This is a genomic window from Brevundimonas sp. GW821-FHT12C05 (assembly GCF_058807475.1).
In genome coordinates, this window is record NZ_JBXAQS010000004.1 from 110,279 (window position 1) to 166,184 (window position 55,906).

The following is a 55,906-nucleotide window of genomic DNA, read 5'->3' on the forward strand; positions in this document are numbered from 1 at the left end:
CCGCGAGGTAGGCGACCCAGGACAGAAGGACGATCGTCAGGATGGTCAGCATCCGGTCCTTCAGGTGTTTGGCCAGGAAGACCCAGGCCACGCCGACCGCCGCGCCGACCAGGGCGCCGCCCAGGGCCAGGAGAGCGAAATCGCGCACCGCGGCGCCGGCGTCGAAGGCGCCGGTCAGGGTCGCGGCCACGGCGAAGCGGAACAGGATCAGGCCCGTCGCGTCGTTCAGCAGGCTCTCGCCTTCCAGCAAGGTGGTCAGCCGGCGCGGCAGCTTGACCCCCTTGAGCACCGCGCCTGCCGACACGGCGTCGGGCGGCGAGACGATGGCCCCCAGGGCGAAACAGGCGGCCCACGGCAGCTGCGGCATCAGCCAGTGGGTCACCACCCCGACGGCCAGGGTGGTGAAGACGACCGCCCCCACCGCCAGCGACAGGATGCCGGGCAACTGCCGCCGGAAGCGGACCAGCGGCGTGTAGAAGGCGCCGCCGATCAGCATGGGCGGCAGGAAGAGAACGAGGGCCAGTTCCGGGTCGAGCGCGAAGGACGGCAGGCCCGGGACGAAGGCCAGCACCCCGCCCCCGACCAGGAGCACGCTGGCGGGCGGGAACCGAAGCTTGAGCGCCAGCCAGTGCAGCGTCAGGACCAGAGCCAGAAGCGTGAGCACAAGCTCGAAGGTCTCGACTGCGTGCATCCGGCGCGTCCCGATCGATGATCCGTCAGACTCCTATGTCATGCGTCGCCCGGCTTGAAGACGCGCGACCGTGCCGGTGTCAGCCAAACTGGACTTGATGTAAAAAATATTGGACATCATGTCGATGTCATGCGACATCGTCCTCGCCGCCCGTCGCGGCGAGGAGAGCCCATGTCGTTTCGAGAGAAGCATCTGTGGATCAGCATCGTCGCCACACTGGGCGTCTGGGGCTTCTACTACTGGCGTCTGATCCAGCGGATCATGGACGGCGCCCTGGGGCGGCCGGGCCTCGCCGCGGATATGGGCGGCCTGTTCGTCGCCTGCCTGGTCATCGTCGTGGTCATCGAGATCGCCCTCACCGCCGTCGCGACCTGGACCACCCGCAAGGCCGAGCGCGAGGCGAAGGACGAGCGTGAAATCCTCGCCGCGCTCAAGGCCAGCCACGTCGCCCTGATGGTCCTGATCACCCTGGTGGTCCTGCTGTCCTGCGCGGCCTGGTTCGTCAGCTGGCTCCAGCCCGCCTTCGGCGCCGAGCGCGGCTTCGACATCACCCAGGGCAATGCCTGGGTCGTTCTGGCCAACATCCTACTGGCCGGCGTCATCGTGGCGGAGATGATCCGCGCCGGCCTTACCCTCACACTGTTGCGGAGACTGCGCTGATGTCGTTTCGGGAAAAAGCGGCCTGGATCAGCCTGGGCGCCGGCGTCCTCATCTGGGGATTCTACTTCTTCACGGTCTGGAGCCGGCTGGCCGACGCGCCGGGCGAATGGCCGGTGGCCCTGTTCGTGGAATGCCTCATCGCCAACCTTCTGGTTCAGGGGGTCCTGATGGGGCTGGCGGCTTGGCTGACGCCGCCTGCGGGCCGGGTTCTTTCGGATGAGCGCGAGATCCAGATCGACGGGCGGGCGACGACCGCCGGCTACGCCGTCCTGACCCTCCTGGTGCTGGGCGTGGCCCTGGCCGCCCCCGTCTTCCTCGGGCTCGATATCGGCGGCCTGTCGTGGGCGCCTCGTGGTGACGCGACCCTGATGATGGCCCAGGGGCTGATCCTGGCGATCGTCCTGGCCGAGGCGGTGAAGTCCGTGGTCGTCGTCATCCTCCATCGCCGGACCGCCGCGTGAAGGGGCCGCCGCCGATCCGGAACCGCATCCGCGAACTGCGCTTCCACGCCGGAGAGATGACCCAGGCCGCCCTGGCCGAAAAGATCGGCATGACCCGCCAGACCATCGTCGCCATGGAGCAGGGCAAATACTCGCCCAGCCTCGAAGCCGCCTTCCGCATCGCCGCCGTCTTCGGCGTGGAGATCACCGAGGTGTTCCAGTGGGAGGGGTGAGGCATGAAGCGTGGCGAGTGGCGAGTAGCGAGTGGTGAGGGTGTAGGTTTCCGGTCGTCCCCAGCCTCAGGCTTGTGCGTAGCCGCCCCGACCCATTAATCACTCGCCACTCGCCACTCGCCACTCGCCACTCGCCGCTCCGGGAGCTCCCCATGGCCGACGCCTACGCCAACATCCTCATCGAGCGTCACGCCGACGGCTATGCGGTGGTCACCCTGAACCGGCCCGAGGCGCTGAACGCCCTGAACTCGGCCCTGTTCAAGGACCTCGCCGGCTTCCTCGACAGCGTCGAGCACGACGACAGCGTCCGCTGCCTGATCCTGACCGGTTCGGGCGACAAGGCCTTCGCCGCCGGCGCCGACATCAAGGAGATGGCGGACCAGTCCTACGCCCAGATGTACACGGGCAACTATTTCGCCCTCGGCCACGACCGCATCACCCGCTTCCGCAAGCCGATCATCGCCGCGGTCAACGGCTTCGCCCTGGGCGGCGGCTGCGAGCTGGCCATGTTGTGCGACTTCATCGTCGCGTCCGAGAAGGCCAAGTTCGGCCAGCCCGAGATCAATCTCGGCGTCGCTCCCGGCATCGGCGGCTCCCAGCGCCTGACCCGCCTGGTCGGCAAGTCCAAGGCGATGGACATGGTCCTGACCGCCCGCATGATGGACGCCGCCGAGGCCGAGCGCGCCGGTCTGGCCTCCCGCGTCTTCCCGCACGAGACCCTGCTGGACGAGGCCCGCAAGATCGCCGCCAGGATCGCCTCGCAAAGCCCGCTGGCCGTCATGGCCAACAAGGAGATGGTCAACGCCGCGCTGGAGACGACCCTGACCCAGGGCGTCCAGTTCGAACGCCGCCTGTTCCACTCCCTCTTCGCCTTCGAGGACCAGAAGGAAGGCATGGCGGCCTTCGTCGAGAAGCGGAAGCCGAACTTTACGGGACGCTGACGTCCGGCGCCTGTCGCTCGGTGAAGACCACTGTCGGCCTCAGATTCCGCGCGGTCCCCTGCGAACCCGGGGCCAGCCGGATCAGCGCGGGCACGGATGAGCGGCGGATCGCGCCGTCCGGGCCATGGACGTCGGCGACCAGCCGATAGGTGCGGACGCCTTCGCCGATGCCCGGGAACTCCGCGCGCGTCAGCGGAATACGCACGCCGTCCGATGAGCCGGTCGCCACGGTCTCGGCGATCACCCCGAAGCCGTCCCCGATCAGGGCCACGCGAAGCTGTTCATCCGACGCCAGTGTCGACGCGATCCCCTCAATCTCGACCGGCATCAAGGTCACTACCGGGCTGGCCGCCGCGACTGGGCTGGGGCGGGCGTCGCACGGGAAGGCTTCGGCCATCGCCCGCTCGGCATAGCCGTAGGCGCCCTCGTCGAAGCGCGGCGCCAGTCGGCGCATGACCCGCCGTCCGCCCTCGACATAGGCGGCCAGCGCCGCGCCCCGATCCGCGCCGGACGTCGTCGCCTCGGCGGACGGGCAGACTCCGGCCTTGTCGATCTGGGCGAACATGACGCCCGCGCAGAAGCCGTCATCAAGCGGATCGGTCGAGGCGCAGACCTGGCGATAGCCTTGCGCCGACAGGCCGCGATAGCGGGCCTGCTGGTCGGGCGACAGCGGGCGGGCCGTTCGCGGGGGCTGGGCGGCGCTCTCCTGCTTCGGCGCGATGTTCAGGCCGGCGTCGGTCCGGTCGATACGCGCGACGAGGCGGACCTCGGCTTCCCGCTGTCCGGCCAGGGCGGCGGTCGTGGTGCCGGTTGCGGCCAGCAGGACGATCCCGGCGGCGGCGGTGATCAGTCGCGCGCGGCGGCCGGCGGGCGCGGCGGGGGTCAGGACGGCTTTCAGGCGATGCATGGCGGTGGTCCTTCCGGCGCCGGTGAAAGTGAGGGCGGGCGTCTGCGGACCGGCGCGGTTCCGCAGGGCCTCGATCAGGGTCTGGGCGTAGGCCCGGCGCGCCTCCGGCCCGGCGTTGGCCAGGGCGATGGCGTCGCAGGCCTCTTCCCGGGCGGCGGCCCGGCGGAGGCGCAGCAGGGGCATCAGGGGATTGGCCGCCAGCACCGCCAGCACCAGTTCCTCGACCCACAGGGCGCGGTGGTCGCCCCGCTTCAGATGGGCCAGTTCATGCGCGATCACGGCGCGGGCCACGCCGGCGTCGTCTGCGGTGAAGCTCCGGGGCAGCACCAGCCGCGCCGGGCGCAGGCCGGCCAACAGGGCTTCGGGCGCGGCCGCGCTGATCACCACCGGGGGCGGGGCGATCCCCAGCCTGCGGGCCGCGTCGCGGACCGTCTCCATCGTTCCGGCGTCCGGCGTCTCGCCCGCGCGGATCAGAAGGGACAGCCGCCGCGCGCGCCGCATCAGGGCCGCGATCCGCAGAACGGCCAGCAGGACCGCCATGGCGATCACGACGGCGGCGATCAGGGTTCCGTCGAGTTCCGGCCCGGACAGCGGCGCCGGCGCGGCCGCCACGGCGGTCGGGGCTGCGACGGTGATCGCCGCCGTCGGCGCGATCATCACCTCGCGCACGGGCGCCGGCGTGATCAGCAGAAGCGCCGTCGCGACCGGAGGCAGGACGGGCAGCAGCAGGGCCGCGCCCCACGCCCTGTCCCTCAGGCCGGGATCGGCGCTCAGCCGTTCGATGATCGTCCCGCCCGCCAGGCCCAGCGCCGCCACGGCGACGGACAGGCCCAGCGACAGGGCCAGAAGCTCGGGCGCGCCCACTATTGCGTCTCCCCGTCGGTCTTGCGGGCGTCGTCCGCCAGCGCCTGCTCCAGCGCGGCGATGTCGTCGGCGTCCAGAAGCTGGCTGCCCGAGAAGGCCGCGGCGGGCAGCGGGCCGTCGATCTCCAGCAGGGCGGACAGCCGCTTCATCATCCCGCTGATCACGGCCACCTTCGGCTGGGTCGCCTCATAGACGGCGACGCCGTGCACCTCGCGCCGCGCCAGCAGGCCCTTGGCCCGCATCCGCTCCAGCACCGTGCGGGTGGTCGATGAGGTCCAGCCCAGTCCATCGGCGATGCGCGTCTGGACTTCCCGCGAGCTCAGGGCCCCGTCGCGCCAGAAGGCCTTCAACACATCCAGTTCGGCGTCCGTGGGTACGGTCGGTTCGGTCATGGCGGCCTCGTGGTTACGTTGGTCGCCATAGCGCTACAATTGTAACCAACAGACGTCAACTGTCGCCTTTGCAGGCGCCGGTCCCTCCTGTATGGAGCCGGGGCCTGCCCGGCGGCCCGACAGGTCTCTCGCAGAACGAGTCAGACTCCCGCTTGCCGGGCGAGGCCCTTTCCGCTATAGCCGCGCGCTCTTGAGATTTCCGCGCCGTGGACGTGTGCTCCGCGGCGTTTTCCGTTCGAAGGTTTGACTGATGGCCAACAACCCCGGCGCCAAGAAAGCGATCCGTAAGATCGCCGCTCGCACCGAAGTGAACAAGGCGCGCCGCACGCGCGTCCGCACCTTCCTGCGCAAGTTCCAGGAAGCCGTCACCGGTGGCGACGCCACCGCCGCCAAGGGCGCCTTCGTGGAGGCTCAATCGGAGCTGATGCGCGCCGTCTCCAAGGGCGTGGTTCACAAGAACACGGGCTCGCGCAAGGTGTCGCGTCTGGCCGCCCAACTGAAGAAGATGTCGGCCGCCTGATTTTTCGGGCTCCGGACGGCCTTTCATAGGCCTGTCATGGTAAATAGCAGCGAATTCAACGGCGAGGGCGCACACGCTCCCTCGCCGTTTGCACGTGTCGCGGTAACCGCTGTCACGCGAATTCGCGCTCGCGTCTGTGGCGAAATCAGGATTTCCCAAGGCCGCGACGCGCTTTAGCGGAGTCAACAATTTTAACTGCATTTTGAGTCGCGAATCAGCGTTGACCCACCCTTCGCCGAGCGTAAGTTCAAGGGGCTGACGCACTTCCATCCCCACACGGATGAAGACGGCGCGGAACCCCGTTTCGCTCCGGCGTGAGCCGTCTGATCGAGAGAACGACCCCAATCCGGGCGGCGGTTGCGCCGCACCGGGCAGGAGAAGTCGTCCCTGCGCCAGCCGGCTCTGAAGGGTGTCACGGTGATGGATTTTTGCGGCGGGTGGCTGACCGATGATGGGGAGCGCGAGGATGGCGGGGATGACGGATCCGGATCATATCTGGACCGAGGCAGCCGGTCGGCTGCGCGGCGAGATCGGCGAGGGGGCGTTCAGTTCCTACATCGCGCCGTCGGCTGTGCGCGTGGACGGCGCTGGCCAGCTGATCCTCGTCACGCCGACCGCCTATGCCCGTGACTGGGTGCGCAAGAACGCCCTGCGCCGCATGAACGAGCTGTGGCTGGGCCTGGACGGCCTGAGCCGCCGCCTCGACGTGCGCTGCCGCGCCGAGATGGGGTCGGTCGCCCCGGCCTCGCAGGTCGCCGCCGGCCGCGCCGCCTCGGCGATCTCGGGCAATGTGGTGGCCATGCCCCACGCCTCCATGCCCCTGGCCACGGTCGCCCCGGTCGCCGACGGCGCCCGCGCCGTGCGCGCCGCCGGCCTGCAGGACCGCCTGACCTTCGACAGCTTCGTGGAAGGGCAGGGCAACGCCTTCGCCCTGGCCATCGCCCGCCAGGCCGCCGCCTGGGCCGACGGCCACTTCAACCCGATCTTCTTCTGCGGCCCCTACGGCTACGGCAAGACCCACCTGCTGAACGCTGTCGCCTGGGAGGCCCAGCGCCTGCGCCCGGACGCCAAGGTCGTCTACCTGACCGCCGAGCGCTTCCTGTCGACCTTCGTGCGCGCCATGCAGGACCGCTCGACCGCGGCCTTCAAGGACAGCCTGCGCAGCGCCGACATGCTGCTGATCGACGACGTCCAGTTCGTCGGCGGCAAGACCTCGACCCAGGAAGAGCTGCTCTCGACGCTCACCGCCCTGATCGAGGACGGCAAGCGCATCATCCTGTCGGCCGACAAGCCGCCGATGGCCCTGACCGAGATCGAGCCACGCCTGCGCAGCCACCTCGCCTCGGGCCTGACCTGCCCGGTCGAGCCCGCCGACCGCACGCTCAAGCTGGCCGTGGCCCGCAACCGTATCGAGGCCCTGGCCAGGCTCGGCGTCGTCTCGGGCGAGGTCCGCCCCGACGTGCTGGAGCACCTGGTCGACCGCACCCCCGGCTCGATGCGCGAGCTGGAAGGCGCGGTGAACACCCTGGCCGCCGTCGCCGCCACCCGCCTGTCGGCCCTGACCGTGGACGAGGCCCAGAGCCTGCTCGGCTCGGCCCTGCGCGGCGGCCCCGAGCGCCGCATCACCGTCGACGAGATCCAGAAGACCGTCGCCGAGCATTTCACCCTCAAGCAGGCCGACCTGCTGTCGGAGCGCCGCACGCGTTCCGTCGCGCGGCCGCGCCAGATCGCCATGTGGCTGTGCAAGCAGCACACGACCCGGTCCTATCCGGACATCGGTCGCCGGTTCGGCGGGCGCGACCACACCACGGTCCTGCACGGCGTGCGCAAGATCGAGGAACTGATCGCCCAGGACGAGCAGATCGCCCGCGACGTCGAGGCCCTGACCCGCAAGCTCAGGGGATAGGGATTAGGGACTGGGGATTAGGGTTTTCCACAGTGGCTGGGGCGTCTTCCCTAGCCCCTAACCCCTAACCCCTCGCCCCTTCCTTGCTCCGCCCCGCCAATCCGCTAGTGTCCAAGGCCCTCTATTCGCGGTGACGCTTTGAGTCGCCGCACCCCGGGCGAGACGACATGCAGCTGACCATCGAACGATCCGCGCTCCTGAAGGCCCTCGGCCACGTCCAGAGCGTCGTCGAGCGCCGCAACACCATTCCGATCCTGTCCAACGTCCTGCTCAGCGCGGGCCGGGACAAGCTGGCCTTCGCGGCCACGGACCTGGACATGGAGATGGTCGATGAGGCCGAGGCGACGGTGAACGTCGAAGGCCAGATCACCGCCCCGGCCCACACCCTGTACGAAATCGTCCGCAAGCTGCCGGACGGCGCCGAGGTGTCCCTGTCCTATTCCGGCGACGACCCCCGTCTGGTGGTCCAGGCCGGCCGGTCCAAATTCAACCTGCCGGTCCTGCCGGCCGGCGACTTCCCGGTCATGTCGACCGAGACCTCGGGCTCGCGCTACGCCCTGTCCAAGGAAGACCTGGCCCGGCTGATCGACAAGACCCGCTTCGCCGTCTCGACCGAAGAGACCCGCTACTATCTGAACGGCCTGTATCTCCACACCGTGGCCGAGGGCGGCATTCCGCTGCTGCGCGCCGTGGCCACCGACGGCCACCGCCTGGCCCTGGCCGAGACCCCGGCCCCCGAGGGCGCCGCCGGCGGTCCGGGCGTCATCGTCCCGCGCAAGACCATCGACCAGGTCCGTCGCCTGCTCGACGACGGCTCGGGCATGGTCGAGGTCCAGGTCAGCCCGCAGAAGATCCGCTTCGAGTTCGGCCAGGCCTCCCTGACCTCCAAGGTCATCGACGGCGCCTTCCCCGACTACATGCGCGTCATCCCCAAGGGCAACGACAAGCAGGCCGACATCGACAACGCCGTCTTCGCCTCGGCCGTCGACCGCGTCGCCACCATCTCGGCCGAGAAGAGCCGCTCGGTGAAGCTGGCCTTCGAGCTGGACCGCGTCACCCTGACCGTGCGCAACATGGAAGCCGGCCAGGGCGTCGAGGAGGTCGAGATCGGCTACTCCGAAGAGCCCTTCGAGATCGGCTTCAACGCCCGCTACCTGCTGGACGTCGCCGGCCAGATCACCGGCGAGACCGCCCACTTCAAATTCGCCGACCCGGCCTCGCCGACGCTGGTGCTCGATCCGGGCGATCCGGGCGTCCAGTATGTGCTGATGCCGCTGCGGGTGTGACCGCACGGCCTGGCGGGTCGCGAGCGCACCATGTGATCCTGAGTTCACGATGGGAATACGGACTCGGGGCGGCGTTCGCCCTGCCGATATCCATTGCGGCGGCCGTCTATCCGCGAAGCTGGCTCGGCTTCTTGATATTCATGCTGTGCAGCTGCGTGACCGCGGTTTGCGTCTTTCGAGCGGTTCGGCCCAAGCGTCTCGAACTCACTCGTGATGGCCTGAGGTACTCGCGGCTCGTCGGCTCTTCCCTCTTCGTGGAATGGCGCGATGTGGACCGCTTCCATGTCATATCGAGCCGTTATGGATATGTGATCAGTTTCATCGGACGGCGTGTAGAGGCTTCAACCGAGACCTTCCCGGCGTCGTGGCGTATTTCCTGGCGCTCGGGCAATCTCGGTGGTGGCTGGCGCGGATCCCCGTTTCGTTTGGTCGACCTTCTTGAGGAATGGCGGGTCTTCTACTCGTGATCACCTCCCTCACCCTCACCGACTTCCGCTCCTATGCGAGCGCGACCCTGCCCATCGCGGCGGGGGCGGTGGTGCTGCATGGGCCGAACGGGGCGGGCAAGACCAACCTGCTTGAGGCGCTCAGCCTGTTCACCCCCGGCAAGGGCCTGCGCGGAGCCTCCGCGCCCGAGATGGGCCGCCGCGAGCCGGGGGAGGCGACCGGCCGCGCCTGGGCCGTCGCCGCCGTCCTCACCGGCGACGGGGACGAGACGAAGCTGGGCACCGGCGTGCAGGCGCCCGGCGCCGCCCGCCGCATCGTCCGCATCGACGGCGAGACGGCCCAGCCCGGCCGCCTGCTGGACTACCTGCGTCCCGTCTGGGCCACGCCCGAGCAGGACAGGCTGTTCTCCGACGCCCGGGCCGAACGGCTGAAATTCTTCGACCGGCTGGTCTTCGCCGCCAATCCCGATCACGCCGCCGCCGTTTCCGGCTATGAGAAGGCCCTGCGCGAGCGGCTGCGCCTGCTGACCGACGGCGCGGAAGGGCGGCCCGCCGATCCCTTGTGGCTCGATGCGCTGGAGATCCGGCTGGGCGAGGCCGGGGCCGCCGCCGCCATGGCTCGCGCCGCCGCCCTGACCACGCTCCAGGCCGCCATCGACACGCGCGGCGACCGCCTCTTCCCCCAGGCCGATCTCGGCCTCACCGGCGAGGCTGAGGCCCTGGCCGCCTCGGGCGCCGACGCCGACGCCATCGCCGCCTCCATCCGCGACGGCATGGCCCGCTCCCGCCCACGCGACGCCGCCGCCGGACGCTCCCTGTTCGGCCCGCACCGCTCCGACCTGACCGCCCTGCACCGCGAGAAGAACCGCCCCGCCGCCGAGGGCTCCTCGGGCGAGCAGAAGGCGCTGGTCCTCAACCTGATCCTGGCCCAGATCACCCGCCTGTCGGGTCAGGCCGCCGCCCCCGTCCTGCTCCTGGACGAGGCTCCGGCCCACCTCGACACGGCTCGCCGCGCCGCCCTGTTCGACGAGATCGAGGCGCTGGGCCTGCAGGCCTTCATGACCGGTACCGAGGCCGATCTGTTCGCCCCGCTTCAGGGGCGCGCCCAGTTCGTGCGGGTGGCGGACGGCGGCTTCGCCTGATCATCCTCCGGGAATAGGCGGCGGTTGATCCTGAGCGCGCACATCCGTGCCGCACAAGCTTCTGTTCTTTAACCGAAAATGTTCCGTTCACTGACCAGAGCCCGCCTTGGGAAGAGGCGCGGCTAGACTCCGGGCATCGCGTCCTTCGGAGATATCGTAGTTTATGTTTTGGCCGACTTTGGAAACGCGTTCTCACGTCCCGAACGCCCGGCGATCCGATGCGCCGGCGCGGGGTCCCGGCGCCGGTCCGAAGGGGGCGCATCCGCCCACCGGAAACGCCCTTAAAACCTCGCATTCCCGTGGAAATTTCCTATATTCTGACTGCTTCGGCGCGGATCGGATTCGCGCCGCCTTCCGGGCCCTTCGCCGGGCCGCTTTACCGACCGATTGAATGACCGATCAGACCCCCGACGACGCTGTCGCCCCGGCCGAATACGGCGCTGACTCCATCAAGGTTCTCAAGGGCCTGGACGCCGTGCGCAAACGCCCCGGCATGTATATCGGCGACACCGACGACGGCTCCGGCCTGCACCACATGGTCTATGAGGTGGTCGACAACGCCATCGACGAGGCCCTGGCCGGCCACGCCGACCTGGTCGAGGTGATCCTGAACGCCGACGGCTCGGTCACCGTCACCGACAACGGCCGCGGCATCCCCACCGCCATCCACGCCGAGGAAGGCGTCTCGGCGGCCGAGGTCATCATGACCCAGCTGCACGCGGGCGGTAAGTTCGACCAGAACTCCTACAAGGTCTCGGGCGGTCTGCACGGCGTCGGCGTCTCGGTCGTCAACGCCCTGTCCGACTGGCTCAAGCTGGTCATCTTCCGCGAAGGCAAGCGGCACGAGATGCGCTTCGAGCGCGGCGACACCGCCGAGAGCCTGAAGGTCACCGGCGACGCCCCGATCCGCACCGAGGGCGCCAAGGCCGGGGAGCTTCTGACCGGCACCCAGGTCACCTTCTTCCCGTCGCTGACCACCTTCTCGCACATCGACTTCGACCTGAAGACGCTGGAGCACCGCCTGCGCGAGCTGGCCTTCCTGAACTCGGGCGTCGTCATCAAGCTGCGCGACGACCGCCATGCCGAGAAGTTCGAGGAAATCCTGCACTACGAGGGCGGCGTCGAGGCCTTCGTGCGCCACCTGGACAAGTCCAAGTCGCCCATCCTCAAGGACGTCATCGTCATCCGCGGCAAGAAGGAGGGGATCGAGCTCGACCTCGCCCTCTGGTGGAACGACAGCTACCACGAGACCATGCTGTGCTTCACCAACAACATCCCCCAGCGGGATGGGGGCACCCACCTGTCGGCCTTCCGCGCGGCCCTGACCCGCGTCATGGGCGGCTATATCGAGGCCGCCGGCGCGGCCAAGAAGGAGAAGGTCTCGGTCTCGGGCGAGGACGCCCGCGAAGGCCTGACCTGCGTCCTCTCGGTCAAGGTGCCGGATCCCAAATTCAGCTCCCAGACCAAGGACAAGCTGGTCTCGTCCGAAGTCCGCCCGGCCGTCGAGGGCCTGTGCCAGGAAGGCCTGGCCACCTGGTTCGAGGAACACCCGGTCGAGGCCAAGCTGGTCGTCGGCAAGATCATCGAGGCCGCCGCCGCCCGTGAGGCCGCCCGCAAGGCGCGCGACCTGACCCGCCGCAAGACCGCGATGGAGATCAGCTCCCTGCCCGGCAAGCTGGCCGACTGTCAGGAACGCGATCCGGCCAAGTCCGAACTGTTCATCGTCGAGGGCGACTCCGCCGGCGGCTCGGCCAAACAGGCCCGCAACCGCGAGAACCAGGCCGTCCTGCCCCTGCGCGGCAAGATCCTGAACGTCGAGCGCGCGCGCTTCGACCGCATGCTGTCGTCGGAACTGATCGGCACCCTGATCCTGGCGCTGGGCACCGGCATCGGCCGCGACGACTTCAACGCCGACAAGCTGCGCTACCACAAGATCATCCTGATGGCGGACGCCGACGTCGACGGCGCCCACATCCGCACCCTGCTGCTGACCTTCTTCTACCGGCAGATGCCCGAGCTGATCGAGCGCGGGCACGTCTACATCGCCCAGCCGCCGCTCTACAAAGTCTCCAAGGGCAAGCAGTCGCGCTACCTCAAGGACCAGACGGAGATGGACTCCTACCTCATCGAGGAAGGCTCCTCCGACGCCGAGCTGGACCTGCCCTCGGGCGAGCGCCGCACCGGCCTGGACCTGCAGGCGCTGGTGCGCGAGGCCAAGGCCTTCAAGGCCGGGGTCGATCGTCTGAGCCAGCGCGCGCCGACCTTCGCCATCGAACAGTCGGCCCTGGCCGGCCTGTTCGCGGAAGCCGGCGGAGATCCGGTCAAGGCCGCCGCCCGCCTGAACCTCTATGCCGAGGAGGGCGACGGTCCGTGGACCGGCGGTCCGGGCGCCCAGGGGGCCGTGGCCTTCGAACGCGTCCGCCGCGCCGTCACCGAGCGCATCGTGCTGGAAGAGGCCCTGATCCGCTCGCTGGACGCCCGCCGCCTGGCCGAGCGCGCCACGGCGTTCGAAGGGCTGTTCGACAAGCCCGCCGTCTACCGCCGCAAGGAAAAGTCCACGACCATCCGCGGTCCGCTCGACCTGCTCGAGGCCGTTCTGGACGCGGGCAAGAAGGGCATCGCCATCCAGCGCTACAAGGGCCTGGGCGAGATGAACCCCGAGCAGCTGTGGGAGACGACGCTGGACGTCAACGCCCGCACCCTGCTGCAGGTCAACGTCGCGCACGAGGAAGAGGCCTCCGACCTCTTCGCCAAGCTGATGGGCGACGTGGTCGAGCCGCGCCGCGAGTTCATCCAGGAAAACGCGCTGGACGCCGCCGTCGACGCGTAACGAAACCGGCCTCGATGGACATCGTCCATCGAGGCTCGGATTTCGCTTCACTCAGATGACTAGGGCCGCCCGGCTTCGATGAAGGCCCGGATCGTCGGGAAGGAGCCCGAGCTCGACCGCGAGCCGTCGCAGGCGATCTGCTTCAGGAAGTCGGGGTTGGTGTTGGGCCGCAGCGGCTCCCAGGCGGCGCCTTCCTCGGGATAGTCCTCGTGGGTTCCGTCGGCCTCGTACTCGCTGGCCCCGGCGGTCCGCCATTTCCCGCCGGCGCAATCGAACTGATAGGTCTCTTGCGAGTGGCTCAGATCGCCTGGCGGCGAGGTCATCGGCACCGAGGCCGAGCGGATCGTGGTGATCCCGTCGACGGCGACGATGCTGTCCACGTCCGTCAGATAGGCGCGCACCGCGGTCCGCGAATAGGGTTGCCAGTTTTCCGCCAGGACGGGCGTCGCCGTCGTGGCCAAGGCGACCGCGGCAATCAGCATGAATTTCATTGGATGACCTCCCCAGATCTCATTGTGCGCCATGATGCGCCAGACGTTGCGTTTGGCAAGCGGGGGCGAGCTCAGGCCGCCTCGAGCGCCGCGCCGTTCGCGCGGATCAGCGGCTCGAACAGCCAGCGGGCCAGGTGACGCACCACGGGCGCGGCCACCCCGTCGCCGGTCAGCTTGCAGGCGGCGCTGTACGAACCGGGCAGGCGATAGGCGTCCGGCAGGCCCATCAGTCGGGCGGTCTCCCGCGCCGTCATCAACCGTGAGCGCACCCGCCCCGCCTCGATCACCAGCAGGGTCTGGCGGCTGGAGCCGCCGCCCGGCGTGCGCAGGCAGCCGGCCATGTCGAAGCGCACCTCGGCCCGCTGCAGCCTGCGGCCCTCGGCGTCGCGCCGGGTGCGTCGGTACAGGGCGCCGACCTGGCGCCCGCCCGCCGCCCGCGCGGCTTCGACCTTGGCCCGGTTGAGCGGCGACATCAGGCTCAGCAGCCGCGCCGTCTGCGCCTCGGAATGCCAGTTCAGGTGAGCGCCGTCCGTCTCGGTCACGGCGGCCAGGCCGGCCACCGGTTCGGTCGGCTCGGGCAGCCGCCACCACAGCATCCGCCGGCGCAGGTCGTCGGGCAGCCGTTCGACCGCCCGCCGCAGATTGGCCGGGTGGAAGGGCGCTTCCGGTCCGCCGGCCAGCAGGGCCGGGTCGATGGCCACGTCGCCGCGCACCCCGATCACGAACAGACGGGGCCGCGACTGGGGCACGAAGCGGTCGGCGTTGATCACCAGGGCCCCGACGGCGTAGCCCGCCTCGTCCCAGGTCCGGCACAGGATCTCGAAGTCCCGCCCGCCGCGCGAGGTCAGGGCGCCGCAGACGTTCTCGATGGCCACGATCCTCGGCCCCCGACCCTCTCGCGCCAATCCCCGGGCCAGGTCCCAGAAGGCGTGAAAGGTCCCCGAACGCGCCCCGCCCAGCCCGGCCCCCGCGCCCGCCAGCGACAGGTCCTGGCAGGGGAAGGAGCCCCACATCAGGTCGGCCTGCCCCGGCAGGTCGGCGGGCGTCACCGCGCCGATGTCCCCGACCGCCAGCTCCTCGCCGCCCCAGTTGGCGCGATAGGCGACGGCCTTCTGCGGGTCGATGTCGTTGGCGAAGGTGCAGCGCCAGCGCTCGCCCAATCCGGCGCGGAGCATCCCGCCGCCGGCGAAGAACTCATAGGCCTCGAAGGCGGCGGAGCGGGGCGATTCGATCATTCGGCGCACAGTCTGCGACCTCGGCGGCGCCGGGTCCACCGGAGGCCGTGTCCGCTGCGAACTCACCGGTCGCCGAACCGGGTCTCCGAACGCGCCTGAAAGGCGAAGTGCGTTGATCCGACACCGGAAATGTGGCTTTCTCGGCGGGCTCTGGAGTCTCCTGTGCCGGTCGACGATCGCTCCCGCCCCGTCTCGTATTCGTGGGACGTCACGACGCAGTCCGACCCGGATGCGTTCGACGGCTATCACCAGAGCATGCGCGACATCTACGATGTCGAGGGCGTCGATCCTGACGCCCGCGCCGGCTTCGTCAGCCGCACCATGGGCTCGGTCTTCGACAACGGCAGTATCGCGCGCGGCTATTCGGTGCCCCAGACCCTGCGCCGCACCGCGGGCACGGTGCGCTCGTCCGGGCTGGACGCCATCAACATCTTCGTCCTGTTCGCGCCGCTGGTCGGCGACGCCGACGGCGCCGACATCCGCTCCTCGGCCGGGTCGATCCATTTCCGCGATCTCTCGCGGCCGTCGGTATCGCGCGCGGAGGCCATCGATCTGGTCACCCTGATGATCCCTCGCATCGCCGCGCCCCTGTGGATGCGCGACGGCGGGATTCACGGGTTGGCGATCTCACCCGACAACCCGATGGGCAAGCTTCTGGCCAGTCATCTGTGCCTGCTGGCCGATACGGCCTCGAGCCTGCGCCACGACGAGGGGGCGGCCGCCGTCGAGGCCGCCCTGCTCATCGCCGAGCGCGCCGTGGGCCGTCACAGCGTCGCCACGCCCGAGCAACTGTCCGCCATCCACGCCACGGTCCGCCATCGGGCGACCCGCTGCATGCGCCAGCGGCTGCTGGACCCTCAGTTGACCGTTCAGGACATCGCCGTCGCGGCGGGGGTGTCGCGCACGACCCTGTTCCGCGCTTTCGCCCCGGGCGGTCTGCGCCGTTACATGCTGGACATGAGGCTGGACCTTGCCCGCGCGGCGCTCGGCGGTCGGGATCCGCGCCGCCAGACAGTGGCCGAGGTCGCCTATCGCCATGGCTTCGCCAGCGCGGCCCATTTCGCCCGCCTGTACCGCGAACGGTTCGGCCATGCGCCGGGCGAGATGGCGGCGCGCCGGCTCGAGACCCGGGCTCTCGCCGAGGGCCCGCGCTGCGCCTTCCGGCACGACATGGTGGTCAACTGGCTGCGTGGCCGCTCTCTCGGCGCGCGGGCGAACCTCGCCCCGCAGGTGCTACGCTCCGCCTGATCCGTCGGCCTCGCGCCGGGCTCCGGGCGAAGAGCCGAAGGCCTTGCGAAAGGCGCGGCTGAAGTGGGAATCACTGGCGAAGCCGCAGGCCTGGGCCACCTCGCTCACGGTCGGGCGCGGTCCGGTCCGCCGCATCAGCAGGTCGCGGGCATGCTCAAGCCGCCTTTGCCGGATGTAGGCCTTCACCCCGCCGACGGATTGAAACGCCCGGTACAGGCTTGAGCGCGACAGGCCCAGGGCGTGCGTCAGGCTGCCGGCGTCCAGGTCCGGGTCCAGCAACCGGTCCTCGATCAGCCGCGCGGCGGCCAGCATTTCCGGATCGCCCGCCATTCCCGCCGGGGCGGCCGGCTCCGGAGGGCGCTCCAGCGCGGTTCGCGCCAGCATCAGGATGGAGTCCACTACCGCGGAGGCGTCGTCGGCGCGCGCGCTCCCGGCCAGCCCGGCCAGCTCCTCCACGAGGTTGATGATCAGGGTGGTGAAGGCCGAGGGCGTGACCGGGCGCAGGAGCTTCAGGTCCGCCAACCACTTCGGCGCGGAGGCGCGGTCCGTGGCGAGGACCAGCCGCGCGTCGATGTCCGTCGCGGCCGCCAGCGGGCCCAGCCCAAGCCGCGCCCCATCGCCGTGTCCGTCGATCATCAGGCCGACGCGGTCTTCCGATCGCGTTTCCGACGCGGAGAGAGCCTCGGGATCCAGGAAGACCCAGGCTCCGGAGACCGATCCGGAGTCGGCCGATGTCGTGGAAGCGCCCCGATACGCGCTCATCCTGTTCCCGCCCCCCGTGCCGGCGTGGTCGTGGAAGGGGCCCCGCCGACACCGACGGCGGACCATGCCGGACGCCGCGTAGTCCTCGCAAGTCCCTATCCTGAAAGAGGAAAGCGGAGCGTCGACGATGGAACGCCGGGACAAGAGATTGGGACGAACGGGCATGACGAGCGGCCGGGGGATGGACCGCCGCCAGGACGTCCTCAGATCATTGGCTGAAAACGGCTGCTGCTGCCAAACCGCTGTCAGCAGGCTCAGGGTCTGTTGGCGCACACCTTTGGAGCCGACCCATGTCCGACCTCATCTTCTACACCAACCCCATGTCGCGCGGCCGCATCACCCGCTGGATGCTCGAGGAGGTCGGCCAACCCTATGAGGCCAGGATCCTGCGCTGGGAGACCGGCGAGCTGAAGGGCCCCGACTATCTGGCCGTCAATCCGATGGGCAAGGTGCCGGCCATCGTCCACGACGGGGTGGTCGTCACCGAATGCGCCGCCATCTGCGCCTATCTGGCCGACGCCTTCCCCGAGGCGGGCCTGGCTCCGCCCGTGCACAGCCCGCTGCGCGGCCCCTATTATCGCTGGCTGTTCTTCGGGGCCGGTCCGATCGAACAGGCCGCGGGCGCCAAGGTGGTCCATCTGGAACCGACGGCCCAACAGCAGGTCTCGCTCGGCTTCGGCTGTATGGAGCACGTCCTGGCGGCGATCGAGCGCGCGGTCGAGAACCGCTCCTATGTCGTCGGCGACAGCTTCACCGCAGCCGACCTCTATCTCGCCTCCCACCTGTCCTGGGGGATGACCTTCGGGACGATCGACAAGCGCCCGGCCTTCGAGGCCTATGTCGAGCCCCATCTCCAGCGCCCCGCCGCCCGGCGCGCCGACGAGATCGACAACGCGCTCATCGCCGCCGCCGCGTAGCTCGGGTCCCGAGTCCCGGCGGACGCCGCCGGGACGTCTTCAAGTCACAGGCAATCGCGCCGGTGAAGGCGGGGCCGGGATCGTCATGTCTGGAAGGGATGGCTTCGGCCCGGATCACGGATCCAGAAGAAGCGAATGGCGCACCCGAAGAGATTCGAACTCCTGACCCCCAGATTCGTAGTCTGGTGCTCTATCCAGCTGAGCTACGGGTGCGCACGGCCGCTAACGGCGAGGGCGGGTCTCTACCCCACGTATGCCGGGGGGGCAAGACCCGGATCGACTGTTTTCCGGGACGATTTCACGGCGGGCGCGTCAGGGGTTTCGTTCGGGGCGTTGAAGCGGCAGGGTGCCGCTCCGATTTAAGGCGTCTCCCCGCCGCCTCAGCCCGAGTTCTCCATGCCGTATCGTCCGATCCGTCCCTTCCGTGCGTTGGCGGCGACCGCCGTCATTCTCGGGATGGCGCTGTCGGGCTGTACGGGCGGACCCCTTCCCGCCGCCTCGGCGCCGGCGCCCGCGTCCGTGGCGGCGGTCCAGGCTCCCGTCGCCCCGCAGGCGAAGGGCCCGTTCGTCGCCGCCGCCAATCCGCTGGCGGTCGAGGCGGGCACGCGGGTCCTGAACGCGGGCGGCTCGGCGGTCGACGCCGCCGTGGCCGTGCAGGCGGTGCTGGGTCTGGTCGAGCCCCAGTCGTCCGGCCTGGGCGGCGGCGCCTTCATGATGGTGTTCGACGCCGCCACGGGCGAGGTGACCAGCTACGACGGCCGCGAGACCGCCCCCGCCGCGGCCACGCCCGAACTGTTCTACGAGAACGGCCAGCCGCTCGACTTCCTGTCGGCCGTGCTCAGCGGTCGCTCGACCGGCGCGCCCGGCGCGGTCGCCATGCTGGCCATGGCCCAGAAGGAACACGGCCGCCTGCCGTGGAGCGCCCTGTTCGGCGACGCCGAACGCCTGGCCCGCGACGGCTTCACGGTCAGCCCGCGCCTCGCCGGCATGATCGCCCTGACGCGAGGGCAGGCCCGCACCCGTTGGGCCGACGCCTATTTCACCAAGGCGGACGGCTCCCGCTACGCCGCCGGCGATACGCTGAAGAACCCCGAGTACGCCCGCACCGTCGCCGATCTGGCGGCGCAGGGACCGGAGGTCTTCTACCGAGGCCGTATCGCGCAGGAGATCGCCGCCACGGTGGCGCAATCGCCCCGCCCGGGCGCCCTGACCGCCGCCGACATCGCCGCCTACACGCCGATCGAGCGCGGGGCCCTGTGCCGCCCCTACCGCATCTATGTGGTCTGCGTGCCGCCGCCGCCGTCCTCGGGCGTGGCGGTGCTGCAGCTGCTGGCCATGGCCGAGCGCACGCCGGACATCGACGCCGGCCCCGACAGCGTCGCCGCCTGGACCGCCTTCGCCCAGCTGCAGCGGCTGATGTACGCCGACCGCGACCGCTACGTCGGCGACCCGGCCTTCGTCGGCGTGCCGGTCCAGGGCCTGCTGGACCCGGCCTACGTCGCCTCGCGCGCGGCCCTGGCCCCCGGCCTGACCGGCGCCGCCGAACCGGGCACGCCTCCGGGCGGGGCGCTGACCGGGCCGGACGCCACGCACGAACCCGCGGGCACCAGCCACATGGTCATCGTCGACGCGGCCGGAAACGCGGTCAGCATGACCACCACGGTCGAAAGCGTCTTCGGCTCCGGCCGGATGGCGGCGGGCTTCTTCCTCAACAACCAGCTGACGGACTTCTCCTTCTCGCCCGCCCGCGCCGACGGCGGCCCCGCGGCGAACGCGGTGGCGGCGGGCAAGCGGCCGCGCTCGTCGATGTCGCCCATCATCGTGCTGGACCGGCAGGGGCGGTTGGTCGGCGCCTTCGGCTCGCCCGGCGGTCCCTCGATCCTGGCCTACAACACCAAGGCCCTGATCGCGGTCCTGGACTGGAACATGCCGGTCGCGGAGGCCTTCGCCCTGCCCAATCTAGTGGCGCGCGGCGACGGCTTCGGCGCCGACACGGACCGCTTCAGTCCGGCGCTGCGGGATGGCCTGAACGCCGGCGGGATAACCTTGCGTCCCAACGCCAGCGAGAACTCCGGCCTGCACGGCGGCCTCTGGCGTCAACGGACGGATGGCCGGTGGGCCTGGGACGGCGCGGCGGACGACCGGCGCGAAGGCGTCGCGAGGACGCAGTAGGGACGAGGGTCGGGGAAGAGGGGGCTTCCTCGCCCCTGGACCCTCGACCCCTAAGCCCTCACTCGGGCTTGATGCTCAGCTGGAACGCGATCAGTCCCTCGGACACGTCGGTGTCCACGCCCGGGCCGGCGCGCAGGCCTTCGACCCCGATCTCGCGATAGACCAGGCCGACCGAGCTCTGCACCGCTCCCCGGCGCATGGCCACGCCGATGGAAGCGTCGCCCATGAAGTTGCCGCTGTCGTGGCTGACGCCGGAGCGGGTGTAGTCGCCGTCGCGGGTGCGGGCGAAATTATAGCCGACGGCCCGACCCGAACCGGCGGCGTAGATGTACCAGCGCTGGCGCTCGCCGAAGGCCTCCGTCCCCTCCGGCACCATCCGGTCCAGATCCGGCCCGATGCGCAGGGTGGCGCCGGCCTCGGTCGAACCGCCGCGGCTGCCGACGCCCACGCCGATATGCGGCGTCAGGGTGACGTCGAGGCCCGAGCCGGTCTGGCCCAGGGTCTCGGTCCAGCCGCGCACATAGGTCAGGTCATAGTGTTCGGCGTCATAGGCGGCGGGATCCAGCGGTCCCGGAGGCAGGGGCGCGCCGTCCTCGCGGCGGATGCGGCCCTCGGTGCGCAGGCGCAGGCGGTCGTTGTAGGCGCCGCCGTCGAACCAGACGTCCCGGTTGGACGCGGCCCAGGGCGAGGCGCGGTCGCGCGGCGCATAGCCGTTGCGGTCGGCGACGGTGTCGAAGCCGCGCGCGTCCGCCTCGGCGAAGCGTTCCTCGCGGTCCAGCTGGGTCAGAAGATCGGAGACGTTGGTGGGCCGTTCGCGGGCCACGGCCCAGGGGTCTGGAACGGCGACCTGTCCGGACACGGCTTCGCCCGCGACGGCCGGGGCCGCGCAGGAAACAAACACCAGAAGTCCGGCCATGGCCGTAATACGCATCAACGGTCCCCTCAGTCCGTTAACAGCCTCGACCCTGCACGATCCGGGGCGGCCCGCCAACAGACATTTTCACGACACTCTCCTGCCATTTGAACGTCAGCCTTTGGGCGCGGTTCCTCGATCGCCGCCGCGTCCCCGCCCGTTACGGCCAGAAAGAACCCGCCGCGACGAGGCCGGGCGGGTTCCTGTCTCATGGCGATGTCGCGGGCCTTACTGGCAGGCCAGGCACTCGTCGTAGTCGGTGCGGGCCGCCGAGAAGAGGTCCGGCTGGTTCGGATCGACCTCGGCCTCGACCTTGTCTTCCGAACCTGCGAACGAGGCGCGCTGCACCGACTTGGAGCGCAGGTAGTAGAGCGACTTCACGCCGGTCTCCCACGCGCGCCAGTGCAGCATGTGCAGGTCCCACTTATCCACGTCGCCGGGGATGAACAGATTGATCGACTGGGCCTGGCAGATCTCCGGGGCGCGATCGGCCGACAGTTCGACGACCCAGCGCTGGTCCAGTTCGAAGGCGGTCTTGAAGATCCCCTTCTCGTCCTCGTTCAGCTGGTCGAGGTGCTGCACCGAACCTTCGTGTTCGAGGATCGAGTTCCACACCGCCTCGGTGTCGATGCCCTTCTCGCCCAGCAGGCGCTCCAGGTAGGGGTTCTTGACCGCGAACGAGCCCGAGAGGGTCTTGTGGGTGTAGATGTTGGCCGGGATCGGCTCGATGCCGGCCGAGGTGCCGCCGCAGATGATCGAGATCGAGGCGGTCGGGGCGATGGCCAGCTTGTGCGAGAAGCGCTCCATCACGCCGCGCTCGGCGGCGTCCTCGCAGGCGCCCTTCTCCTCAGCCAGCAGGCGGCTGGCCTTGTCGGCTTCGCGGCGCAGGTGCTTGAACAGGCGCATGTTCCACGACTTGGCCATGGCGCTTTCGAAGGCGACGCCCTGGCCCTGCAGGAAGGAGTGGAAGCCCATCAGGCCCAGGCCGACCGAGCGTTCGCGCTTGGCCGAATAGACGGCGGCGGCCATGGCCGGCGGGGCGCGGCGGATGAAGTCTTCCAGCACGTTGTCGAGGAAGCGCATCACGTCCTCGATGAACTTCGGTTCTTCGCGCCATTCCAGGAAGGTCTCGGCGTTGACCGAGGACAGGCAGCAGACCGCGGTGCGGTCGACGCCCAGGTGGTCGCGGCCGGTGTGCAGCATGATCTCGGCGCACAGGTTGGACTGCTTGACCGACAGGCCCAGGTCCTTCTGGTGCTGCGGCATCTGCCGGTTCACCGTGTCCGAGAATATCAGGTAGGGCTCGCCGGTCTGCAGGCGGATCTCGAGGATCTTCTGCCACAGGGCGCGCGCGTCGACCGTCTTCATCACTTCCTTGTTCTTGGGCGACAGCAGGTCGAAGGTCTTGCCGTCGCGAACCGCCTCCATGAAGGCGTCGGTGATCGAGATGCCGTGGTGCAGGTTCAGGGACTTGCGGTTGAAGTCGCCCGAGGGCTTACGGATTTCGAGGAACTCCTCGATCTCCGGGTGGTGGATGTCCAGGTAGACGGCGGCCGAGCCGCGGCGCAGCGAGCCCTGCGAGATCGCCAGCGTCAGCGAGTCCATCACGCGGATGAAGGGGATGATGCCCGAGGTCTGGCCGGCGCCCTTGACCTTCTCGCCGATGGAGCGGACGCCGCCCCAGTAGGTGCCGATGCCGCCGCCGTTCGAGGCCAGGGCCACGTTCTCGTTCCAGACGCTCTGGATGCCGTCCAGGCTGTCGCCGACCGCGTTCAGGAAGCAGGAGATCGGCAGGCCGCGATCCGCGCCGCCGTTCGAGAGCACCGGGGTCGCCGGCATGAACCACAGTTTCGACATGTAGTCGTAGACGCGCTGGGCGTGCTCGGCGTCGTCCGAGAAGGCCGTGGCGACCCGGGCGAACATGTCCTGGTAGCTTTCGCCGGCCAGCAGGTAACGGTCCTCGAGGGTCTTCTTGCCGAAGTCCGTGAGCAGATCATCCCGCGAACGGTCGATCTGGATCGAGGGAACGACCGACAGATGCGGGCGGGCTTCGCCCTCGGCGTCCGCAACCGTCTGGAATTCCATCGTCTTCAACGCTTCGCCGCCAGCCATTTGATCGTCGCCCTGAACAAAAATCTAAGAGGTATCCCCGCGCTCCGAACCACAAGACCTAGTGGCTGAAGCGCTCCCCAAGCCCACATATGGGGCGCAGATGGCTAACCAACCGTCAACGGGCTTGACGATCACTTTCTATCCGAATCGGCTTCAAGGCGGGGGATGAGCCTGTGGACAGGCCGCGACGCGGGCATGACAAGGCGCCGTCGATTTGAATCACGAACGCGTGAGGGGAACGTCCCACAAACGGGACCGTTAGCTTGGCCATGACCGGGGAACAGCAAGTCGTTTTTTGGCGCCGCGCACTGCGCATCGCCCGCACCGAAATCGCCGCCTTGAGCGCGCTTCTGATCATCGCCCTGGGCGTCATGACCTTCATCGAGGTCGCCGACGACATGACCGAGGCGGACGGCCAGATGTTCGACCAGGCGGTGCTGCATTGGCTCCAGCCGGTCGCGGGCCAACCGCGCGGCCCCTGGTGGCTTCAGGAGGCGGCGGCGGACCTGACCTCCCTGGGCGGCATCTCCGTCCTGACCCTGTTCGCGGTGATCGCCTTCAGCTTCCTGCTGATCCAGCGCAAGCGGCTGTCCGCCCTGCTGCTGGTCGTCGGCCTGATCGGCGGCGTGGCCCTGAGCGAAGGCCTCAAGGCCCTGTTCGAGCGCGAACGCCCGCCCATCGCCTATCAGGCGGTCGAGACGCTGAACGCCAGCTTCCCCTCGGGCCACGCCCTGTTGTCGACGGTCTTCTACCTGACGCTGGGGGTCATGCTGACCCGCGCCTTCCCCAGCAAGCGGCTCAAGGCCTTCGTGCTGGGCGCAGGCATCCTGATCGCCCTGCTGATCGGCCTGACCCGCGTCTACCTCGGCGCCCACTGGGCCACCGACGTGCTGGCCGGCTGGTGCGCCGGCGCGGCCTGGGCCATGGCCCTTTGGCTGGTCGCCTATGCGATCGAGCGGCGGCAGGTCGTCCACCATGCGCCGCTGCAGGACGACGAGCCGGGCTGAACCCCGTCCCGTTCGGGGACTCCCGCGTTACGTGAATCTCCTCATCCGCCCTCAGGCCAGTTTGTTTACGGATTGACCTTAACCGTAGTCGCTCGGGTTGGAGCCGGGAGGGCTTCGGATTGAAGGGTCGTTGGCGTCTGTTCAGACATGAGGCGGGCCGGGTCGCAGGCCCGCCGCCCTGGCTCTATGTGCTGCTCTTCGCCCTGTCGCAGTTGATCGGCCACTGGAGCGTCGCGACCTACGGAACCGTCGCGGTCTGGCTGTCCAACGGCGTCATGGTCGCGGCCCTGCTTCAGTTGCACCGTCGCCCCGCGATGCTGGTGCTCACCGCCTGTTTCGCGATCAACCTGCTCTCCAACACCTTCCGGGGCGACCCCGGCGTCTTCCTCTGGATCAATGCGGTCCTGAACCTGGGCGAAGCGGTGCTGGCCGCCCTGATCGCGCGCCGTTACTGCGGTGCCGCGCTGGACATGCGCCGCCCGCGCCGCCTGTTCCGCTTCATGGCCATTTCCGTCACCGCCGTGGCGGCCACCGCCATGGTCGGCTTCAGCCTGGCCTGGGTCCTGCGCCACCCGCCGCTGACGGTCTGGCTGTTCAATCTGCAGTCCTTCTTGATCATGGAGGTGATGGGGCTGCTGCTGGTCACGCCGGTGCTGCTGCTGTTCGCCCGCGCCCATCGCTTCAAGGGCATGGCCCGCGCCTCGGCGCCCGAGGCCATCGCCCTGATGACCGTGATGACGGTCGTCACCGCCGCCGTCTTCCTGCAGAACGACTATCCGCTGCTGTTCCTGACGCTGCTGCCCATGCTGCTGATCGGCCTGCGCCTGTCGCCGACCATGACGGCGACGGCCCTGATCATCCTGTCGGGCATCAGCGGCGCCGCCACCCTGACCGGCTACGGACCCGTGCAGTTGGCCCACCTGCTCGAGATTCCGGGGCTGGAAGCCGTTCCGGACCTGCTGCGCCGGCTGGGCATCTACAACCTCTACATGCTGGCCATGGTGGGCACCGTCCTGCCGCTGTCGACGGTGATGAGCGAGCGCCGTCGGCTGGAGGCGCGCCTGCGCGCCCGCACCCTGTTCGCCCAGGAGGCCCGCCGGCGGGCCGAGGACGCCGCCGCCGCCCGCTCGCGCTTCCTGGCCGTGATGAGCCATGAGATGCGCACGCCGCTGAACGGCGTCGCGGGCTTCGCCGACCTGTTGGCCGCCCGTCCTGACCTCGACCCTGAGGCCGTGCGCCAGATCCGCCAGATCCGCGAATCCAGCGACGGCCTGCTGATGCTGGTCGAGGACATCCTGGATTTCGCCCGCGGCGACGACGCCCTGTCCCTCGAGCCGCTCGACCTGGCCGCCGTGGCGCGCGAGGCCATGACCCCCAGCCGCGCCGCCGCCGATGCGCGCGGCCTGACGCTGACGGTCGACGACCGCCTGCCGATCCGGGCCCGCTTCAACTGTGACCGCCGCGCCCTGCGTCAGGCCATGCACCCGCTGATCGCCAACGCCGTGAAATTCACCGAGACCGGTGAGGTCGCCGTGCGCCTCGATCGCGCCGGCGACGGCGTCATCATCCGCGTCTCCGACACCGGCTGCGGCATCCCGTCCGAGACCATGCCCGACCTGTTCGAAGCCTTCGCCCAGGGCGACGCCTCGATCCGTCGTCGCCACTCCGGCGCCGGCCTGGGTCTGGCGCTCGTGGCCCGGCACGTGGCCCGCCTGGGCGGTCGCATCGAGGTGGACAGTGTTCCCGGCGAGGGCTCGACCTTCACCCTGCACCTGCCGCTGATCCGTCTGGCCGACGCGGCGCCCGAACCGGCGCCGGTGGTCGAACTGCGTCCCGTCCCGGCGGTCGAGGCCGAGGCGGGGATCGAGCGCGCGCCTCGCGTTCTCGTCGTCGACGACCACCCCGTGAACCGCGAGATCGCCCGCATCATGCTGCAGGCCTTCGGCTGCGAGGTGATCGAGGTCTGCGACGGGATCGAGGCGGTCGAGGCCGTTCAGGCCGAGGTCTTCGACCTGGTGCTGATGGATGTGCGCATGCCGCGCATGGACGGGCTGGAGGCCACTCGGCGTATTCGCGATCTGCCCGGCGCCGCGGGAACGCTGGCCGTGGTCGCCATGACCGCCGACGCCATGCCTGAGGATGTGGTTCGCTGTCTCGCCGCCGGCATGAACGCCCACCTCGCCAAGCCGGTGAACCAGGCGGGTCTGTTCGACGCCGTCAACCGCGCCCTGTCCGGCGAGCTGCCGGAAGCCCGGGTCAGCCGGGCGGCCTGATCTACTCGGCCGGGAACCGTTCGGCCCAGAAGGCCTGAAGCTCCGGCAAGGCGTCGACCCGCCGCATCACGGTCGCCATTCCCGGCGCCGCCTCGGCGAACCGGTCACGCCCCGGGGTCCAGCGGCTGGCGGTGGCGACATAGAGGTCAAGCACCGTCAGCTCGTCGCCCAGAAGCCAGCGGCCGGGCTCAAGCTGGCTGTCCATCACGCCCCAGCAGTCCGCGATCCGCTCGGCGGTGCGGGTCCGGATCGCCGCCTGCGCCCCGGGATCGTCGCCGCCCAGCCGGGATGGGACGTCCCGGACCCAGAACATCGAATAGATCGAGGCGGGGATGAAGCTCATCCAGCGCAGGAATTGCGCCCGACGCGGGTCGCCCGGCTCGGGCGCCAGCACCGCCTCCGGGTGCTGTTCAGCCAGCCAGATCAGGATGGCGGCGCTCTCGGTGATCGTCTCCCCGTCTGGCGTGATCAGGGCCGGGATCTGTCGCATCGGATTGACCGGGGCGACCTTGTCGCGCTCCCGGTCGCCCTCCCAGGTGACCGCCTCGATCACCTTGTAGGGCGCGCCGATCAGGGTCAGGGCGGCTTCGACGGGAACCGAGCCCGAGCCGGCGGCGCCGTAGACGGTATAGGTCATCGACTGTCTCCTCAGGTCGGAAACGTGCACCGGGCGGCCGGGCTCCGCACCCAAGTCCTTGGCCGAACGGCATAAGTCCGGCTTGAGACTGTCCCCGGCTCCATCCCCAGAAGCCTATGGCTCAGCTACTACATCTAGCGTCTGTGAAAAATGTGATCGCAAAATAGCCTTGTTTCGGCTTGGCGCCGGAGCCGCTCGCCCGCATGGTGAAAACCACTTCCACGGATTCGCCGTCAGAGCTCCCACGATGAACGCGCATGTCTCGCCCACCGGCCTTGTCTCGCCGGGCCTGTTGACCCCCTCGGCCGCCTACAAGCCGTTCCGCTACCCGTGGGCGTTCGACATGTGGAAGAAGCAGCAGCAGGTCCACTGGATGCCCGAAGAGGTGCCGCTGGGCGAGGACATGAAGGACTGGGCGGTCAATCTGACCGACAGCGAGCGCAATCTGCTGACCCAGATCTTCCGCTTCTTCACCCAGGCCGACATCGAGGTCCAGGACAACTACATGGAGAAATACGGTCGGGTGTTCAAACCGACCGAGGTCAAGATGATGCTGGCGAGCTTCGCCAACATGGAGACCATCCACATCGCGGCCTACGCCCTGCTGCTCGAGACCATCGGCATGCCCGAGAGCGAGTTCGGCGCCTTCATGGAATACGAAGCCATGCGGGACAAGCACGACTACATGGGCCAGTTCGGGGTCGAGACGAACGCCGACATCGCCCGCACCCTGGCCATGTTCGGCGGCTTCGCCGAGGGGCTGCAGCTGTTCGCCTCGTTCGCGATGCTGATGAACTTCCCGCGCCAGAACAAGATGAAGGGCATGGGCCAGATCGTCAGCTGGTCGGTGCGCGACGAGAGCCTGCACTGCGAGGGCATCATCAAGCTGTACCACGCCTTCAACAAGGAGACGGGCGCGGTCACCCCCCAGGTCGCCGCCGACATCGTCGAGTGCTGCCGCACCGTGGTCGAGATGGAAGACAAGTTCATCGACCTGGCCTTCGAGATGGGCCCGGTGAACGGCATGGTCGCCGACGATATCAAGCAGTACATCCGCTTCATCGCCGACTGGCGCCTGCGTCAGCTGCACCTGCCCGAGCTGTTCGGCGTCAAGGAGAACCCGCTGCCCTGGCTGCAGTCCCTGCTGTCGGGCGTCGAGCACGCCAACTTCTTCGAGGCCCGCGCCACGGAATATTCCAAGGCCGCGACCAAGGGCTCGTGGCACGGCGCCGAAGGCGTCTGGGGCTCGTTCGACGCCCTGATGAAGAAGCGCCAGGAAGAGACGGAGGCCTAAGCCTCCGCTTGCGGGGGCGATGGGCTAGAACGGGCGGATGACCTCCTCGCCCGTCCCCAACGTCGCCCTGGTCGGTTTCGGTTATGCCGGACAGACCTTCCACGCGCCCCTGATCGCCGCCTGCCCCAGCCTACGCCTGCACACCGTTGTGACCCGCCGGCCGGACGATGTCGCGACGGCATGGCCCGACGCCCGCGCCGTCCCGGCCTTCGAGACCGTGCTGGCCGACCCGGAGATCGACCTCGTCGTCCTCGCCACGCCCAACGCCCTTCACGCGCCGCAAGCCCGCGCCGCGCTGGAAGCGGGCAAGGCGGTGGTCATCGACAAGCCCTTCGCCCTGTCGCTGGCCGAGGCGCGCGAAGTCGCCGATCTGGCCCGGGTGAAGGGGTCGTTTCTGTCGGTCTTCCACAACCGCCGCTGGGACGCCGACTTCCTGGCGCTGCAGCAGCAGATCGCCTCGGGCGCCCTGGGAGCCATTCGCACCTTCGAGAGCCGTTTCGACCGCTTCCGGCCCGAGGTCCGCGACCGCTGGCGCGAGCGGGACGGTCCGGGCGGCGGCATCTGGAACGACCTGGGGCCGCACCTGATCGACCAGGCCCTGGTTCTGTTCGGGCGCCCGCTGGGCGTCTCCTGCGAGCTGGCCGTGCTGCGTGACGGCGGTCAGGCCGTGGACTGGGCCCACGCTGTGCTGCGCTACGCCGACAAGCGGGTGATCCTGCACGCCGACATGACCACCCCGGCTCCCGACGTCCGCTTCGCCGTCCATGGCGCGACGGCGAGCTGGCTCAAATCCGGCCTCGACGTGCAGGAGGACCAGCTGAAGGCGGGCCTGCCCGTCGGCGCCCCCGGCTGGGGCGTCGATCCTTGTCCCGCCACGATCGTCGACGGCGCCACGGGCGCGCGCACGCCGGCGCCCTGTCCGCCCGGCGACTATCCCGCCTATTACGCCGCCGTCGCCGCGGCCCTCAGCGGCCACGGGGCGAACCCCGTCCCGCCGGAGCAGGCGCTGGCCGTCATGGAGGTGCTGGAGGCGGGGATCGAAAGCGACCGGCTGCGGGCCGAGGCGCCCCTGCCTCAGGTTCCCGGCTGAATGTAGGGAATCCGTCCAAAGAAGCGCCGCTCGTCGCCGCGCGGATCGTTCTCCATGCGGGAGGTCCGGTCCAGCACCATCGTCTCGCGGCGCTCCAGCGAATAGGGCGTCCAGCGCGGCAGGCCGGGATGGTTGGGATCGCCGGTGCGGGCGAAGGCGATCAGGGCGTCGGCCGTCCGGTCGGCCATGGCCTGCCCCTCCGGCCCCGAAGCGCCCGACCCTTCCGCCCCGACATTGTCCAGCATCAGCGGGATGTCCGAAGTGTGATACGCCCCAGTGCGGCCGTTGGTCCGGCGGCTGGGGAAGTCCAGCTGATAGACGAAGGCCGGCGCCCCCTGCGCCGCCCGCGCCTCGGCCTCGATCACCGCCGCCCGCCACGACCGCGCCGCCGTCGTGGCCCGGATCAGCACATCGTCGGGGCTCAGCTCGGGATGCTCGGCGCGGTACCAGGCGACGACCTGCTCGGGCGATACGTCGATGCGCATCTGCGACGGCGTCAACTTCGCGGGCAGGCTTTCCCAGGTCAGGCCGGCGTTGGCCGGATCATCGCCGAGGAAGGCCAGGGTCTCCTCGCGGCAGTTGCCGATCATCATCGGAATATGCGCCGACTGCGCGGGGGCGTCGGGCCAGAACGGGTGCCGCGTCAGGCTGCGCCCATCCAGCACCGGCCCGAAATAGAGGGAGCCGCCCAGGATGGGATCGGTCGCCCCCGCCGCCTCGATCAGCCGCTGGACCGGCAGGGTGCGCACCTCGTCGATCCGGTCCGGCGTCAGCCCCAGCGCTTCCAGCCAGACCTGCCCGCGCCGCGTGGCGTTCAGCGGGCCGGACGCCGTCACCTGCTGGCCGCTCATGGTCACGGCGCGGTGGAACAGGCCCGCCGCCGCGGGCATGGCCATCAGGGTGGCGATCTTGGCCCCGCCGCCGGACTGGCCCACCAGCGTGACGCTGCCGGGGTCGCCGCCGAAGGCCGCGATATTGTCCCGCACCCACTCCAGCGCCAGCACGAGATCGAGCTGGCCCAGGTTGCCGCTGTCCTCGAACCCCGGCGCGATCCGCGCCAGCGGCGCATAGCCCAGCGGGCCCAGCCGATGATTGACCGTGACCACGACCACGTCGCCCCGGGCCGCCAGCCGCGCGCCGTTGGTCAGTGGGCTGGAGCCCGATCCCGTCGAATAGGCACCGCCGTGGATATAGACGATGACCGGACGACGCTCTGATCCAATGACGTCGGGCGTCCAGATGTTGAGACGGAGGCAGTCTTCGGACTGGTTCGGCTCATTGCCGCGCTGGGGTGAAGCCGGTCCGTAATGGCGGGCGATGAAATAGCTGGTCCAGGGCGCCGGAGGCTCCGGAGGTGCGAACCTTCGAGCGACGCCGTACGGGATGCCCTTGAACGCGAGCAGGTCGCCCTCGACGTGGCTCAGGACCGGACCTTGACGGGACCACGCGACGACATCGGTGTCTCGCGCCCGAGCCGGCGCGCCGCCCGCCCCCGCGATCAGCGCAGCCCCCGCCGCCAGCCCCAGTCCTTGGCCCAGTCCTCGCCGGGTCAGATCCCCGCGTACCATTCGTACCCCCGGTCTTCCCAGTAGCCGCCCTTGCCCCGGCCGAGGTGGGCGAAGCTCTCCACCACCTCGATGCGGCGGATGTATTTGGCGTGCTTGTAGCCGAGCTGGCGCTCGACCCGCAGCCGCAGCGGCGCGCCGTGCGGCACGGGCAGGGTCTCGCCGTTCATCAGATAGGCCAGGATGGTCTGCGGGTGACGGGCGTCGATCAGGTCGATGCTCTCATAGTAGCGCTCGCCGTCCTCGCGCTGATCCAGGGCGTCGAAGCAGTGGAAGACGACATACTTCGCCTCGGGCTTCAGGCCCGCCTCGTCCAGCAGGGTCTCCAGCCGCACGCCCGTCCATTCGGCGATGGAGGTCCAGCCCTCGACGCAGTCGTGCTTGGTGATCTGGGTCTGGGCGGGGCGTCGTTTCAGCTCCGTCAGCGCCAGCGACAGCGGCCGCTCCACCAGCCCGTCGATGACCAGCCGATAGTCGTCAAAGCCGTTCGCCTTCAGCGCCAGATAGTCCGACGCCGCCGGATCGACCGAGCCGTTGGGTCGGAAGTCGGGCGAAATCTCGGCCTTGCTGTAGGTCGGCGCCAGGGCGTCCCGGGGCACCACCAGCCGCTGCGCCCGCCGGGTCAGCCCCTCGCCCATGCGCCGGGCCTGATCCGTCACGGCGTAGACCGCGCGGTCGCAGGCCGACAGGGCGGCGGCGGCCGCCGTCGCCAGCGCGCCCATCAGCCATCCGCGGCGGTTCATGGCGCCTCTCCCTGATCGCGGGGCTCAATCCGGAACCAGCCCGTGACCATCGCCCGCATGTTGTTGGCCAGGCCGGTCCAGATCACCAGCCCGACGTGGATCAGGATGAAGCCGACGATCAGTCCGGCGGAGATGAAATGCAGCGTGCGCGCCGACTGCCGTCCGCCCAGGATCTCCAGCAGCACGCCGCCGATCGCGTTGAACCCCGGCGACATCGACAGGCCGGTGATCAGCATCATCGGCAGGACGATCAGGACCATCGCCAGATAGGTCAGCTTCTGGATCACATTATAGACCCGCGCCCGATCGTCCTTGGGGAAGTCGAATTTCGCATGCTCGACCACGGAATGCGGCAGGTCGCGGATGTCCGCCTTCGTCGGCCACAGCCGGCGGGCGAACCGGCGCGAGAGAAAGCCCCAGGCCAGATAGACCAGCCCGTTGGTCACGAAGATCCAGGCGAACAGGAAATGCCAGCTGCGCGCCGTGGCCAGGTCGCGCACCGACGGCAGCATCAGCCATCCGGGCGGCGCGGGAGGACTGAACCACGGATCGGCGAAGGTCGAGCGCAGGCCCCAGTACAGGTGCGGGTGCGCCTGCAGGATGTTCAGCCCGGTCATCAGTAGCACCACCACCGCGACGACGTTCAGCCAGTGGGTGATCCTGACCCAGACCGGATGCCGGAACGTCTCGACCCGCCCATCCGCCAGCGGGCGGTCGGCGTGCGGGTCAGGCGGCGGCGGGGCCGGTGTCTCGGTCATGTGGGCCGGACGGTGTCACGCGCCGGGAAGGGGCGCAACGGCGCCGGATCAGCGGGGCGCGGGCGCGGGCATCGCGCAGCGGCGGCCCGCGGCACGGCAGGCGGCCATCTCGCGCTCCCAGGCGGCGCGGTCGCGTTCCCACTGGGCCTGGGCCGCGTTGGCGGCGGCGACGTCGGACTCCCACTGGATGCGGGCGGTGCTGGTGCGGGCGCTGTCCGCCTGCCAGCGCTGGGTCTCGCTGTCGAAACGGGCCTGATCGGCGGCTTCAGCCTGTTCGGCGGCGGCGTTGCGGGCCGCGATGCTCTCGTTCAGCTTGGCGGTCGCGGAGACCTCGGCCGGATCCTGGGCGGACTCGGGAGCCGAGTGATAGGTCTCGCCGCGCTGGCGCAGCCATTCGTCAGAGCCGGGCGTCGGCGCGGCCGCCTGCGGCTCCGCGACCGGCTTGGCGGCCGGGGCGGCGGTCTGGGCCACGGCGGGCGCGGCGGCCAGCGTCAGGGCGGTGATGCAGGTCAGGACGATACGGATCATGTCAGGTCTCCTGAAACGGACGTCGCGGACAAGCTGGACCGTTTCGAGGCGGTTCGCGAGGGTTAACGCCATTCACGCGATTTGGCTCAGTTCGGCAGGCGCAGTTCGAACGTCGTGCCCGACGGTCCGGTCTCGACCAGGGTCAGGGTCCCGCCGTTGTTGACCGCCAGCTCGCGCGAGATGGTCAGGCCCAGCCCGCTCCCGCCGGACGCCTTGCCGCTGACGAAGGCCTCGAACAGCTTCTCCGACAGGCGCGGCGGGATGCCCGGCCCGTCGTCGCTGACCAGGATCACGCAATCGCCGTCGGCGGTCGAGCCGCTCACCCGCACCATGCCGTGCTTGTCCGTCCGCGTGGCGTCGCCCTCGATGGCCTGCCGGGCGTTGCGCATCAGGTTGACCAGGATGCGGTACAGCTGGTCGGGGTCGGCGTGGACGTTGAACCGCGGGGGCAGGCTCTTCACCAGCCGAACCCCGTCCGGCGACAGGCCCGCGTCCTCGGCGGCGAGGGTCAGGGCGGCGGCCAGCGGCGCGCGCACCTTCTGCGGCTCCGGCTCCTCGCTGCGACCATACTCCAGCACATTGCGCGACAGGGCGGCGGCGCGGCTCAGCGCCCGCTCCAGCCGCGGCAGGGCCTTGGCCACCATGGGGTCCGGCGAGTCGGCCAGCCGCTCCGAGGCCATCTGGGCCGAGGTCAGCATGTTGCGCAGGTCGTGATTGATCTTGGCCACGGCTTCGCCCAGGGCCACCAGCCGGGCGCGCGAGCGCAGGGAGTGGCGTACTTCTTCCTGCATGCGGGCCAGTTCGCGCTCGACCCGGCCGATCTCGTCCTGCCGGTCGCTGGGCGGATCGCCCTCGCTCTCCGGGTCCTCGGCGAAATGCTCGATCGAGCGGGTGACCCGCCGCAGCGGTTGCAGCACCAGGAAGGCCAGGCCCGCGTAAAGCAGGGCGCCCGCCACCAGGGAGACGAACAGCGAGGTGATCAGGCTGTTCAGCAGGAAGGTCTTCAGCTCGACCTTCAGCGGCTGGGCCGGGGCCAGAATCTCGATGAAGTCGCCCGAGCGGTAGCGCGGCCGCGCCTGCACCCGGATCGAGCGGTCGGGGTGGCCGAACAGGGTCTGCCACGGGTCGATCAACCGCGCGACGGGCCGTTGCTTGCGCAGGTCGATCAGGTCCGGCGTGCGGGGCAGGTTGGGGGCCTGCAGCAGCAGCCGCCGCACGCCCTGGTCGCCGACCACCACCGCCTGCACCCCGCCGATGGCCAGCAGCTGCTCGGCCGTGTCGTCCTCGACGGCGGAATAGGGCAGGGCCTCGACGCCCACCGACGCCAGTTCCGCCGACTGCAGCCGGTCCAGCAGCCAGCGCTCATGGAAGCTGGCGGCGCTCGGGGCGATGATCAGCACCTCGACCGAGGCGGCGAAGACGAAGGTCAGCAGCAGCAGCCGCCACGCCAGCGCGTCCGGCGCGTGGAACTTCACGCGCTCGCGCCAGTCGGCGGGGACGCGCAATCCCTTGCGGACATCGCTCAGAAGGGCGCGCAGGCGCGTCATGCTCCCCCTAACGCAAGGCTTGGCTGAAGGGCTGCTTGTCTCACGTCGCGGCCTTTCGGCCCAGAGCCGCCTGCAGCCCCTTCATCGCGAACGGCAGAACGACCGCCAGCACGAAGACCCCGGTCATGGGCGCCCAGAACTGGCCGAACAGGGCCTGGAAGTCCGGATTGGGATCATTGGCCAGCAGGGTGTTCAGCCGCGCGCCGATCCAGCAGTAGATGATGTGCGCCGGCAGCAGGCCGATCACGGTGGCGATGGTGTAGGGCGTCAGCCGCACCGCCATCACGCCCGCGGCGATGTTGATCATGTGGAACGGCACCACCACCGCCAGCCGGCTGGCCAGCACATACCAGAACGTATCCTTGTCGATGGCGGCGCAGACCTTCTGCATCAGCCCCTGGTCGCGCTCGGCCTTCTCCCGAAGGCTGCGGCCCAGCGCGGTGCGGGCCACGCCATAGACGATCAGGGCGCCGACCGTCGCGGCGATGGAGGTCGACACCCCGCCCACCCACGGCCCGAACAGATAGCCCGCGGTGATGGTGACGAAGAAGACGCCGGGCACCACGCTGGCGGTCAGGACGGCGAACACGGCCATCAGGGCCAGCAGGCTCAGGATGTAGTTGTCGGCGGTGAAAGCCCGGAATTCAGCCCCGTGGTCGCGGATCGTGTCCAGCGACAGGTAGCGGTTCCAGCCCATGCCGAAGATCAGGGCGATGACGGCTCCGAGCACGATCAGGGGCAGAAAGCGCTTCAGGCGGACCATATTCTCTCCGTACAGGGGCGGCGGGAAGGACGCTACGGCGTTGACTCCCGCGGATCGTCCCCTTATACGCCCGCCCTTCCTGCGGCGGACGCGTTCCGTCGTATCTCAGTCACTTAATCCCAGGAGCCGACCGTGAAGCGGACCTATCAGCCGTCGCGACTCGTGCGCAAGCGCCGTCACGGCTTCCGTTCGCGGATGGCCACCAAGAACGGTCAGAAGATCGTTCAGCGCCGCCGCGCCAAGGGCCGCAAGCGCCTGACGGCTTAAGTCGTCGGCGCTCGCGCGGGCGCATGACCGATGACCTCAAAATCCATCGCCTGACGTCGCGGCCCCAGTTTCTGGCGGCCGCGAAAGGCGTTTCAGAGGCCCGCGGCGCCGTGGTCGTGCAGCGCCTCGACCGCGCCGATGGAAACGCCGCCGTCGGCGTGGGCTTCACCGCCACCCGCAAGATCGGCGGGGCCGTGGTCCGCAACCGCGCCAAACGCCGTCTTCGCGAGGCCGCCCGCGCGCTTGCGCCGCAGTTTGGCGTCGCTGGAAGTGACTATGTCTTCATCGCTCGCATGGGGACGGCCGACCGCCCCTGGGACCGTTTGCTTGACGATGTGAAATCGGCGCTTACAAGGCTGGCGACCCCGCGGTCGGCGCCCCAACCCGCGCCCTCGACGCCCGCGCCCGCCGGCCAGGACTCCTGATCTCCATGCCTCCTCAGAATAACAGCCGTAACACGATCATCTTCTTCGTGGTCGCGGCGCTCCTGTTCGCCGCCTACGTCATGCTGGTGGCGCCCGCCCAGACGTCCCAGCGCCGCGCCGCGCAGCAGGCCGCCGCCGCCGAGAAGGCCGGCGAGGGTCCGGCCGCCGGAGCCGCCGGAACGGCGTCGCCCGCGCCCGCCGTCTTCGTCACCGACCGCACCGCCGCCCTGGGCACCGGTATGCGTGTTCGTATCCAGACGCCGACCCTGACCGGCTCGCTCGCCCTGACCGGCTCGCGCATCGACGACCTGTTCCTGACCAAATACCGCGAGACCGTCGACAAGAATTCCCCGGCGGTGGAGCTGTTCCGCCCGCAGGGCATGCGCCACGCCTACTTCGCCCAGTTCGGCTGGAACGGTCCGAACGTCCCCGGCGGCGTGCCCGGCCCGAACACGCCCTGGCGCCTGACCGAAGGCGCGACCCTGACGCCGACGACGCCGGTCACCCTGACCTGGGACAACGGCCAGGGGCTGCGCTTCTCGCGCCGCATCAGCATCGACGACCAGTATATGTTCACGGTCTCGGACACGGTTTCGAACTTCACCCAGGCCCCGATCTCCCTGCAGCCCTACAGCCGCATCGAGCGTCAGGGCGTTCCGGACGATCTGGGCCGCCAGCAGGTCCTGCACGAGGGCGGCATCGGCACCTTCGGCGACGGCGAAAAATACACGACTACCCAGCTGAAATACAAAGCCTGGGCCAAGAAGCCGGCCCAGGAGCATCAATCGACCGGCGGTTGGCTGGGCATCACCGACAAATACTGGCTCGCCGCCCTGATCCCGGATCAGGCCGAGAAGGTCGACGCCGGCTTCTTCGTCACCGACCAGGCCCGCTTCGACACCCACGCGGCCCTGCTGCGCGGCGCCGAGCGCACCATCGCGCCCAACGCCCAGATCACCGAGACGACCCGCCTGTTCGCCGGCGCCAAGCGCAACGAGATCCTGGCCGGCTACGAGAAGGACCTCGGCCTGCCGCGCTTCGTCTACGCGATCGACTGGGGCTTCCTGTTCTTCCTGACCCGCCCGATCTTCATCGTCATCGAGTTCTTCTACGGAATCCTCGGCAACTTCGGCCTGGCCATCCTGTGCCTGACCCTGTCGGTCCGCCTCCTCATGTTCCCGCTCGCCAACAAGAGCTACGAGAGCATGTCCAAGATGCGGAACCTCCAGCCCAAGATGGAGGAGATCAAGAAGAAGTTCCCTGACGACGCGCAGAAGCAGCAGCAGGAAACGATGGCGCTGTACCAGAAGGAGAAGATCAATCCTCTGGCCGGCTGCCTTCCGCTGCTGCTCCAGATCCCGGTCTTCTACGCCGTCTACAAGATGCTGTTCGTCACCATCGAGATGCGGCACGCGCCCTTCTTCGGCTGGCTGCGCGACCTGTCGGCGCCGGATCACACCACCATCTGGAACCTGTTCGGCCTGATCCCCTGGGATCCGTCCACCGCGCCCCTGATCGGCAACCTGCTGGTCAGCCATCCGGGCGGCGGCTTCAGCCTGGGCCTCAGCGTTCTGGCCATCGTTTACGGCGCGACCATGTGGCTGCAGATGGCCATGAGCCCGCCCGCGCCGGACCCCATGCAGCGCAAGATCTTCCAGTTCATGCCGGTGGTGTTCACCTTCATCATGGCGAACTTCCCGGCCGGCCTGCTGATCTACTGGGCGTGGTCCAACGTGCTGACCATCTTCCAGCAGTACATCATCATGCACCGCTTCAAGGCCGAGAACCCGATCGACACCTTCCTGGCCCGGTTCCAGAAGGCGAAGGTCTAGTTGGACGCTTTCACCCCCGAGGAACTGGAACAGGCGCGCATCCTCTTCGCGCGCCCGGCCACCTTCGTCATGGGCTGCGCCAAGATCGAGCAACTGCCCGATCCTGACCTGCCCGAGATCGCCTTCGCGGGTCGGTCGAACGTGGGCAAGTCCAGCCTGATCAATGGCCTGGTCGGCATGCACAAGCTGGCCCGGGCGTCGAACGAGCCGGGGCGCACGCGCGAGGTCAATTTCTTCGACCTCGACGGCAAGATGCGTCTGGTCGACCTGCCCGGCTACGGCTGGGCCAAGGCGTCCAAGTCGACGGTCAAGAAGTTCCAGGACCTGGGCCGCGACTACCTGCGCGGCCGGGTGACGCTGAAGCGGGTCTATCTGCTGATCGACGCCCGCCACGGGCTGAAGTCGGTGGACACCGAGGCGCTGGACGCCCTCGACCTCGCCGCCGTCAGCTACCAGATCGTCCTGACCAAGGCCGACAAGCTGAAGAAGGGCGAGGCCGAGAAGGTCCAGGCCGAGACCCTGAAGGCCATCGCCAAACGCCCGGCCGCCTTCCCGGCGGTCATCGTCACCTCGGCGGAAAAGGGCGACGGCATGCCGGAACTGCGCGCCGAGATCATGCGCACGACGGGCGTCGAGCTCTAAACGGCTTGCGCCTGTTCGCGCCCGGTGATCGGGTGCGTCCATGCAAACCCGCCTGATCCAGACTGACGGCCTTCGCCAGCAGATCCTCGAGGCCGGCTCCGGCCCGCTGGTCCTGCTGATCCACGGCTTTCCCGAGCTCGGGATCAGCTGGCGAGCGCAGGTGCAGGCGCTGGCCGAGGCCGGTTATCACGCGGTCGCCCCCGACATGCGCGGCTATGGCGGGACCGACAAGCCCGCCGAGCGGGAGGCCTATTCCATCCTCCATCTGGTCGGCGACATGGTTGATCTGGTGCGGGCGCTGGGCGAGGAGACCTGCACGGTCGTCGGTCACGACTGGGGCGCGCCGGTGGCCTGGCACTGCGCCCTGATGCGGCCCGACGTCTTCACCGCCGTCGCCGCCCTGTCGGTGCCGCTGCAGCCGCGTCGGACCAAGGGCCCGCCCACCGTCGCCATGGCCGCCATCACCAGGCGCGCCGGCCTGGGCGAGCTCTACATCAACCAGTTCCAGGCCCCTGACGCCCATGCCGTCTTCGAGACCGACGTGGCGGCGGGCCTGCGCAAGGGCTTCTGGGCCTATGACGGCGCCACTCCGCCGGAGCTGCAGTCGACCGGCTTCATCCAGCCGGGCGAGAATTTCATCTCCACTGTCCCCGACGATGCGCCCTTGCCGCCGTGGATGAGCGCCGAGCATTTCGCGGAATATGTCGCGGCCTTCTCGGCGGGCGGCTTCCGCGCCCCGCTGGACTGGTATCGCTGCATCGACCTGAACTGGTCGCAGACGGCCTTCCTGCAGGAGGCGCGGGTCCGCGTCCCGGGCGCCTTCATGGTCGGCGACCGCGATCCCGTCCGCCACTATTCGGGCCAGCACGAGGCGGGATTGAAGGACATCGTCCCCGACCTGCGCTCGCAGGTCGTCGTCCCCGGCGCCGGCCACTGGATCCAGCAGGAACGGCCCGACGCGGTGAACGCCTGGTTGATCGATTTCCTGAAGGGGCTCTAGAGCCCCCTGATCGCTTCCGCCGTCACTTCGAGGCTGTGCAGCCGGGCATCCAGATCGTGGATCATGCCGGTGACCATCACCTCGTCCACCTTGGTCAGGGCGATGAACTCGGCCAGCTTGGTCCGCACGGTGTCCACGCCCCCGACGGCGGCGTAGGTCAGGCGGCTCTCGACCGCCGCGATCTGGCGGGCGTCCAGCACCGAGGTGATGTCGTCCACCGCGGGTTTCAGCTTGCCGGGCTTGCCGGTGACCACCGCGGCGAACGCCTGCTGCATCGAGGTCGACACGCGCTGCGCCTCCGCGTCGCTGTCGGCGGCGAAGACGTTGATGGCGGCCATGGCATAGGGCTGGGCCAGCTGTTTCGACGGTCGGAAGCCGGCGCGATAGGTCTCCAGCGCCTGCAGCAGCAGTTCCGGCGCGAAATGGCTGGCGAAGGCGAAGGGCAGGCCCAGATGGGCGGCCAGTTCGGCGCTGAACAGGCTGGAGCCCAGCAGCCAGACCGGCACCTTCGATCCCGCGCCGGGCCAGGCGGTGACGCGCTGGCCCTCGACCGGATCGCCGAGGAAGGCCTGCAACTCCATCACGTCGCGCGGGAACTGGTCGGCGGCCTCGAAATAGCGGCGCAGCGCGCGGGCGGTCTCGCCGTCCGTGCCGGGCGCGCGGCCCAGGCCCAGGTCGATCCGGTCCGGATAGAGGGCGGCCAGGGTGCCGAACTGCTCGGCCACCACCAGCGGCGCATGGTTGGGCAGCATGATCCCGCCGGAGCCGACGCGGATGGTCTGGGTCTGACTCGCCACGAAGCCCAGCGCCACCGCCGTGGCCGCGCTGGCGATGCCGGGCATGTTGTGGTGCTCCGCCAGCCAGAAGCGCTTGAACCCCGTCCTTTCGGCGGTCCGGGCCAGTTCGGCGGTTTCCAGCAGGGCGCGGCGGACGTCTCCGCCCTCCACGATGGGCGACAGGTCGAGCACGGAGAAAGCGGTCATGACCGACAGATCGGGTCCCGTCGCCGGCATTCAAGACCTTCGACGGTTGCGGATTACGGTCGCGGCTTGGCGACCGCCGGCTCGCCGCATAGGCTCGCGCTCAAGGAGACCCTCATGACCCTTCTGTCGCTGACCCTCGCCGCCGCCGTGTCCATTGCCGGGGCACAGACTCCCGCCGGAGAGCTTGCGGGCCGCTGGGAAGGCCGCGTGACCGTCGGCGGCCAAAGCCTGCGCGTGGTGCTGAACGTCGACGCCGTCGGCGGCGCGACGGTCGACAGCCCCGACCAGGGCGTCAACGGCCTGCCGGTCAGCGGCCTGTCGGTGCAGGGCGGGGTGGTTCGCTTTTCCATACCCGCGGCGAGTGGAAGCTTCGAGGGCACGTTGGCCGACGCCGGCCGGACCGTGAACGGCGTGCTGAGCCAGGGCGGGGCCAGCCTGCCGCTGGTCCTGACCCGGGTGATGGAGCTGGCCCCCTCGGCCCCGCCGCCGCCCGCGCCGGAGCCCGCCGCCCTGCGTCCCCAGACCCCGCAGGCCCCCTTTCCCTATCGCAGCGAGGACGTGGTCATCGCGACCCCCACCCCCGGCGTCCAGCTGGCGGGGACCCTGACCCTCCCGGAGGGACCGGGCCCTTTTCCCGCGGTCCTGCTGATCACCGGTTCGGGCCAGCAGGACCGCGATGAGACCGTCTTCGGCCACAAGCCCTTCCTGGTCCTCGCCGACGCCCTGACCCGGCGCGGGATCGCCGTGCTGCGCGTCGATGACCGGGGAGTGGGCGGCTCCACCGGTCCGGTCGCGGAGGCCACCAGCGCCGACTTCGCCGTCGACGCCGAGGCTTCGGTGGCCTTTCTGGAGTCGCGCGCCGACATCGCGCGCGGCCGCATCGGCCTGATCGGCCACAGCGAGGGCGGGACGATCGCGCCGCTGGTCGCGGGCGCCGATCCCCAAGTGGCCTTCCTGGTCATGATCGCCGGGCCGGCGGTGTCCGGCGGCGACCTGCTGGTCGAACAGTCACGGGCCATCCAGCAGGCTTCGGGCCTGCCGCCCGCGATGGTCGAGGCCAATGTCGCCCTGCAGGCCCGGATCATGGCGGCCGTGGCGGCCAACGCCGGATCGGCGCGGGATGTCGCGGCGGCGGTCGATCCCATCTTCGCCGAAGCCGGCCTGCCCGAGGCCCAGCGTCAGGCCGCCGCCGCCCAGGTCAGCGCCCCGTGGACCCGCTGGTTCGTCGCCCACGACCCCCGGCCGTCGTTGACGGCGCTGCATATCCCCGTGCTGGCCCTCTACGGCGGCAAGGACGCCCAGGTCCCGGCCGAGCAGAATGCGGCGGCCCTGCGCGCGATCCTGCCCTCGGCCGAGATCGTCGTCCTGCCGAACCTGAACCACCTGATGCAGCCGGCCGTGACCGGGCTGCCGGCGGAATACGCCGGCATCGCGACCACCCTCGACCCCGAGGCCCTGAAGACCATCGTCGACTGGGTGGCGGCGCGATAAACGCCGTCAAACCGGGTGGGTCGGCTCCGGCTTCACCGGCGCCGGTTCGGGCGTCGCGGGCGTGTCGGGCAGAGGGATGAACTCCAGGTCGTCCTCGGCGGGCAGGGCCATCCGCCCGGCCTTCCAGTCTTCCTTGGCCTGATCGATCCGGGCCTGGGTGGACGAGACGAAATTCCACCAGATCACGCGCGGCCCGACCGGCTCGCCGCCCAGCACCATGACGGTCGAGGGTCGAATCGCCTTGATCGTCGGCTCGGCCGTGGGCTCCAGCACGATCATCTGGCCTTCGTGGAAGACGCGGTCGCCGACCTCGATCTCGCCCTTGGCGACATACAGGGCGCGCTCGGAATAGCCGCCCGCCCCCGTGCCCGGCGGCGGCGCGGTGCGCACCCCCTCGGCCAGTTCCCAGTGGACGTAGAAGAGCGGCGACGAGATCGGCGCGGCGGCCTTGGCACCGTAGGCCTCGCCCGCCACCAGCCGCGCGAACAGGCCGCCGTTCTCATAGGCGGGCTGGCCGTCCTCGCCGAGGTGGTGGAAGGACGGCTCCATCTCCTCATGCTCGGTCGGCAGGGCGATCCAGGCCTGCATCCCGTGCATGGTCCCGCCCTGGCTCTTCTTCAGCGGATCGGTGCGCTCGGAGTGGACGATGCCCTTGCCGGCGGTCATCCAGTTGACCTCGCCCGGCCGGATCGCCTGCGTCACGCCGGTGTTGTCCCGGTGCATGATCTCGCCCTCGAACAGATAGGTCAGGGTCGACAGGCCGATATGCGGGTGCGGCCGCACATTGATCGCCTCGGCCCCCGGCGCGAACTCGGCCGGCCCCATCTGGTCCAGGAAGATGAACGGGCCGACCATGCGGCGCGAATGGAACGGCAGCACGCGCCCGACCTCGAACCCGCCCAGGTCCTTGCGGCGCGCGTCGATCACCATCTCGATCATGGTCGGGTCTCCGGAGTGAGGGGCAGGCGGCTGACCACGGCGGGGGCCGGCGTGGCCGAGGTGGGGCGGCCATCCGGACCGAAATCGGTCCACTGGCTGCGTGAAACAAAGATCAGGCTGTCGCCTTCGACGAAGCCGGTGGTCGGCTCCTCCAGCGGCGGGCCCTCGATCATGGGCTCCCGGGCGGTGACGGCGGACCAGTCGGGGGTCAGCGTCAGGCGCAACACGCGATGCGTCTGGGTCCCGTTCTGGATCGCGATGATCTGATCACCATGCCGCGCGAGGCCGTCGATGCCCCGCAGCTCCGCGCCCTCGGGACCCGGCAGGGGCGAGGACGGCGCGGCGGTGAAGTCCCGCGCGGCGTAGCCTTCGGACAGATCGATGCGGTGCAGGCCGCTCCTGTAGTCTGCGAACACGAGCCAGCGCCCATCGGCAGACACCGCCATGCCCTGCGGCGAGGCGCGTCCGGACAGGATGACCAGCGGTTCGGGGTTCGCGGCGCCGGGCCGCAACGCCAGAATGCGCTGACCCTTCGAGTCGGCGACGAAGACCGTCCCGTCGGGCCCCAGGGCGACATCTCCGTAGGCGTGCTCCAGCCCCGCCGCCGCATGGCTGGCGCGGACGGCGCCGGTGACGGCGTCGACCTGGATCAGTTCCGCCGGCCGGTCCGTCTGTTCGTCGGCGGGCGAGGGAGAGGAGGCGACCCACAGGACCCCGCGCGCCGGATCGGCGGCGAGGCCGAACATCGCCTGACGTCCCTCGGGGCCGAACGGCGATAGGACCCCGTCCGCGCCGACGCGCATCAGCCGGCCCTTGTGGATGGACGAGACGATCAGGTCGCCCGCTCCGCCGCGCGCCACGCTCTCGATCAGCAGCGGCTCGGGCGGCGCGGTGACGAGGGCTTCAGGCGCCTGCGCGGCCGCCGCGCCGGCGCCGAGCATCAGACCCAGTGTCGCCGCCGCTGTCGCCAATGCCCGCATGCCATTCCCCCTCAGGAACCGGCACTATCCGACGTGCGGGGTCACGATGCCAAGAGGCAGGGTGGTCACATTCTTCACGCCGCGCGTGACGATGTGGCTTTCGCAGTCCGACACGATGGCCAGGCTCAGCAGTTTGTCGCGCAGGAATTTATCGAAGGCGTGCATGTCGGAGGTGATGATCCGCAGCACATAGTCCTCGCGGCCGGTGATGGTGGCGCACTGCACCACCTCGGGCCAGTGGGTCACGGCGGCCTCGAACAGGTCCAGGTTCTCGCGCGACGGCAGGCTCAGCTTGACGATGGCGTAGACCTCGAAATCCAGGCCCAGCTTCTCGGCGTCCAGCAGGGTCACCCGCTTGCGGATGAAGCCCGTATCCTCCAGCCTCTTGATCCGGCGCCAGCACGGCGAGGCCGACAAACCGACCCGGTCGGCGACCTCGGCGACCGACAGGCCCGCGTCCTGTTGCAGGATGTCAAGAATCCGGGCGTCGACGGGATCCAGCTCTTCGGCCAAGGCGTTTCTCCACTTGTTATTATGACGCAATAAAATACCCCTGATGGGCATAGTGCAAGGTCGAAATCGAGCGAGCCTTGGCACGGGCCTCGTGCTAGATCGAGGCCTGAGGAAAACGCGGTCGGATCAACCGGACAGCAGGACGGAATGAAGAAGCCCAATACCCCCCAATTGTCTCTGCGCGTGCCCGAGCCTTCGGGCCGCCCGGGCGACGCCCCTGACTTCAGCCATCTCCGCTTCGACCCCGCCGGCGCGGTCGATCGCCCGGACGTGGCGACCACGCCGTACGAGATGCGCGACCACGCCTTCAAGCTGGTCCGCGTGCTGGACGACGACGGCCAGGCCGTCGGTCCGTGGAATCCGAAGCTGGATCCGGAGACCCTGCGCAAGGGTCTGAAGGCCATGATCCTGACCCGCGCCTTCGACGACCGGATGCACCGCGCCCACCGTCAGGGGAAGACCAGCTTCTACATGAAGTGCACGGGCGAAGAGGCCATCGCGGTCGCGCAGGGCATGATCCTGGGCCGCGAGGACATGGGCTTCCCGACCTATCGCCAGCAAGGCCTGCTGATCTCGCGCGGCTATCCGCTGGTCGAGATGATGAACCAGATCTATTCGAACGCCGCCGACCCCATCAAGGGCCGCCAGCTGCCGATCATGTACTCGTCCAAGGAGTACGGCTTCTTCACGATCTCGGGCAATCTCGGCACCCAGGTGCCGCAGGCCGTCGGCTGGGCCATGGCCAGCGCCTACAAGGGCGACGACAAGATCGCCATCAGCTGGATCGGCGACGGCGCCACCGCGGAAGGCGACTTCCACAACGCGCTCACGTTTGCCGCGGTCTACCGCGCGCCGGTCATCCTGAACGTCGTCAACAACCAGTGGGCCATCTCGTCCTTCATGGGCATCGCGGGCGGTCTGGAGACGACCTTCGCGTCCAAGGCCATCGGCTACGGCCTTCCGGCCCTGCGCGTTGACGGCAACGACTTCCTCGCCGTCTGGGCCGCCACCAAATGGGCCGAGGAACGCGCGCGCACCAACCAGGGCGCGACGGTCATCGAGCTGTTCACCTACCGCGGCGCCCCGCACTCCACCTCGGACGACCCCAGCCGCTACCGCCCGGGCGACGAGCATGAGAAATGGCCGCTGGGCGATCCGGTCGATCGCCTCAAGCAGCACCTGATCGCGCTCGGCGAATGGTCGGACGACCAGCAGGCCGAGGCCGAGAAGGAGGCCGTTGAACAGGTCCGCGCCGCCGGCAAGGAGTCCGAGGCCATCGGCACGCTCGGCCAGTCGAGACCCTCGGTGAAGACCATGTTCGAGGAGGTCTATGCGACCGAGGACTGGCGTCTGATCGAGCAGCGCCGCGAGGTGGGAGTCTGATCATGAGCGAGCAAACCACCTTCACCGAAGCCGACCGCAAGGACGGCGTCGAGCCCGACATGGTCGATCAGAAGCATGCGCCCAAGTCGGTTGCGCCGACCAATGGCGTGGTCCCGATGAACATGATCCAGGCGCTCAACTCGGCCATCGACGTCAAGATGAGCGAGGACCCGAACGTCCTGTCGTTCGGCGAGGACGCCGGCTATTTCGGCGGCGTCTTCCGGGTCACCGACCAGCTGCAGCAGAAGCACGGCCTGACCCGCAGCTTCGACGCCCCGATTTCGGAATGCGGCATCGTCGCCGCCGCCATCGGCATGGGCGCCTACGGCCTGCGCCCCGTCGTCGAGATCCAGTTCGCCGACTACATCTATCCGGCCTACGACCAGATCGTTTCGGAAGCGGCCAAGCTGCGTTACCGCTCGGGCGGCCAGTTCACCTCGCCGATCACGGTGCGCAGCCCCTACGGCGGCGGCATCTTCGGCGGGCAGACGCACAGCCAGAGCCCCGAGAGCCTGTTCACCCACATCGCCGGCCTGAAGGTCGTGGTGCCGTCCAACCCCTATGACGCCAAGGGCCTTTTGACGGCCTGCATCGAGGACGACGACCCCACCATCTTCTTCGAGCCCAAGCGCCTCTACAACGGCCCGTTCGACGGCTGGCACGAGAAGCCGGTGTCGCCGTGGAAGGCCCAGGACCTGGCCCAGGTCCCGACCGGCAAATACGTCGAGCCGATCGGCAAGGCGCGCATCATGAAGGAAGGCGCCGACGTCACCATCCTGGCCTGGGGCACCATGGTCTGGGTGTCGCTGGCGGGCGCCGAGCACGCGGGCGTGGACGCCGAGGTCATCGACCTGCGCACCCTGGTGCCGCTGGACATCGAAGCCATCGAGGCCAGCGTGAAGAAGACCGGCCGCTGCGTCATCGTGCACGAGGCGCCGAAAACCTCGGGCTACGGCGCCGAACTGTCGGCCCTGGTCCAGGAGCGCTGCTTCTATCACCTGGAGGCCCCCATCGCGCGCGTCACCGGCTGGGACACCCCCTATCCGCACGCTTTCGAGTGGGAATACTTCCCCGGTCCGCAACGCGTGGCCGACGCCCTGAAAGCCACCATGAGCGGAGGTCGCTGACATGGGTCGTTTCGTCTTCAAACTGCCCGACGTGGGCGAAGGCACCGCCGAGGCCGAACTGGTCGGCTGGCACGTCAAGGTCGGCGACATGGTCGCCGAGGACCAGATCGTCGCCGACATCATGACCGACAAGGCGACGGTGGAGATCACCGCTCCGGTCAGCGGCAAGGTCCTGGCCATCCACGGCCAGCCCGGCGAGATGGTCCCCGTGCGCGGCCCCCTGGTCGAGTTCGAGGTCGAGGGCGCCGGCAATGCGTCCGACGCCGAACCCGCTCCGGCGCCGAAGGCCGAGGCCGCGCCGGCCCCGATCGCCAAGGCCGACCCGGCGCCCGTCGCCGCGCCCGCCGCGCAGCCCGCCTCGGGCGCCAACTACGTCTTCAAACTGCCTGACGTGGGCGAAGGCACCGCCGAGGCCGAGCTGGTCGGCTGGCACGTCAAGGTCGGCGACAGCGTGTCCGAGGACCAGATCCTCGCCGACATCATGACCGACAAGGCCACCGTCGAGATCACCTCGCCCGTCACCGGCGTCGTCGTGGCCATCCATGGCGAGGCCGGTCAGCAGGTCCCCGTCGGTGGTCCGCTGGTCAGCTTCCAGGTCGAGGGCAAGGGCAATGTGGCTGCGGCCGCGGCTCCCGCGCCGAAAGCCGAGGTTGCTCCGGCCCCCGCCGCCAAGCCGGCGCCTGCGCCCAAGGCCGCGCCGGCCCCGGTCGCCGCCGACAGCAAGCCGCGCACCCTCTCCGACCGCAACCAGCGCCCGCTGGCCTCGCCGGCCGTACGCAACCGCGCCCGCGACCTGGGCGTCGAACTGCAGTTCGTGCCCGGCTCCGGCCCGGCCGGTCGCATCGAGCACGCCGACCTCGACGCCTTCGTGGCCTCGGGCGGCTCCACATCGTCCGCCTCCGGATCGACCGCTTCGACCTACGCGAAGGCCGAAGGGACCACCGAGGTCCGCATCATCGGCCTGCGCCGCAAGATCGCGGAGAAGATGGCCGAGAGCGTCCGCCGCATTCCGCACATCACCTATGTGGAAGAGATCGACGTCACCGCGCTGGAGGAGCTTCGCGCCCACCTGAATGCGACCAAGGCCAAGGACCAGCCCAAGCTGAACGTCCTGCCCTTCATCGCCCGCGCCATCGTCGTGGCCCTGCGCGACCAGCCGCAGATCAACGCGACCTACGATGACGAGGCCGGGATCCTGACCCAGCACGCCGCCGTCCACCTGGGCATCGCCGCCCAGACGCCGAACGGCCTGATGGTGCCGGTCGTCCGTCACGCCGAGGCCCGTGACCCCTACGACACCGCCCTCGAAATCGCCCGCGTCTCGGGCGCCGCCAAGGACGGCTCGGCCAAGCGTGACGAACTGTCGGGCTCGACCATCACCATCACCTCATTGGGCACCTTGGGCGGCCTCGTCCACACCCCGATCATCAACCACCCCGAGGTGGCCATCGTCGGTCCGAACAAGATCGAGGAACGCGTCGTGGTGCGGAACGGCCAGATGGTCGTGCGCAAGATGATGAACCTGTCGTCCAGCTTCGATCACCGCATCGTCGACGGTCACGACGCGGCGGTCTTCGTGCAGCGCATCAAGGGCCTGCTGGAGCATCCCGCGACGCTGTGGATGGGGTGAGGCGCCATGCTGGACTTCGTCTGCGCCCCAATGGTTTCGCCATTCTGCGTGTCGGCGGAGTACGCACCCGTCGCTTCAATCGGTAGCCTTCGCTACCAGGGTGGCCTGCCTGGCGTTGCGGCTGACCCGGAAGCCCGAGAGCGGCTCGGCGTCAGCATGAACTTCGGGCGGCCAGACGTCGGTCGCCCGGCCGCCTCGTCAGAGCTTCGCCGGTTCTGTCGCGGCGCGACCTGCGTCACGTTCAAAATGACGTGGGAGACGCCGACCCGGCTGACTTGGGACCTTGCGGTCCCAGACGCCGCGCCGGGCCGATACACGCTCTGGAACTTCGTGGTGGTCGAGGCTTCGTCCGAGGCCCGCATGCGAACCGCACTGGATAACGTCGCGCTTAGCCTGACGGGCGGCGAACTCTTCACCCTGACCGACCTTGAGCGCGCGGAAGCGCTCCCCGCGCCCAACGAGTAAGCTCATGACCCAGACCCTCAAAACCAAAGTCCTGATCATCGGCGCCGGCACCGGCGGCTATGTCGCCGGCATCCGCTGCGGCCAGCTGGGCCTGGACACCGTCCTCGTGGACGGCGGCGACGGCCTGGGCGGCACCTGCCTGAACGTCGGCTGTATTCCGTCCAAGGCGATCATCCACGCGGCCGGCAAGTTCGAGACGGTCGCCAAGGCCGCCGACGGCGGCACCCTGGGCATCACCGCCGCCAAGCCGGCGATCGACCTGAAGCAGACGGTGGCGTGGAAGGACGGCATCGTCCGTAAGCTGAACAACGGCGTCGCGGCCCTGCTCAAGAAGGCCAAGGTCAAGGTCATCAACGGCTGGGCCACCTTCGCCGACGCCAAGACCTGCACCGTCAAGACCGCCGACGGCGACATCACCATCACCGCCGAGCACGTCATCCTGGCCACCGGCTCCGAGCCGGTCGAACTGCCCTTCCTGAAGTTCGGCGGCGACGTCATCTCCTCGACCGAGGCCCTGTCGCTGGACGCCGTGCCGAACAAGTTGGTCGTCGTCGGCGGCGGCTACATAGGCCTGGAACTGGGCATCGCCTTCCGCAAGCTGGGGGCCGAAGTCGTCATCGTCGAAATGGCCGACCGCCTGCTGCCGCTCTACGACAAGGCCCTGACCGATCCGGTCGCCAAATGGCTGGAGAAGCACGGCGTCGAACTGCATCTCGGCGCCAAGGCCGGATCGTTCGAGGACGGCTCGCTCAACGTCACCGCCGCCGACGGCAAGGCCCTGAAGATCAAGGCCGACAAGGTCCTCGTCACCGTCGGTCGCAAGCCGCGCACCCAGGGCTGGGGTCTGGAGAACATGGGCGTGGCCATGGCCGGTCCGTTCGTGAAGATCGACGACCGCTGTGCCACCAGCATGAAGAACGTCTGGGCCGTCGGCGACCTGACCGGCGAACCCATGCTGGCTCACAAGGGCTCGGCCCAGGGCGAGGTGGTCGCCGAGATCATCGCCGGCCACGACCGCAAGTTCGATCCTGTCACCATCGCCGCCGTCTGCTTCACCGAGCCGGAGATCGTCTCGGCGGGCCTCGGTCCGCAAGACGTGGCGGGTCGCGACGACGTCATCCAGGCGGTCTTCCCTCTGATGGCCATCGGCCGCGCCCTGGCCATCGAGGCGGGCGAGGATGGCGGATTCGTCCGCGTCATCGCGTCCAAGACCGACCACCGCCTGTTGGGCGTCCAGGCCGTCGGCCAGCATGTCTCCGAGATGTCCAACAGCTTCGCCCAGATGCTGGAGATGGGCGCGGTGCTGGAAGACGTCGCCGGCGTCATCCACGTCCACCCCACCCTGGGCGAGGCCTTCCACGAGGCGTCCCTGCGCGCGCTGGGCCACGCCATTCACATCTAAGGGGCGCTAACGCTCGCGACGCGGTCGTGAGCGGCTTGAGCGCCGGCGAGCGCGGGGCCTTTCAACCTGCGCCATAATTCGGAAGCGGGAAGGCGGGGGCCTCGGGCCTTCGCCCAACCGTCACAAACCTCTGGTCTAAGCGGCGCAACTCACCCGTTGTCCGGAGACTGACGATGACCCGCACCCTGCTCGCCGCCGCCTCGGCGGTCGCCCTTCTCGCCCTCGGCGCCTGTGGCGACAACGCCGGCGCCCCCGGTTCGCAAGCGCCGCGCGCGGGCATCTGGGCCGCCGGCTCCTCGACCGTCTTCCCCTTCTCCACCCGCGTGGCCGAGAACTTCCAGCGCACCTCGGGCGGCGCCGCCCCGCGCGTCGAATCGCTGGGCACCGGCGGCGGCATCCAGGCCTTCTGCCAGGGCGTCGGCCCCTCGACCCCGGACATCGCCAACGCCTCGCGCCCGATGAAGAAGTCGGAGTTCGAGCTGTGCGCCAAGAACGGCGTGACCGACATCGTCGAGATCAAGATCGGCTTCGACGGCATCGTCATCGCCACGGCCCGCACGGGCAACAGCTTCAACTTCCGCCTGGAAGACCTCTACCTCGGCCTGGCCAAGGACGTGCCGGGCCCGAACGGGACCTTCGTCGCCAACCCCGCGACCACCTGGCAGCAGGTGAACCCGGCCCTGCCGGCCCAGCGCATCCAGGTCTACGGCCCGCCGCCCACCTCGGGCACCCGTGACGCCTTCCTGGAGCTGGGCATGGCTCCGGGCGCCAAGGAGATCCCGTCGCTGGCCGCCCTGGCCTCGGCTGACAAGGACCGCTTCGAGACGCTCGCCCACACCGTCCGCGAGGACCAGCTGTGGATCGACTCCGGCGAGAACGACAACGCCATCGTCCAGACCCTGACCCGCACGCCGGGTTCGCTGGGCGTGTTCGGCTTCTCCTTCCTGGAGCAGAACATGGATACGGTGAAGGCCGAGACCATCGACGGCGTGGCACCCTCGGCCGACACCATCGCGGACGGGTCCTACCCGCTGGCCCGCAGCCTCTACATCTACGTCAAGAAGCAGCACGTGGGCGTGACCCCGGGCCTCGAGCAGTTCGTGATGGAGTTCATGTCCGAGGCCGCCGCCGGTCGTGGCGGCTACCTGCAGGACCGCGGCTTGGTGCCGCTGCCCGAGGACCAGCTGGCCGCCCAGCGCGCCATCGCTCAGGCGCTGACGGTCATGACCGCGCCGACCAAGTAAGGTCGGGTTCCTGATACGAGAAAGGCCCCGGAGCGATCCGGGGCCTTTTCTGTTTCCGGCCTCGCCCGCCGTTTCGGCTGTCGGCCTACATAACCAAAGAGTGTGTTTGCGGGTCGGTTTCGTGCTATGGGTTGTATGCGGCCGGTTTTCCAGATGCGCCGGCCCCGTCGGCGTCGTTCCGAACTCCCCCTGACCGCGGGACGACGCCGACGGAAAGTTCAGGCCCCTAGAGCCTGATCGGCTGAGGTGGAATCGCTTCGCGATTCCGCTGATGCCGTGAATCAGGCTCCAGAATTATGCTGGAGCGAAATCTGAGCCGAGTTGGACTGCGTCCAATTCAACCGATTTCGCTCTAGGCCGCCGCCTTGCGTCGCAGCCGCGCGATCCGGCGCAGCCGCCGCCAGAAGCGCCCGCGATCCGGTTCCGGATAGGGCTGCAGATTCTCGATGAATTGCTCGGCCGAAGCCCGCCAGCTGAATTTCTCGGCATAGGCCCGCACCTCGGCCCGGTCGCACTTCAGCGCTTCCAGGCAGGCGGTGCGCAGGTTCTTGTCGATGGCTCCGGCGTTCGAGCCCGGGATGATGTCGATGGGCCCGTGCGCCGGATAGGCGGCCACCGGCGTGCCCGTGGCCATGGCCTCCAGGATCACCAGGCCGAAGGTGTCGGTCCAGCTGGGGAAGACGAAGACATCCGCGTCGCGGAAGCACCGCGCCAGCTCCTCGCCGAAGCGGGCGCCCAGGAATTTCGCCTCGGGGTATTTCTCCTGGAGCTCGGCGCGGGCCGGGCCGTCGCCGACCACGATCTTTGTGCCGGGCAGGTCCTGTTCCAGGAAGGATTCGATGTTCTTCTCGACCGCCACCCGGCCGACGTTCAGGAAGAACGGGCGGGGCCAGTCCTTGCCGCCCAGTTCGTCATAGATGCGCGGCAGGTCGGGGTTGAACTGTTCGGTGTCCACGCCCCGCGTCCACGGCGAGACATTGCGGAAGCCGTGCGCCGTCAGCTCGTCGCGCAGGGTCGGGGTGGCGACCATCAGCCGTCCCGACGGCTTGTGGAACCACTTCATATAGGCGTAGCCGACCTGCACCGGGATCGGGAACCGGGCTGAGACATACTCGGGGAATTTGGTGTGGTAGCTGGTCGTGAACGGCAGCTTCCATTCTACGCAGATACGGCGCGTGGCGATGCCGATGGGGCCTTCGGTGGCGATGTGCACCGCCTCGGGCTCGAAGGCGCGCAGCCGTTCGCGGATTTCTTCCTCGGCGCCCAGCGCCAGGCGGATTTCCGGATAGGTGGGGCAGGGGATGGTCTTGAACTGGCTGGGTTCGACGACCTCGACCTCATGGCCCATGGCCCGGCATTCCGCCGTGATCCGGGACAGGGTGCGGACGACGCCGTTGACCTGGGGTTCCCAGGCGTCGGTGGCCAGAACGATGCGCATGTGGGCCGGAAGGCTCCGCCGTTGATCGGGCAACCGGTCTAGCGGTTTGCGACGACGTTGGCGAGACGCGGTTAAAGCGGCAGCGCCGTCGTCGCCTTCACCTCTTCGAGAACGGCGTAGGTCCGGGTCTCGCGCACGCCCGGCATGCGCACCAGCACGTCGCCCAGGAAGGCGCGGTAGGCGTCCATGTCGCCGACCCTGGCCTTGATCAGATAGTCGAACCCGCCGGCGACCATATGGCACTCCAGCACCTCGGGCTGGCGGCGCACGGCCTCGGCGAAGGCCTCGAACATGTCGCCCGTGGTCCGGTCCAGCAGGACCTCGACGAAGATCATCAGCCCGCGCCCGACCTTGGCCGGATCGATCAGGGCGGCGTAGCCGGTGATGACCTTCTTCTCGCGCAGCCGCCGGACGCGCTCGAAACAGGCGGCCGCCGACAGATTGCACCGACGGGCCAGTTCCGCGTTGGACAGACGGCCGTCCTCCTGCAGCGCCTTGAGCAGCCGGCGGTCCACCGCGTCGAGATTATCCATCGCCAGAACGGCTCCTGCACCGAACGATCTTCGGCTCCTGAGAGTATCATACGATGCACATTCGGCAGTGTCCGCCATATATGCGCTTCAAGCTCAGGACATCCCGCCCATGACGACCGCCTTCTCCCCCTCCAGCGTCGCCGGCTGGGACACGCTGGATCACGGCAAATTCGCCGATGAGACCGCCACCGTCCGCGGCCTGCTGGACCGCATTCCCCTCGACGCGAGCGAGCGCGCCGCCGTCCTGGCCTCCGCCACCGACCTGGTCGAGCGGGCGCGCGCCAGCGTGAAGAAGCAGGGCGTGGTCGAAAGCTTCCTGCAGGAGTTCTCTCTGGGCACGCGCGAGGGCCTGGCCCTGATGTGCCTGGCCGAGGCCCTGCTGCGCACGCCCGACGAGGAAACCCGCGACCGCCTGATCGCCGAGAAGATCGGCTCGGCCGACTGGGCCAGCCACCTCGGCCAGTCCGACAGCCTGTTCGTCAACGCCTCGACCTGGGGGCTGATGCTGACCGGCAAGCTGGTGGACGTGGACGAAGAGGCCAAGACCGATCTGCCCGGCTTCCTCAAGCGCATCGTCGGCCGCCTCGGCGAGCCGGTCATCCGCGAGGCCGTCGCCGCCGCCGTCCGCATCATGGGCGAGCAGTTCGTGGTCGGTCGCACCATTGAGGCGGCGCTGAAGCGGTCCAACAAGGAAGGCTGGCTCTGCTCGTTCGACATGCTGGGCGAGGGCGCCCGCACCGCCCACGACGCCGAGCGCTACGAGAAGATCTACGCCGACGCCATCGAGGCCGTGGGCAAGACCTCCAAGGGTCAGGGCCCCGAGGTCGGCCACGGCGTCTCGGTCAAGCTGTCGGCCCTGTCGCCCCGGTATGAGGCCACGCACGAGGACCGGGTCTGGTCCGAGCTCTATCCGCGCATCAAGCGCCTGGCCCTGATCGCGGCCAGGTACGACATCAACTTCACCATGGACGCGGAGGAGGCCGACCGCCTCGCGCTGTCGCTGAAATTGCTGGACCGTCTCGCCCGCGAGCCCGAACTGGGCGGTTGGACCGGCTTGGGCCTGGCGGTTCAGGCCTACCAGAAGCGCTGCCCGGAGGTGATCCGCCGCGTCGCCGAGCTGGCCAAGACTTCGGGGCGTCGCCTGATGGTCCGTCTGGTCAAGGGCGCCTACTGGGACACCGAGATCAAGCGCGCCCAGCAGTTCGGCCGCACCGACTATCCGGTCTTCACCACCAAGGCCGCGACCGACCTCAACTACCTCGTCTGCGCCCGGCTGATGATCGAGGCCGCGCCTCACATCTACAGCCAGTTCGCCACCCACAACGCCCACTCCCTCGCCGCCGTCCACAAGATGGCCTCCGAGCGCGGTGTGAAGATCGAATTCCAGCGCCTGCACGGCATGGGCGAGGCCCTGTACGACGCCGCCCGCGACGCCTTCGGCCCGGTCACCGTCCGCGCCTACGCCCCCGTCGGCGGGCATGAGGACCTGCTGCCCTATCTGGTGCGTCGCCTGCTCGAGAACGGGGCCAACTCCTCCTTCGTCCACGCCTTGCTGGACGAGCGGGTGCCCGCCTCGGCCGTCGCCGCCGACCCCATCTCCGCCGTCGAGGCTCACCCCGACCGCCACGCCAAGATCCCGACCCCGAAGGACATGTACATGGACCGCCAGAACTCGCTGGGCCGCGACTATTCGCAAGCCGCCGACCGCGACCGGCACCTCGCCGCCCTCGAAAAGGTCGACGCCGAGAAACTGACCTCGGGCCCGATCATCGGCGGCAAGCTGAAGGCCGGCACCAACCCGCAGGCCGTGACCAATCCCTTCGATGCGACCCAGGTCCTCGGCCACGTCTCGGAAGCCTCCACCGCCGACATCGACGCCGCCGCTGACGCCGCGGCGAAGGCCCAGGTCGCCTGGGACCGCAAGGGCGGCGCGGGCCGCGCCCCCGTCCTGCGCGCCATGGCCGACGCGCTGGAAGCCGACATGGACCGTCTGGTCGCCCTGCTGTCGCGTGAAGCCGGCAAGACCCTGAACGACGGCGTCGCCGAGGTGCGCGAGGCCGCCGACTTCTGCCGCTACTACGCCCTGCTGGCCGAGCGCGACTTCGGCGGCCCGACCGAGCTGAAGGGCCCGGTCGGCGAAATCAACCAGCTGGTCCTGCACGGCCGCGGCGTCTTCGCGTGCATCAGCCCGTGGAACTTCCCGCTGGCCATCTTCACCGGCCAGATCGCCGCCGCCCTGGCCGCCGGCAACGCCGTCCTGGCCAAGCCCGCCGAACAGACCCCGCTGATCGCCGCCGAG

The 55,906-nt window shown here is 69.3% G+C and carries 51 protein-coding genes and 1 tRNA gene (2 of these 52 cut by a window edge); 30 read left to right on the top strand and 22 right to left on the bottom strand.

Translation table 11 applies throughout. The features are described 5' to 3' along the window. Positions 1–691 carry the 5' portion of a Na+/H+ antiporter gene (locus tag AC1RRF_RS14170; RefSeq protein ID WP_492835617.1) on the bottom strand. The gene continues 890 nt to the left of window position 1, outside the view, so 691 of the gene's 1,581 nt are visible here — the first part of the coding sequence; it begins with the start codon at positions 689–691; the stop codon falls past the left edge of the window. A gap of 171 nt (positions 692–862) precedes the next feature. On the opposite strand from AC1RRF_RS14170, the gene AC1RRF_RS14175 reads away from it, so the two are divergent. The 4 genes from AC1RRF_RS14175 (at position 863) to AC1RRF_RS14190 (ending at position 2,965) form a co-directional block, all read left to right on the top strand. After that, positions 863–1,351, top strand: coding sequence for a hypothetical protein (locus tag AC1RRF_RS14175; protein WP_492835619.1), 489 nt, complete (start codon positions 863–865; stop codon positions 1,349–1,351). Beyond that, on the top strand, positions 1,351–1,812 hold the full coding sequence (locus tag AC1RRF_RS14180) for a hypothetical protein (RefSeq protein WP_492835621.1): 462 nt from the start codon (positions 1,351–1,353) through the stop codon (positions 1,810–1,812). The genes AC1RRF_RS14175 and AC1RRF_RS14180 overlap by 1 nt, the downstream gene beginning before the upstream one ends. Then, positions 1,809–2,024, top strand: coding sequence for a helix-turn-helix transcriptional regulator (locus AC1RRF_RS14185; RefSeq protein ID WP_492835623.1), 216 nt, complete (start codon positions 1,809–1,811; stop codon positions 2,022–2,024). The genes AC1RRF_RS14180 and AC1RRF_RS14185 overlap by 4 nt, the downstream gene beginning before the upstream one ends. A 152-nt stretch (positions 2,025–2,176) precedes the next feature. After that, on the top strand, positions 2,177–2,965 hold the full coding sequence (locus AC1RRF_RS14190; RefSeq protein ID WP_492835624.1) for an enoyl-CoA hydratase-related protein: 789 nt from the start codon (positions 2,177–2,179) through the stop codon (positions 2,963–2,965). Here the strand turns inward: AC1RRF_RS14190 and AC1RRF_RS14195 are convergent. Continuing rightward, positions 2,952–4,736: a M56 family metallopeptidase gene (locus AC1RRF_RS14195; protein WP_492835626.1), complete on the bottom strand. Its 1,785-nt coding sequence runs from the start codon at positions 4,734–4,736 to the stop codon at positions 2,952–2,954. The two genes, AC1RRF_RS14190 and AC1RRF_RS14195, sit on opposite strands and share 14 nt — an antisense overlap. After that, positions 4,736–5,128, bottom strand: a complete 393-nt coding sequence (locus AC1RRF_RS14200; RefSeq protein WP_492835628.1) for a BlaI/MecI/CopY family transcriptional regulator — start codon at positions 5,126–5,128, stop codon at positions 4,736–4,738. The genes AC1RRF_RS14195 and AC1RRF_RS14200 overlap by 1 nt, the downstream gene beginning before the upstream one ends. Before the next feature lie 250 nt (positions 5,129–5,378). Here AC1RRF_RS14200 and rpsT point away from each other — a divergent pair, with 250 nt between their 5' ends. The 6 genes from rpsT to gyrB all read left to right on the top strand — a co-directional run bounded on the left by rpsT (position 5,379) and on the right by gyrB (position 13,258). Beyond that, entirely contained in the window at positions 5,379–5,648 is a 270-nt protein-coding gene (rpsT, locus tag AC1RRF_RS14205; protein ID WP_291841218.1) for a 30S ribosomal protein S20, read from the top strand. A 448-nt stretch (positions 5,649–6,096) separates the two neighbouring features. Next, positions 6,097–7,554, top strand: coding sequence for a chromosomal replication initiator protein DnaA (gene dnaA, locus AC1RRF_RS14210; RefSeq protein ID WP_492835631.1), 1,458 nt, complete (start codon positions 6,097–6,099; stop codon positions 7,552–7,554). Between the two features lie 167 nt (positions 7,555–7,721). Then, complete coding sequence (dnaN, locus tag AC1RRF_RS14215) at positions 7,722–8,840, top strand: DNA polymerase III subunit beta (protein WP_492835633.1); 1,119 nt, start codon at positions 7,722–7,724, stop codon at positions 8,838–8,840. A gap of 32 nt (positions 8,841–8,872) precedes the next feature. After that, on the top strand, positions 8,873–9,307 hold the full coding sequence (locus tag AC1RRF_RS14220) for a hypothetical protein (RefSeq protein ID WP_492835635.1): 435 nt from the start codon (positions 8,873–8,875) through the stop codon (positions 9,305–9,307). After that, positions 9,286–10,428 carry a DNA replication/repair protein RecF gene (gene recF / locus AC1RRF_RS14225; RefSeq protein ID WP_492835637.1) on the top strand — a complete coding sequence of 381 codons (1,143 nt, stop codon included), beginning with the start codon at positions 9,286–9,288 and terminating at the stop codon, positions 10,426–10,428. The genes AC1RRF_RS14220 and recF overlap by 22 nt, the downstream gene beginning before the upstream one ends. Positions 10,429–10,819: 391 nt before the next feature. After that, the gene (gene gyrB / locus AC1RRF_RS14230; RefSeq protein WP_492835639.1) at positions 10,820–13,258 is read left to right on the top strand and encodes a DNA topoisomerase (ATP-hydrolyzing) subunit B; all 2,439 of its coding nucleotides are present in this window, start codon (positions 10,820–10,822) and stop codon (positions 13,256–13,258) included. A 59-nt stretch (positions 13,259–13,317) separates the two neighbouring features. Here gyrB and AC1RRF_RS14235 read toward each other — a convergent pair whose 3' ends face one another. Then, positions 13,318–13,749 carry a surface-adhesin E family protein gene (locus tag AC1RRF_RS14235; RefSeq protein WP_492835641.1) on the bottom strand — a complete coding sequence of 144 codons (432 nt, stop codon included), beginning with the start codon at positions 13,747–13,749 and terminating at the stop codon, positions 13,318–13,320. Positions 13,750–13,820: 71 nt separating this feature from the next. Continuing rightward, the gene (locus AC1RRF_RS14240) at positions 13,821–14,984 is read right to left on the bottom strand and encodes a DNA cytosine methyltransferase (RefSeq protein WP_492835643.1); all 1,164 of its coding nucleotides are present in this window, start codon (positions 14,982–14,984) and stop codon (positions 13,821–13,823) included. 162 nt (positions 14,985–15,146) lie between these two features. On the opposite strand from AC1RRF_RS14240, the gene AC1RRF_RS14245 reads away from it, so the two are divergent. After that, positions 15,147–16,232, top strand: coding sequence for a helix-turn-helix domain-containing protein (locus AC1RRF_RS14245; RefSeq protein WP_492835645.1), 1,086 nt, complete (start codon positions 15,147–15,149; stop codon positions 16,230–16,232). Here the strand turns inward: AC1RRF_RS14245 and AC1RRF_RS14250 are convergent. Then, complete coding sequence (locus tag AC1RRF_RS14250) at positions 16,218–16,868, bottom strand: helix-turn-helix transcriptional regulator (RefSeq protein WP_492835647.1); 651 nt, start codon at positions 16,866–16,868, stop codon at positions 16,218–16,220. The genes AC1RRF_RS14245 and AC1RRF_RS14250 overlap by 15 nt on opposite strands. Before the next feature lie 416 nt (positions 16,869–17,284). On the opposite strand from AC1RRF_RS14250, the gene AC1RRF_RS14255 reads away from it, so the two are divergent. Beyond that, a complete protein-coding gene (locus tag AC1RRF_RS14255) occupies positions 17,285–17,911 on the top strand; it encodes a glutathione S-transferase family protein (RefSeq protein ID WP_492835649.1) in 627 nt (208 codons plus the stop codon). A gap of 136 nt (positions 17,912–18,047) precedes the next feature. On the opposite strand, the gene AC1RRF_RS14260 is transcribed toward AC1RRF_RS14255, so the two are convergent. Beyond that, positions 18,048–18,124, bottom strand: a tRNA-Arg gene (locus AC1RRF_RS14260). Positions 18,125–18,307: 183 nt separating this feature from the next. Here AC1RRF_RS14260 and AC1RRF_RS14265 point away from each other — a divergent pair. Then, positions 18,308–20,083: a gamma-glutamyltransferase family protein gene (locus tag AC1RRF_RS14265; protein WP_492835651.1), complete on the top strand. Its 1,776-nt coding sequence runs from the start codon at positions 18,308–18,310 to the stop codon at positions 20,081–20,083. A gap of 58 nt (positions 20,084–20,141) precedes the next feature. Here AC1RRF_RS14265 and AC1RRF_RS14270 read toward each other — a convergent pair whose 3' ends face one another. Both AC1RRF_RS14270 and AC1RRF_RS14275 read right to left on the bottom strand, forming a co-directional pair. Further along, complete coding sequence (locus AC1RRF_RS14270) at positions 20,142–21,014, bottom strand: lipid A-modifier LpxR family protein (RefSeq protein WP_492835653.1); 873 nt, start codon at positions 21,012–21,014, stop codon at positions 20,142–20,144. 210 nt (positions 21,015–21,224) lie between these two features. Beyond that, positions 21,225–23,108 (bottom strand): ribonucleoside-diphosphate reductase subunit alpha, encoded by a 1,884-nt coding sequence (locus AC1RRF_RS14275; RefSeq protein ID WP_492835655.1) that lies wholly within the window; start codon positions 23,106–23,108, stop codon positions 21,225–21,227. A gap of 269 nt (positions 23,109–23,377) precedes the next feature. On the opposite strand from AC1RRF_RS14275, the gene AC1RRF_RS14280 reads away from it, so the two are divergent. Together AC1RRF_RS14280 and AC1RRF_RS14285 are read left to right on the top strand one after the other, a co-directional pair. Next, positions 23,378–24,115 carry a phosphatase PAP2 family protein gene (locus tag AC1RRF_RS14280; RefSeq protein ID WP_492835657.1) on the top strand — a complete coding sequence of 246 codons (738 nt, stop codon included), beginning with the start codon at positions 23,378–23,380 and terminating at the stop codon, positions 24,113–24,115. Between the two features lie 119 nt (positions 24,116–24,234). Next, positions 24,235–26,388, top strand: coding sequence for a response regulator (locus AC1RRF_RS14285; protein WP_492835659.1), 2,154 nt, complete (start codon positions 24,235–24,237; stop codon positions 26,386–26,388). A gap of 1 nt (position 26,389) precedes the next feature. On the opposite strand, the gene AC1RRF_RS14290 is transcribed toward AC1RRF_RS14285, so the two are convergent. Then, positions 26,390–27,025, bottom strand: coding sequence for a glutathione S-transferase family protein (locus AC1RRF_RS14290; RefSeq protein ID WP_492835661.1), 636 nt, complete (start codon positions 27,023–27,025; stop codon positions 26,390–26,392). 247 nt (positions 27,026–27,272) lie between these two features. On the opposite strand from AC1RRF_RS14290, the gene AC1RRF_RS14295 reads away from it, so the two are divergent. Both AC1RRF_RS14295 and AC1RRF_RS14300 read left to right on the top strand, forming a co-directional pair. After that, positions 27,273–28,319, top strand: coding sequence for a ribonucleotide-diphosphate reductase subunit beta (locus AC1RRF_RS14295; RefSeq protein ID WP_492835663.1), 1,047 nt, complete (start codon positions 27,273–27,275; stop codon positions 28,317–28,319). A gap of 37 nt (positions 28,320–28,356) precedes the next feature. Next, positions 28,357–29,409: an oxidoreductase gene (locus tag AC1RRF_RS14300; protein WP_492835665.1), complete on the top strand. Its 1,053-nt coding sequence runs from the start codon at positions 28,357–28,359 to the stop codon at positions 29,407–29,409. Here AC1RRF_RS14300 and AC1RRF_RS14305 read toward each other — a convergent pair. The 6 genes from AC1RRF_RS14305 to AC1RRF_RS14330 all read right to left on the bottom strand — a co-directional run bounded on the left by AC1RRF_RS14305 (position 29,394) and on the right by AC1RRF_RS14330 (position 35,313). Then, positions 29,394–30,977, bottom strand: coding sequence for a carboxylesterase/lipase family protein (locus AC1RRF_RS14305; protein ID WP_492835667.1), 1,584 nt, complete (start codon positions 30,975–30,977; stop codon positions 29,394–29,396). The genes AC1RRF_RS14300 and AC1RRF_RS14305 overlap by 16 nt on opposite strands. Next, the gene (locus AC1RRF_RS14310) at positions 30,959–31,717 is read right to left on the bottom strand and encodes a molybdopterin-dependent oxidoreductase (protein ID WP_492835669.1); all 759 of its coding nucleotides are present in this window, start codon (positions 31,715–31,717) and stop codon (positions 30,959–30,961) included. Before AC1RRF_RS14310 ends, AC1RRF_RS14305 begins: the two co-directional genes overlap by 19 nt. Next, entirely contained in the window at positions 31,714–32,475 is a 762-nt protein-coding gene (locus tag AC1RRF_RS14315; RefSeq protein ID WP_492835671.1) for a cytochrome b/b6 domain-containing protein, read from the bottom strand. Before AC1RRF_RS14315 ends, AC1RRF_RS14310 begins: the two co-directional genes overlap by 4 nt. A 48-nt stretch (positions 32,476–32,523) precedes the next feature. Next, positions 32,524–33,003, bottom strand: a complete 480-nt coding sequence (locus tag AC1RRF_RS14320) for a cell wall hydrolase (RefSeq protein ID WP_492835673.1) — start codon at positions 33,001–33,003, stop codon at positions 32,524–32,526. 86 nt (positions 33,004–33,089) lie between these two features. Continuing rightward, positions 33,090–34,550, bottom strand: a complete 1,461-nt coding sequence (locus AC1RRF_RS14325) for a sensor histidine kinase (protein WP_492835675.1) — start codon at positions 34,548–34,550, stop codon at positions 33,090–33,092. A 40-nt stretch (positions 34,551–34,590) separates the two neighbouring features. Continuing rightward, a complete protein-coding gene (locus AC1RRF_RS14330) occupies positions 34,591–35,313 on the bottom strand; it encodes a TVP38/TMEM64 family protein (RefSeq protein ID WP_492835677.1) in 723 nt (240 codons plus the stop codon). A gap of 132 nt (positions 35,314–35,445) precedes the next feature. On the opposite strand from AC1RRF_RS14330, the gene rpmH reads away from it, so the two are divergent. From rpmH to AC1RRF_RS14355, 5 genes are read left to right on the top strand one after another with little or no spacing between them, the layout of a single operon-like run. Further along, complete coding sequence (gene rpmH / locus AC1RRF_RS14335) at positions 35,446–35,580, top strand: 50S ribosomal protein L34 (RefSeq protein WP_123288089.1); 135 nt, start codon at positions 35,446–35,448, stop codon at positions 35,578–35,580. Positions 35,581–35,603: 23 nt separating this feature from the next. Then, positions 35,604–36,005 (top strand): ribonuclease P protein component, encoded by a 402-nt coding sequence (rnpA, locus tag AC1RRF_RS14340; RefSeq protein WP_492835679.1) that lies wholly within the window; start codon positions 35,604–35,606, stop codon positions 36,003–36,005. Between the two features lie 5 nt (positions 36,006–36,010). Continuing rightward, complete coding sequence (gene yidC / locus AC1RRF_RS14345; protein WP_492835681.1) at positions 36,011–37,837, top strand: membrane protein insertase YidC; 1,827 nt, start codon at positions 36,011–36,013, stop codon at positions 37,835–37,837. Then, entirely contained in the window at positions 37,838–38,479 is a 642-nt protein-coding gene (gene yihA, locus AC1RRF_RS14350) for a ribosome biogenesis GTP-binding protein YihA/YsxC (RefSeq protein ID WP_291840783.1), read from the top strand. It begins immediately after the preceding gene. Positions 38,480–38,519: 40 nt separating this feature from the next. Next, positions 38,520–39,479 (top strand): alpha/beta fold hydrolase, encoded by a 960-nt coding sequence (locus AC1RRF_RS14355; RefSeq protein WP_492835684.1) that lies wholly within the window; start codon positions 38,520–38,522, stop codon positions 39,477–39,479. Here the strand turns inward: AC1RRF_RS14355 and AC1RRF_RS14360 are convergent. Next, positions 39,476–40,462: an LLM class flavin-dependent oxidoreductase gene (locus AC1RRF_RS14360; protein WP_492835686.1), complete on the bottom strand. Its 987-nt coding sequence runs from the start codon at positions 40,460–40,462 to the stop codon at positions 39,476–39,478. The genes AC1RRF_RS14355 and AC1RRF_RS14360 overlap by 4 nt on opposite strands. 114 nt (positions 40,463–40,576) lie before the next feature. On the opposite strand from AC1RRF_RS14360, the gene AC1RRF_RS14365 reads away from it, so the two are divergent. Then, a complete protein-coding gene (locus AC1RRF_RS14365) occupies positions 40,577–41,953 on the top strand; it encodes an alpha/beta hydrolase family protein (RefSeq protein ID WP_492835688.1) in 1,377 nt (458 codons plus the stop codon). Between the two features lie 6 nt (positions 41,954–41,959). Here AC1RRF_RS14365 and AC1RRF_RS14370 read toward each other — a convergent pair whose 3' ends face one another. The 3 genes from AC1RRF_RS14370 to AC1RRF_RS14380 are packed head-to-tail and all read right to left on the bottom strand — an operon-like array spanning position 41,960 to position 44,385. After that, a complete protein-coding gene (locus AC1RRF_RS14370) occupies positions 41,960–42,892 on the bottom strand; it encodes a pirin family protein (protein WP_492835690.1) in 933 nt (310 codons plus the stop codon). Continuing rightward, positions 42,889–43,872 (bottom strand): SMP-30/gluconolactonase/LRE family protein, encoded by a 984-nt coding sequence (locus tag AC1RRF_RS14375; RefSeq protein ID WP_492835692.1) that lies wholly within the window; start codon positions 43,870–43,872, stop codon positions 42,889–42,891. The genes AC1RRF_RS14370 and AC1RRF_RS14375 overlap by 4 nt, the downstream gene beginning before the upstream one ends. Positions 43,873–43,896: 24 nt before the next feature. Next, the gene (locus AC1RRF_RS14380) at positions 43,897–44,385 is read right to left on the bottom strand and encodes an Lrp/AsnC family transcriptional regulator (protein WP_492835694.1); all 489 of its coding nucleotides are present in this window, start codon (positions 44,383–44,385) and stop codon (positions 43,897–43,899) included. A 147-nt stretch (positions 44,386–44,532) separates the two neighbouring features. Between AC1RRF_RS14380 and AC1RRF_RS14385 the strand changes: the two genes are divergently transcribed. The 6 genes from AC1RRF_RS14385 to AC1RRF_RS14410 all read left to right on the top strand — a co-directional run bounded on the left by AC1RRF_RS14385 (position 44,533) and on the right by AC1RRF_RS14410 (position 51,636). Beyond that, positions 44,533–45,768, top strand: a complete 1,236-nt coding sequence (locus AC1RRF_RS14385; protein ID WP_492835696.1) for a 3-methyl-2-oxobutanoate dehydrogenase (2-methylpropanoyl-transferring) subunit alpha — start codon at positions 44,533–44,535, stop codon at positions 45,766–45,768. A gap of 2 nt (positions 45,769–45,770) precedes the next feature. Beyond that, a complete protein-coding gene (locus AC1RRF_RS14390; RefSeq protein ID WP_492835698.1) occupies positions 45,771–46,895 on the top strand; it encodes an alpha-ketoacid dehydrogenase subunit beta in 1,125 nt (374 codons plus the stop codon). 1 nt (position 46,896) lies between these two features. Continuing rightward, the gene (locus AC1RRF_RS14395; RefSeq protein ID WP_492835700.1) at positions 46,897–48,525 is read left to right on the top strand and encodes a dihydrolipoyl dehydrogenase family protein; all 1,629 of its coding nucleotides are present in this window, start codon (positions 46,897–46,899) and stop codon (positions 48,523–48,525) included. 6 nt (positions 48,526–48,531) lie between these two features. Beyond that, positions 48,532–48,990 carry a hypothetical protein gene (locus AC1RRF_RS14400; protein WP_492835702.1) on the top strand — a complete coding sequence of 153 codons (459 nt, stop codon included), beginning with the start codon at positions 48,532–48,534 and terminating at the stop codon, positions 48,988–48,990. A 4-nt stretch (positions 48,991–48,994) separates the two neighbouring features. Then, a complete protein-coding gene (gene lpdA / locus AC1RRF_RS14405; RefSeq protein ID WP_492835704.1) occupies positions 48,995–50,392 on the top strand; it encodes a dihydrolipoyl dehydrogenase in 1,398 nt (465 codons plus the stop codon). Between the two features lie 173 nt (positions 50,393–50,565). After that, positions 50,566–51,636: a substrate-binding domain-containing protein gene (locus AC1RRF_RS14410; RefSeq protein ID WP_492835706.1), complete on the top strand. Its 1,071-nt coding sequence runs from the start codon at positions 50,566–50,568 to the stop codon at positions 51,634–51,636. Positions 51,637–51,988: 352 nt separating this feature from the next. Here the strand turns inward: AC1RRF_RS14410 and AC1RRF_RS14415 are convergent, their stop codons facing one another. Together AC1RRF_RS14415 and AC1RRF_RS14420 are read right to left on the bottom strand one after the other, a co-directional pair. Continuing rightward, on the bottom strand, positions 51,989–53,074 hold the full coding sequence (locus AC1RRF_RS14415; RefSeq protein ID WP_492835708.1) for a glycosyltransferase family 4 protein: 1,086 nt from the start codon (positions 53,072–53,074) through the stop codon (positions 51,989–51,991). 71 nt (positions 53,075–53,145) lie between these two features. Beyond that, positions 53,146–53,607, bottom strand: coding sequence for an Lrp/AsnC ligand binding domain-containing protein (locus tag AC1RRF_RS14420; protein WP_492835710.1), 462 nt, complete (start codon positions 53,605–53,607; stop codon positions 53,146–53,148). Between the two features lie 109 nt (positions 53,608–53,716). Here AC1RRF_RS14420 and putA point away from each other — a divergent pair, with 109 nt between their 5' ends. After that, a protein-coding gene (gene putA / locus AC1RRF_RS14425; RefSeq protein ID WP_492835712.1) for a bifunctional proline dehydrogenase/L-glutamate gamma-semialdehyde dehydrogenase PutA crosses the window boundary here: on the top strand, positions 53,717–55,906 show its 5' portion. 933 nt of this gene lie beyond the right edge of the window; the window shows 2,190 of its 3,123 coding nt (coding positions 1–2,190); it begins with the start codon at positions 53,717–53,719; the stop codon falls past the right edge of the window.

Coding starts and splice junctions, on each gene's coding strand:
- AC1RRF_RS14175 (WP_492835619.1), top strand. CDS start 863: ATGTCGTTTCGAGAGAAGCATCTGTGGATCAGCATCGTCGCCACACTG.
- AC1RRF_RS14180 (WP_492835621.1), top strand. CDS start 1,351: ATGTCGTTTCGGGAAAAAGCGGCCTGGATCAGCCTGGGCGCCGGCGTC.
- AC1RRF_RS14190 (WP_492835624.1), top strand. CDS start 2,177: ATGGCCGACGCCTACGCCAACATCCTCATCGAGCGTCACGCCGACGGC.
- AC1RRF_RS14200 (WP_492835628.1), bottom strand. CDS start 5,128: ATGACCGAACCGACCGTACCCACGGACGCCGAACTGGATGTGTTGAAG.
- rpsT (WP_291841218.1), top strand. CDS start 5,379: ATGGCCAACAACCCCGGCGCCAAGAAAGCGATCCGTAAGATCGCCGCT.
- dnaA (WP_492835631.1), top strand. CDS start 6,097: ATGATGGGGAGCGCGAGGATGGCGGGGATGACGGATCCGGATCATATC.
- dnaN (WP_492835633.1), top strand. CDS start 7,722: ATGCAGCTGACCATCGAACGATCCGCGCTCCTGAAGGCCCTCGGCCAC.
- recF (WP_492835637.1), top strand. CDS start 9,286: ATGGCGGGTCTTCTACTCGTGATCACCTCCCTCACCCTCACCGACTTC.
- gyrB (WP_492835639.1), top strand. CDS start 10,820: ATGACCGATCAGACCCCCGACGACGCTGTCGCCCCGGCCGAATACGGC.
- AC1RRF_RS14235 (WP_492835641.1), bottom strand. CDS start 13,749: ATGAAATTCATGCTGATTGCCGCGGTCGCCTTGGCCACGACGGCGACG.
- AC1RRF_RS14240 (WP_492835643.1), bottom strand. CDS start 14,984: ATGATCGAATCGCCCCGCTCCGCCGCCTTCGAGGCCTATGAGTTCTTC.
- AC1RRF_RS14250 (WP_492835647.1), bottom strand. CDS start 16,868: ATGATCGACGGACACGGCGATGGGGCGCGGCTTGGGCTGGGCCCGCTG.
- AC1RRF_RS14255 (WP_492835649.1), top strand. CDS start 17,285: ATGTCCGACCTCATCTTCTACACCAACCCCATGTCGCGCGGCCGCATC.
- AC1RRF_RS14265 (WP_492835651.1), top strand. CDS start 18,308: ATGCCGTATCGTCCGATCCGTCCCTTCCGTGCGTTGGCGGCGACCGCC.
- AC1RRF_RS14270 (WP_492835653.1), bottom strand. CDS start 21,014: ATGCGTATTACGGCCATGGCCGGACTTCTGGTGTTTGTTTCCTGCGCG.
- AC1RRF_RS14275 (WP_492835655.1), bottom strand. CDS start 23,108: ATGGCTGGCGGCGAAGCGTTGAAGACGATGGAATTCCAGACGGTTGCG.
- AC1RRF_RS14280 (WP_492835657.1), top strand. CDS start 23,378: ATGACCGGGGAACAGCAAGTCGTTTTTTGGCGCCGCGCACTGCGCATC.
- AC1RRF_RS14290 (WP_492835661.1), bottom strand. CDS start 27,025: ATGACCTATACCGTCTACGGCGCCGCCGGCTCGGGCTCGGTTCCCGTC.
- AC1RRF_RS14295 (WP_492835663.1), top strand. CDS start 27,273: ATGAACGCGCATGTCTCGCCCACCGGCCTTGTCTCGCCGGGCCTGTTG.
- AC1RRF_RS14300 (WP_492835665.1), top strand. CDS start 28,357: ATGACCTCCTCGCCCGTCCCCAACGTCGCCCTGGTCGGTTTCGGTTAT.
- AC1RRF_RS14305 (WP_492835667.1), bottom strand. CDS start 30,977: ATGGTACGCGGGGATCTGACCCGGCGAGGACTGGGCCAAGGACTGGGG.
- AC1RRF_RS14310 (WP_492835669.1), bottom strand. CDS start 31,717: ATGAACCGCCGCGGATGGCTGATGGGCGCGCTGGCGACGGCGGCCGCC.
- AC1RRF_RS14315 (WP_492835671.1), bottom strand. CDS start 32,475: ATGACCGAGACACCGGCCCCGCCGCCGCCTGACCCGCACGCCGACCGC.
- AC1RRF_RS14320 (WP_492835673.1), bottom strand. CDS start 33,003: ATGATCCGTATCGTCCTGACCTGCATCACCGCCCTGACGCTGGCCGCC.
- AC1RRF_RS14325 (WP_492835675.1), bottom strand. CDS start 34,550: ATGACGCGCCTGCGCGCCCTTCTGAGCGATGTCCGCAAGGGATTGCGC.
- AC1RRF_RS14330 (WP_492835677.1), bottom strand. CDS start 35,313: ATGGTCCGCCTGAAGCGCTTTCTGCCCCTGATCGTGCTCGGAGCCGTC.
- rnpA (WP_492835679.1), top strand. CDS start 35,604: ATGACCGATGACCTCAAAATCCATCGCCTGACGTCGCGGCCCCAGTTT.
- yidC (WP_492835681.1), top strand. CDS start 36,011: ATGCCTCCTCAGAATAACAGCCGTAACACGATCATCTTCTTCGTGGTC.
- AC1RRF_RS14355 (WP_492835684.1), top strand. CDS start 38,520: ATGCAAACCCGCCTGATCCAGACTGACGGCCTTCGCCAGCAGATCCTC.
- AC1RRF_RS14360 (WP_492835686.1), bottom strand. CDS start 40,462: ATGACCGCTTTCTCCGTGCTCGACCTGTCGCCCATCGTGGAGGGCGGA.
- AC1RRF_RS14365 (WP_492835688.1), top strand. CDS start 40,577: ATGACCCTTCTGTCGCTGACCCTCGCCGCCGCCGTGTCCATTGCCGGG.
- AC1RRF_RS14370 (WP_492835690.1), bottom strand. CDS start 42,892: ATGATCGAGATGGTGATCGACGCGCGCCGCAAGGACCTGGGCGGGTTC.
- AC1RRF_RS14375 (WP_492835692.1), bottom strand. CDS start 43,872: ATGCGGGCATTGGCGACAGCGGCGGCGACACTGGGTCTGATGCTCGGC.
- AC1RRF_RS14385 (WP_492835696.1), top strand. CDS start 44,533: ATGAAGAAGCCCAATACCCCCCAATTGTCTCTGCGCGTGCCCGAGCCT.
- AC1RRF_RS14390 (WP_492835698.1), top strand. CDS start 45,771: ATGAGCGAGCAAACCACCTTCACCGAAGCCGACCGCAAGGACGGCGTC.
- AC1RRF_RS14395 (WP_492835700.1), top strand. CDS start 46,897: ATGGGTCGTTTCGTCTTCAAACTGCCCGACGTGGGCGAAGGCACCGCC.
- AC1RRF_RS14400 (WP_492835702.1), top strand. CDS start 48,532: ATGCTGGACTTCGTCTGCGCCCCAATGGTTTCGCCATTCTGCGTGTCG.
- lpdA (WP_492835704.1), top strand. CDS start 48,995: ATGACCCAGACCCTCAAAACCAAAGTCCTGATCATCGGCGCCGGCACC.
- AC1RRF_RS14410 (WP_492835706.1), top strand. CDS start 50,566: ATGACCCGCACCCTGCTCGCCGCCGCCTCGGCGGTCGCCCTTCTCGCC.
- AC1RRF_RS14415 (WP_492835708.1), bottom strand. CDS start 53,074: ATGCGCATCGTTCTGGCCACCGACGCCTGGGAACCCCAGGTCAACGGC.
- AC1RRF_RS14420 (WP_492835710.1), bottom strand. CDS start 53,607: ATGGATAATCTCGACGCGGTGGACCGCCGGCTGCTCAAGGCGCTGCAG.